Origin of the sequence: Castellaniella sp. S9 (genome assembly GCF_027257175.1) — a bacterium.
Lineage (GTDB): Bacteria > Pseudomonadota > Gammaproteobacteria > Burkholderiales > Burkholderiaceae_B > Castellaniella.
This window is the reverse complement of the sequence record NZ_JAPFGD010000013.1, coordinates 1-55,706: the sequence shown is the minus strand read 5'-3', so window position 1 is coordinate 55,706 and position 55,706 is coordinate 1. Positions and strand designations below refer to the sequence as shown.

General features: G+C 64.5%; 53 protein-coding genes and 3 tRNA genes. 23 read left to right on the top strand and 33 right to left on the bottom strand.

Annotated features, from left to right (window positions below; translation table 11 throughout):
- Positions 1-2: 2 nt before the first annotated feature.
- From OOZ48_RS17685 to OOZ48_RS17640, 10 genes are all read right to left on the bottom strand, one after another.
- Entirely contained in the window at positions 3-518 is a 516-nt protein-coding gene (locus OOZ48_RS17685) for a TRAP transporter small permease (protein ID WP_269500141.1), read from the bottom strand.
- An 84-nt stretch (positions 519-602) separates the two neighbouring features.
- A complete protein-coding gene (locus OOZ48_RS17680) occupies positions 603-1,607 on the bottom strand; it encodes a DctP family TRAP transporter solute-binding subunit (protein WP_269500140.1) in 1,005 nt (334 codons plus the stop codon).
- Positions 1,608-1,693: 86 nt separating this feature from the next.
- Positions 1,694-2,896 (bottom strand): CaiB/BaiF CoA transferase family protein, encoded by a 1,203-nt coding sequence (locus tag OOZ48_RS17675; protein WP_269500139.1) that lies wholly within the window; start codon positions 2,894-2,896, stop codon positions 1,694-1,696.
- A 15-nt stretch (positions 2,897-2,911) separates the two neighbouring features.
- On the bottom strand, positions 2,912-3,694 hold the full coding sequence (locus tag OOZ48_RS17670; RefSeq protein WP_269500138.1) for an enoyl-CoA hydratase: 783 nt from the start codon (positions 3,692-3,694) through the stop codon (positions 2,912-2,914).
- Positions 3,695-3,723: 29 nt separating this feature from the next.
- Positions 3,724-5,010 carry a TRAP transporter large permease gene (locus tag OOZ48_RS17665; RefSeq protein WP_269500137.1) on the bottom strand — a complete coding sequence of 429 codons (1,287 nt, stop codon included), beginning with the start codon at positions 5,008-5,010 and terminating at the stop codon, positions 3,724-3,726.
- A gap of 43 nt (positions 5,011-5,053) precedes the next feature.
- Positions 5,054-5,563 carry a TRAP transporter small permease gene (locus OOZ48_RS17660; RefSeq protein WP_269500136.1) on the bottom strand — a complete coding sequence of 170 codons (510 nt, stop codon included), beginning with the start codon at positions 5,561-5,563 and terminating at the stop codon, positions 5,054-5,056.
- 83 nt (positions 5,564-5,646) lie between these two features.
- Positions 5,647-6,606, bottom strand: a complete 960-nt coding sequence (locus tag OOZ48_RS17655) for a TRAP transporter substrate-binding protein (RefSeq protein ID WP_269500135.1) — start codon at positions 6,604-6,606, stop codon at positions 5,647-5,649.
- Positions 6,607-6,838: 232 nt separating this feature from the next.
- Positions 6,839-8,035: a pyridoxal-phosphate-dependent aminotransferase family protein gene (locus OOZ48_RS17650; protein WP_269500134.1), complete on the bottom strand. Its 1,197-nt coding sequence runs from the start codon at positions 8,033-8,035 to the stop codon at positions 6,839-6,841.
- Positions 8,036-8,085: 50 nt separating this feature from the next.
- Entirely contained in the window at positions 8,086-8,493 is a 408-nt protein-coding gene (locus tag OOZ48_RS17645) for a GlcG/HbpS family heme-binding protein (protein WP_269500133.1), read from the bottom strand.
- A 30-nt stretch (positions 8,494-8,523) separates the two neighbouring features.
- On the bottom strand, positions 8,524-11,532 hold the full coding sequence (locus OOZ48_RS17640) for an FAD-binding and (Fe-S)-binding domain-containing protein (protein ID WP_269500132.1): 3,009 nt from the start codon (positions 11,530-11,532) through the stop codon (positions 8,524-8,526).
- A gap of 183 nt (positions 11,533-11,715) precedes the next feature.
- Here OOZ48_RS17640 and OOZ48_RS17635 point away from each other — a divergent pair, with 183 nt between their 5' ends.
- The 3 genes from OOZ48_RS17635 to OOZ48_RS17625 all read left to right on the top strand — a co-directional run bounded on the left by OOZ48_RS17635 (position 11,716) and on the right by OOZ48_RS17625 (position 15,637).
- Entirely contained in the window at positions 11,716-12,423 is a 708-nt protein-coding gene (locus tag OOZ48_RS17635; protein WP_269500131.1) for a GntR family transcriptional regulator, read from the top strand.
- A gap of 81 nt (positions 12,424-12,504) precedes the next feature.
- Positions 12,505-14,679, top strand: coding sequence for a malate synthase G (locus OOZ48_RS17630; protein WP_269500130.1), 2,175 nt, complete (start codon positions 12,505-12,507; stop codon positions 14,677-14,679).
- A gap of 55 nt (positions 14,680-14,734) precedes the next feature.
- On the top strand, positions 14,735-15,637 hold the full coding sequence (locus OOZ48_RS17625; protein ID WP_269500129.1) for an MOSC domain-containing protein: 903 nt from the start codon (positions 14,735-14,737) through the stop codon (positions 15,635-15,637).
- Here OOZ48_RS17625 and OOZ48_RS17620 read toward each other — a convergent pair.
- Genes OOZ48_RS17620 through OOZ48_RS17610 form a run of 3 tightly spaced genes read right to left on the bottom strand, consistent with a single transcriptional unit; the run spans position 15,634 to position 18,747 of the window.
- Complete coding sequence (locus OOZ48_RS17620) at positions 15,634-16,833, bottom strand: acetylornithine transaminase (RefSeq protein ID WP_269500128.1); 1,200 nt, start codon at positions 16,831-16,833, stop codon at positions 15,634-15,636. The two genes, OOZ48_RS17625 and OOZ48_RS17620, sit on opposite strands and share 4 nt — an antisense overlap.
- Positions 16,834-16,890: 57 nt before the next feature.
- Positions 16,891-17,784: an EamA family transporter gene (locus OOZ48_RS17615; RefSeq protein WP_269500127.1), complete on the bottom strand. Its 894-nt coding sequence runs from the start codon at positions 17,782-17,784 to the stop codon at positions 16,891-16,893.
- Positions 17,785-17,796: 12 nt separating this feature from the next.
- Entirely contained in the window at positions 17,797-18,747 is a 951-nt protein-coding gene (locus OOZ48_RS17610) for a LysR family transcriptional regulator (protein WP_269500126.1), read from the bottom strand.
- A 167-nt stretch (positions 18,748-18,914) separates the two neighbouring features.
- Between OOZ48_RS17610 and OOZ48_RS17605 the strand changes: the two genes are divergently transcribed.
- Entirely contained in the window at positions 18,915-20,426 is a 1,512-nt protein-coding gene (locus OOZ48_RS17605; RefSeq protein ID WP_269500125.1) for a CoA-acylating methylmalonate-semialdehyde dehydrogenase, read from the top strand.
- A 13-nt stretch (positions 20,427-20,439) separates the two neighbouring features.
- On the opposite strand, the gene dinB is transcribed toward OOZ48_RS17605, so the two are convergent.
- Both dinB and OOZ48_RS17595 read right to left on the bottom strand, forming a co-directional pair.
- A complete protein-coding gene (gene dinB, locus OOZ48_RS17600) occupies positions 20,440-21,570 on the bottom strand; it encodes a DNA polymerase IV (protein ID WP_269500124.1) in 1,131 nt (376 codons plus the stop codon).
- A 4-nt stretch (positions 21,571-21,574) separates the two neighbouring features.
- Complete coding sequence (locus OOZ48_RS17595) at positions 21,575-22,525, bottom strand: aldo/keto reductase (protein ID WP_269500123.1); 951 nt, start codon at positions 22,523-22,525, stop codon at positions 21,575-21,577.
- A gap of 124 nt (positions 22,526-22,649) precedes the next feature.
- On the opposite strand from OOZ48_RS17595, the gene OOZ48_RS17590 reads away from it, so the two are divergent.
- Positions 22,650-22,934, top strand: a complete 285-nt coding sequence (locus OOZ48_RS17590) for a heavy-metal-associated domain-containing protein (RefSeq protein WP_269500122.1) — start codon at positions 22,650-22,652, stop codon at positions 22,932-22,934.
- Between the two features lie 13 nt (positions 22,935-22,947).
- Here the strand turns inward: OOZ48_RS17590 and OOZ48_RS17585 are convergent, their stop codons facing one another.
- Entirely contained in the window at positions 22,948-24,228 is a 1,281-nt protein-coding gene (locus OOZ48_RS17585) for an MFS transporter (protein WP_269500121.1), read from the bottom strand.
- A gap of 214 nt (positions 24,229-24,442) precedes the next feature.
- Here OOZ48_RS17585 and OOZ48_RS17580 point away from each other — a divergent pair, with 214 nt between their 5' ends.
- Positions 24,443-25,390 (top strand): DMT family transporter, encoded by a 948-nt coding sequence (locus OOZ48_RS17580; protein ID WP_269500120.1) that lies wholly within the window; start codon positions 24,443-24,445, stop codon positions 25,388-25,390.
- A 47-nt stretch (positions 25,391-25,437) separates the two neighbouring features.
- Here the strand turns inward: OOZ48_RS17580 and OOZ48_RS17575 are convergent, their stop codons facing one another.
- The 4 genes from OOZ48_RS17575 to OOZ48_RS17560 all read right to left on the bottom strand — a co-directional run bounded on the left by OOZ48_RS17575 (position 25,438) and on the right by OOZ48_RS17560 (position 29,035).
- Positions 25,438-26,559 (bottom strand): 5-methyltetrahydropteroyltriglutamate--homocysteine S-methyltransferase, encoded by a 1,122-nt coding sequence (locus OOZ48_RS17575; protein WP_269500119.1) that lies wholly within the window; start codon positions 26,557-26,559, stop codon positions 25,438-25,440.
- 58 nt (positions 26,560-26,617) lie between these two features.
- Positions 26,618-27,952 carry an MFS transporter gene (locus tag OOZ48_RS17570; RefSeq protein WP_442867610.1) on the bottom strand — a complete coding sequence of 445 codons (1,335 nt, stop codon included), beginning with the start codon at positions 27,950-27,952 and terminating at the stop codon, positions 26,618-26,620.
- A gap of 94 nt (positions 27,953-28,046) precedes the next feature.
- On the bottom strand, positions 28,047-28,472 hold the full coding sequence (locus OOZ48_RS17565) for an organic hydroperoxide resistance protein (RefSeq protein ID WP_269500117.1): 426 nt from the start codon (positions 28,470-28,472) through the stop codon (positions 28,047-28,049).
- 98 nt (positions 28,473-28,570) lie between these two features.
- Positions 28,571-29,035, bottom strand: a complete 465-nt coding sequence (locus OOZ48_RS17560; RefSeq protein WP_269500116.1) for a MarR family winged helix-turn-helix transcriptional regulator — start codon at positions 29,033-29,035, stop codon at positions 28,571-28,573.
- Between the two features lie 336 nt (positions 29,036-29,371).
- Between OOZ48_RS17560 and OOZ48_RS17555 the strand changes: the two genes are divergently transcribed.
- Positions 29,372-30,421: a Fic family protein gene (locus tag OOZ48_RS17555; RefSeq protein ID WP_269500115.1), complete on the top strand. Its 1,050-nt coding sequence runs from the start codon at positions 29,372-29,374 to the stop codon at positions 30,419-30,421.
- On the opposite strand, the gene OOZ48_RS17550 is transcribed toward OOZ48_RS17555, so the two are convergent.
- The 7 genes from OOZ48_RS17550 to rpmH form a co-directional block, all read right to left on the bottom strand.
- Positions 30,418-30,825 carry an Arm DNA-binding domain-containing protein gene (locus tag OOZ48_RS17550; RefSeq protein ID WP_269500176.1) on the bottom strand — a complete coding sequence of 136 codons (408 nt, stop codon included), beginning with the start codon at positions 30,823-30,825 and terminating at the stop codon, positions 30,418-30,420. The genes OOZ48_RS17555 and OOZ48_RS17550 overlap by 4 nt on opposite strands.
- Positions 30,826-30,946: 121 nt before the next feature.
- Positions 30,947-32,419: a tRNA uridine-5-carboxymethylaminomethyl(34) synthesis GTPase MnmE gene (gene mnmE / locus OOZ48_RS17545; RefSeq protein ID WP_269500114.1), complete on the bottom strand. Its 1,473-nt coding sequence runs from the start codon at positions 32,417-32,419 to the stop codon at positions 30,947-30,949.
- Positions 32,420-32,523: 104 nt separating this feature from the next.
- Positions 32,524-33,993, bottom strand: coding sequence for an NAD-dependent succinate-semialdehyde dehydrogenase (locus OOZ48_RS17540; RefSeq protein ID WP_269500113.1), 1,470 nt, complete (start codon positions 33,991-33,993; stop codon positions 32,524-32,526).
- 129 nt (positions 33,994-34,122) lie between these two features.
- Positions 34,123-35,805 (bottom strand): membrane protein insertase YidC, encoded by a 1,683-nt coding sequence (yidC, locus tag OOZ48_RS17535; RefSeq protein ID WP_269500112.1) that lies wholly within the window; start codon positions 35,803-35,805, stop codon positions 34,123-34,125.
- Positions 35,806-35,897: 92 nt separating this feature from the next.
- Positions 35,898-36,131: a membrane protein insertion efficiency factor YidD gene (gene yidD / locus OOZ48_RS17530; RefSeq protein WP_269500111.1), complete on the bottom strand. Its 234-nt coding sequence runs from the start codon at positions 36,129-36,131 to the stop codon at positions 35,898-35,900.
- Positions 36,128-36,484 carry a ribonuclease P protein component gene (locus tag OOZ48_RS17525; protein ID WP_269500110.1) on the bottom strand — a complete coding sequence of 119 codons (357 nt, stop codon included), beginning with the start codon at positions 36,482-36,484 and terminating at the stop codon, positions 36,128-36,130. The genes yidD and OOZ48_RS17525 overlap by 4 nt, the downstream gene beginning before the upstream one ends.
- A gap of 47 nt (positions 36,485-36,531) precedes the next feature.
- The gene (gene rpmH, locus OOZ48_RS17520; RefSeq protein ID WP_003800771.1) at positions 36,532-36,666 is read right to left on the bottom strand and encodes a 50S ribosomal protein L34; all 135 of its coding nucleotides are present in this window, start codon (positions 36,664-36,666) and stop codon (positions 36,532-36,534) included.
- 167 nt (positions 36,667-36,833) lie between these two features.
- Between rpmH and dnaA the strand changes: the two genes are divergently transcribed.
- From dnaA to gyrB, 3 genes are read left to right on the top strand one after another with little or no spacing between them, the layout of a single operon-like run.
- Positions 36,834-38,234, top strand: coding sequence for a chromosomal replication initiator protein DnaA (gene dnaA / locus OOZ48_RS17515; RefSeq protein WP_269500109.1), 1,401 nt, complete (start codon positions 36,834-36,836; stop codon positions 38,232-38,234).
- 4 nt (positions 38,235-38,238) lie between these two features.
- Positions 38,239-39,351, top strand: coding sequence for a DNA polymerase III subunit beta (dnaN, locus tag OOZ48_RS17510; protein ID WP_269500108.1), 1,113 nt, complete (start codon positions 38,239-38,241; stop codon positions 39,349-39,351).
- Between the two features lie 44 nt (positions 39,352-39,395).
- The gene (gyrB, locus tag OOZ48_RS17505) at positions 39,396-41,837 is read left to right on the top strand and encodes a DNA topoisomerase (ATP-hydrolyzing) subunit B (protein ID WP_269500107.1); all 2,442 of its coding nucleotides are present in this window, start codon (positions 39,396-39,398) and stop codon (positions 41,835-41,837) included.
- A gap of 30 nt (positions 41,838-41,867) precedes the next feature.
- Here gyrB and OOZ48_RS17500 read toward each other — a convergent pair whose 3' ends face one another.
- Positions 41,868-42,788 carry a M23 family metallopeptidase gene (locus OOZ48_RS17500; protein ID WP_269500106.1) on the bottom strand — a complete coding sequence of 307 codons (921 nt, stop codon included), beginning with the start codon at positions 42,786-42,788 and terminating at the stop codon, positions 41,868-41,870.
- 225 nt (positions 42,789-43,013) lie between these two features.
- On the opposite strand from OOZ48_RS17500, the gene OOZ48_RS17495 reads away from it, so the two are divergent.
- A complete protein-coding gene (locus tag OOZ48_RS17495; protein WP_269500105.1) occupies positions 43,014-43,514 on the top strand; it encodes a nucleoside deaminase in 501 nt (166 codons plus the stop codon).
- 124 nt (positions 43,515-43,638) lie between these two features.
- Positions 43,639-44,172, top strand: coding sequence for a PIN domain-containing protein (locus tag OOZ48_RS17490; RefSeq protein WP_442867612.1), 534 nt, complete (start codon positions 43,639-43,641; stop codon positions 44,170-44,172).
- A gap of 2 nt (positions 44,173-44,174) precedes the next feature.
- On the opposite strand, the gene OOZ48_RS17485 is transcribed toward OOZ48_RS17490, so the two are convergent.
- The 3 genes from OOZ48_RS17485 to OOZ48_RS17475 form a co-directional block, all read right to left on the bottom strand.
- On the bottom strand, positions 44,175-44,570 hold the full coding sequence (locus tag OOZ48_RS17485) for a type II toxin-antitoxin system VapC family toxin (RefSeq protein WP_269500103.1): 396 nt from the start codon (positions 44,568-44,570) through the stop codon (positions 44,175-44,177).
- Positions 44,567-44,809: an antitoxin gene (locus OOZ48_RS17480; protein ID WP_269500102.1), complete on the bottom strand. Its 243-nt coding sequence runs from the start codon at positions 44,807-44,809 to the stop codon at positions 44,567-44,569. The genes OOZ48_RS17485 and OOZ48_RS17480 overlap by 4 nt, the downstream gene beginning before the upstream one ends.
- Positions 44,810-44,891: 82 nt before the next feature.
- Positions 44,892-45,326: a universal stress protein gene (locus tag OOZ48_RS17475; protein WP_269500101.1), complete on the bottom strand. Its 435-nt coding sequence runs from the start codon at positions 45,324-45,326 to the stop codon at positions 44,892-44,894.
- Positions 45,327-45,549: 223 nt separating this feature from the next.
- On the opposite strand from OOZ48_RS17475, the gene OOZ48_RS17470 reads away from it, so the two are divergent.
- Positions 45,550-45,747, top strand: coding sequence for a hypothetical protein (locus OOZ48_RS17470; protein ID WP_269500100.1), 198 nt, complete (start codon positions 45,550-45,552; stop codon positions 45,745-45,747).
- Here the strand turns inward: OOZ48_RS17470 and OOZ48_RS17465 are convergent, their stop codons facing one another.
- Positions 45,748-46,371 carry a Fic/DOC family protein gene (locus OOZ48_RS17465; protein WP_269500099.1) on the bottom strand — a complete coding sequence of 208 codons (624 nt, stop codon included), beginning with the start codon at positions 46,369-46,371 and terminating at the stop codon, positions 45,748-45,750. It abuts the gene before it with no gap.
- A 68-nt stretch (positions 46,372-46,439) separates the two neighbouring features.
- On the opposite strand from OOZ48_RS17465, the gene OOZ48_RS17460 reads away from it, so the two are divergent.
- Positions 46,440-47,495, top strand: coding sequence for a metallophosphoesterase (locus OOZ48_RS17460; RefSeq protein ID WP_269500098.1), 1,056 nt, complete (start codon positions 46,440-46,442; stop codon positions 47,493-47,495).
- Between the two features lie 264 nt (positions 47,496-47,759).
- Here OOZ48_RS17460 and OOZ48_RS17455 read toward each other — a convergent pair whose 3' ends face one another.
- On the bottom strand, positions 47,760-48,938 hold the full coding sequence (locus OOZ48_RS17455; RefSeq protein WP_269500175.1) for a methionine aminotransferase: 1,179 nt from the start codon (positions 48,936-48,938) through the stop codon (positions 47,760-47,762).
- 381 nt (positions 48,939-49,319) lie between these two features.
- Between OOZ48_RS17455 and OOZ48_RS17450 the strand changes: the two genes are divergently transcribed.
- The 9 genes from OOZ48_RS17450 to OOZ48_RS17410 form a co-directional block, all read left to right on the top strand.
- Positions 49,320-49,526: a cold-shock protein gene (locus OOZ48_RS17450; RefSeq protein WP_269500097.1), complete on the top strand. Its 207-nt coding sequence runs from the start codon at positions 49,320-49,322 to the stop codon at positions 49,524-49,526.
- Positions 49,527-50,024: 498 nt separating this feature from the next.
- Positions 50,025-51,941, top strand: coding sequence for a tRNA uridine-5-carboxymethylaminomethyl(34) synthesis enzyme MnmG (gene mnmG, locus OOZ48_RS17445; RefSeq protein ID WP_269500096.1), 1,917 nt, complete (start codon positions 50,025-50,027; stop codon positions 51,939-51,941).
- The gene (rsmG, locus tag OOZ48_RS17440; protein WP_442867609.1) at positions 51,938-52,609 is read left to right on the top strand and encodes a 16S rRNA (guanine(527)-N(7))-methyltransferase RsmG; all 672 of its coding nucleotides are present in this window, start codon (positions 51,938-51,940) and stop codon (positions 52,607-52,609) included. The genes mnmG and rsmG overlap by 4 nt, the downstream gene beginning before the upstream one ends.
- Positions 52,606-53,406, top strand: a complete 801-nt coding sequence (locus OOZ48_RS17435) for a ParA family protein (RefSeq protein ID WP_269500095.1) — start codon at positions 52,606-52,608, stop codon at positions 53,404-53,406. Before rsmG ends, OOZ48_RS17435 begins: the two co-directional genes overlap by 4 nt.
- Before the next feature lie 43 nt (positions 53,407-53,449).
- On the top strand, positions 53,450-54,382 hold the full coding sequence (locus OOZ48_RS17430) for a ParB/RepB/Spo0J family partition protein (protein ID WP_269500094.1): 933 nt from the start codon (positions 53,450-53,452) through the stop codon (positions 54,380-54,382).
- A 228-nt stretch (positions 54,383-54,610) separates the two neighbouring features.
- Positions 54,611-54,697 (top strand) — tRNA-Tyr (locus OOZ48_RS17425).
- A 71-nt stretch (positions 54,698-54,768) separates the two neighbouring features.
- A tRNA-Gly gene (locus OOZ48_RS17420) sits at positions 54,769-54,842 on the top strand.
- A gap of 43 nt (positions 54,843-54,885) precedes the next feature.
- A tRNA-Thr gene (locus OOZ48_RS17415) sits at positions 54,886-54,960 on the top strand.
- Between the two features lie 42 nt (positions 54,961-55,002).
- Positions 55,003-55,706, top strand: a 704-nt coding sequence (locus OOZ48_RS17410) for a GTP-binding protein (RefSeq protein WP_269500093.1), incomplete at its 3' end; no start/stop codon positions are given.

Genomic DNA, 55,706 nt, shown 5'->3' with positions numbered 1-55,706 from the left:
TGTCACTCGGGCAGATTGGGCGTTTCCGGATACCGTCGCCGGCCCGCCAAGTCTCGAAGCGCCGCATTCAGACAGCGCAGTCCGCACAGGGCCAGCGCCGCAAAAATGCCCGCGTTCACGATCCAGACCGGAATCCCCGTGGCGGGGCTGGTCTGCCCGATGCGAAATGATTGTGCGACGAACAACCACGCATACCAGGCCAAAAAGGCGAAGAACAGGGCCATGACCAACAAGACGCCCAAGTCCGCCAATCGGCGCGCGCCCGACGGCAGCAGGTTCACAAAGATGGGCACCCCGCCATGCTTGTCATACCTGAACCCCGCCGAGGCGCCGAATAGCGCCGCCCACAAAAACATGAACGTCGCCAGTTCATCGGCACCCACGATGGAAAAACTGAATACGTAGCGCGTCAGGACGGCCAGAAAGGTCAGGACCGTAATGCCGAACATGCAGACGATGACGATGATTTCTTCGATATGGTTGGCTGCGGAAAACAGCTTTCGAAAGACGGCTTTCATGAATCACCCTGTGACCGATATGCGGCGAACCCGCGCGAATCGGGCCGGCCGACACCGTGCCGGCCGACCCGAAAACTCATTGACTCACTGGCGAGCGTCCTTCACTCCGTTTTCAAACAGCTCGACGAAATCCTTGCCCAGTTTCCCCTTGTACTCGTCGTACGTGGGCTGCAGGGCCTTTTTGAATACGTCCTGCTGCTCAGGCGTGAGCACCGTAATGGTCATGCCCGCGTCTTTGAGCTTCTGCGGCAGCGTCTGATCCTCTTGCGCGACGACCTGGCGCTCGAACGCCATGGCCTCCTTGGCGGCGTCCCTGAACAAAGCCTGGTCTTCCGGACTCAGCGTATTCCAGAACATGCCGCCGGAGGCAAACAGGACGGCGTCATAGGAATAATTCCAGATCGTCATGTGCTTCTGGACGTCATAGAAATGCGAGGACCAGATCAGCGACATCGGGTTCTCCTGTCCGTCCACGGTCTTGGTCTGCAAGGCCGTGAACACCTCGGAGAAACTCATGGTCGTCGGGTTGGCACCCAATGCCTTGAAGATCGACAAGTACAGGGGGATGCCCGGTACGCGCACCTTCAGATCCTTCAGGTCCTTGGGTTGCATGATGGCTTGGCGCGAGTTCGTCACTTGCCGGAATCCATTGACGCCCCATGCAAGACCGACCAACCCTTTGCTGTCGACGGTTTTCATCAAGGCGGCGCCCGCCTCGCCGTCCATGACCCGGTTGGCGGTGTCATGGTCGGGAAACAACCACGGCAGGCCAAGGACCTGGAATTTGGGATCCAGGCCGGTCAGCCAGGTCGTGGACTTGATAAGGAATTGAATCGCCCCGCCTTGGACCATCTCAAGCTCCACCCGGTCATTGCCGCCGGCCATGGATGCGTTGGGGTGGAGGCTGACCGTGTACTTTCCGTCGGAGCGTTTCTCGACCAGCTCTTTGAAGTTCTGCGCCCCCTTGTCCCAACTGGAGCCCTCGGCCACGTTATAGGACACATGTACGGTCTTTGCCTGGCCAAGGATCGGCATCCCCGCCATGGCCACCGCAATCGCGGACGACAGCAGTAGTTTTGATAGCTTCATGGTGTTCTCCTCTCTTGTGGGTATGTCCGTCCCGGTCTCCTCGCAGGCACGCGCGAAGGGACGGCTCTCATTGACAACCGACGATCCTAGTCGATCCCGGGGCCGATCGCCCCCCGATCGCGCAAGGCTGCGGCCTTCTCGACATCCACCCCAAAAGCCCGCAAGACTTCCTCCGTGTGCTGGCCGAACAATGGGCTGGGACGCCGGATCTGCTGGGGCGTGGCGGAAAATTTGCTGGCGAAACCCAGGGTCTGGACCCTGCCTGCTTTCGGATGCTGAAACTCCTGTACCATGCCACGCGCGATGTAATGGGGATCGGCCAGCATCTTCGCAAAAGTGTTGATCGGTCCGGCGGGCACCCCAGCCGCATCGCAGCGGGTCATCCAGAACGCCGTGTCCTCGCGCGCGAACTCGCTCTCGATCAACGGCTCCAGGGCCTCGATATGAGCTTTGCGGTCGGAATTCGTCAGGAAGCGCGGATCCTCGATCCATTCGGGCTTTTGGACGACATCCTTGCAAAACCGCTCCCAGGTCCTTTGGTTCGCGCAGCCCAGCACCAGATAACCGTCGCGCGTGGCCAGCGACTGGTACGGTGCCGAGACCCGATGGCGCCAGCCATCGGGCTGCGGCTCCCTGCCCTCTGAAAAATAACCCGCGGCCTCCCAGGTGAACCAAGGGATGCCGCACTCGCTGATCGCAATGTCGACGTGCTGGCCCTCGCCGGTTTTCTGGCGATGGATGTACGCCGCCAGGACCGAATAGATCGCCGTGATGCCCGCGCCGATGTCGTAGACCGCGACCCCGGTCTTGAGCGGCCGCCTGCCGGGCTCGCCGGTCATCGACATCAGGCCGGAAGCCCCCTGCGCCACCAGATCGAAGCCGCCCTTTTCACGATAGGGGCCGGTCTGCCCGTAGCCCGAAATCGAACAATAGATGATGGCGGGATTGATCCGCCGGATCGTCTCGTAGTCGACCCCCAGGGACTGCGTCACCCCCGGCCGGTAGTTCTCGACGATGATGTCGCTGCCGCGCGCCATGTCGTAGAAGATCTCGCGCACCTCCCGGTCCTTGAGGTTCAGCGCGACACTGCGCTTATTGCGGTTGATCTGCATGAAGCAGCTCGACTCGCCGTCGACGAAAGGCCCCATCTGGCGGGAGTCGTCGCCACCATTCATTTTTTCGATCTTGACGACGTCCGCGCCCATGTCGGCCAGCACCATGGTGCAGTAGGGACCCGCCATGATCTGTGACATGTCGAGCACGCGAACACCCTCCAGAGGCAGCTGCATGTTCATCTCCTGCGTTTACCGGCCCTGCCAGGCATACCGGTGCTTTTCCATAAAAGCATCCACCGCCCCGTGAAAATCCTCGCTGGTATAGCAGAGGCGGATGAAGTCCTCGCCCAGTTCGGACGAGGCCCGCCTGGCGTCCAGCGTGCGCCGGACGGCGGTCTTGACAGCCCGCAGCGTCAGCGGCGCCAGGGCCAGGATGTCCGCCACCAAGGCGTCGGTTTTTTGCTCCAGGTCCTCGGCGGCAAACACATCGTTGACCACGCCCGCGGCCTTGGCCTCCTGGGCCCCGATCATCTTGCCCAGCATGAGTATTTCCTTGGTCTTGGCGACGCCCACGAAATCGATCATCCGGGCCACATTGGCCATGGACAGGCAATTGCCCAAGGTCTTGGCGATGGGCACGCCCAGACGCAAATCGTCGTCGGCATAGCGAAAGTCGCAGGCCAAAGCGATGGGCACGCCCCCGCCTGCGCACACGCCCTGCACCATCGCCACCGTCGTGCAGCGCAAGCGCTCCAGGCGTCCAACCACCCGGTCGATGCGGGCTTCATAGGCGATGGCGTCATCCCCCGTTTTGAAACCCCGGAACTGCCCGATATCGGTGCCGGCCACAAAAGCCTTGCCTCCCGCCCCCCGAAACACGGCCACGCGGATCTCGTCGTCGGCATCCAGTTGCTCGCAGATCTCCTCGAGCCGCTCGTACATGGAGAAGCGCATCGCATTGTGCTGGTGCGGGCGGTTGAAGCACACATCGGCCCGATGCCCGGATTTCTCGAAGATCACTTCATCGTTCATGGCGTCTCATCACTTAAATAGGCGGCGCGTCAAGAACCGTAGACCAGACGCACCAGCGACAGCGAAATATCGGGCAGATAGGTATTGACGAGAAGCACGACCAGCAGCACGCCGATGAAGCCGAGATTGGCCCGGGTGGTGCGCCATATGTCGGACTTGGCGATCGAGCACGCGGTGATCAGCACACTGGCGACCGGCGGCGTCTGCTGCCCGAGGGCGAGGTTGATCGTGACGATCAGGCCGAAGTGGACCGGGTCGATGCCCACCGCATGGACCAGGGGCATCACGATCGGGATCACCAGGATGATGGCCGCCGCCGAGTGCAGGAACATTCCCAGAACCAGGAAAAATACGTTCATGATCATGAGAATGACGTATTTGTTCGTACTGAAGCTCTCGATGCCGGCGGCCAGTTCCTGCGGCAGCCGAGCCTGGGTCAGGTACGACCCGACCAGGGCGGATGCTGCGACCAGCAGCATCACGACAGCCGTTTGAATGCCGCTTTGGACGCAGCAGTCATAGAGTTTCTTGAAGCTCAGTTCGCGATAGATGATGCCGCTGATGACCAGCGCGACCAACACCGCGAGGCCCGCGCCTTCCGTGGCCGTCACGAAACCGCCGAAAATGCCGCCCAGGATGATGACGGGAATCGTCAAGGCCCAGAATGCTTCCCGCAGCGTCTTCACCAGCCTGGATGCCTGGAACTTGGCCTCGACCGGGAAGTTCTTCTTGCGTGCCTGGTAATACGCCATCAGGGCCAAACCCAGCGCGCCCATGATGCCCGGCAGCACCCCGGCGATGAACATCTTGACGATGGATTCCTGCGCCATCACCGCATATAGGATCATGGGGATCGACGGCGGCAGGATAATGGCCAGACTGGCGGCGGACGAGGAGATCGCCGCGGCGAACTCGCGCGAATAGCCTTTTTTCTCCATCGCCGGAATCAACACCGTGCCCAATGCGGCCACGCCAGCCACCGCGGAGCCCGAGATCTCGGCAAAAAAGGCCGAAGCGCCGATCGTGACCATCGCCAGCCCCCCGCGGATGAATCCCAACAGCGCCGTCGTCAGATCGATCAGGCGGCGTGCCAGGCTCGAATTGTTCATGATCGCGCCGGCGAATATGAACAGGGGGATGGCCAGCAGGGAAAAATTCGTGGACCCGTCGAACAGCACCAGCGAGATTTCAGGCAGCGCATGCGCCCCGTAGCTCAGATAGGTGCCGGCCGCGCCGATGATCGCCAATGCCACGGCGATCGGGATATTGATGACAATGAGGGCCAGCAGACCCAGCAGCATGAATGTGATACCCATGAGTGACCTCGGCAGGATGGTCGGATGATCGGCATCCGACCATTCACAATATGTCGTCGTCCGCTGAGCGGCCTCCGGCCTTCGCCTCGCGCAGCAGCTCGGGCAGGCGCAATAGTTCGGCGAGGATGAACAGGCAGGCGCCGATCGGCAGGGCCGACTGCGTCAACTGCTGGGAGATGAACGGCAGGCTGATCAGCTTGCTGCCGGCAAGGATCTCGACGACATACAACCCCGTCCAGGCCAGCAACACGAAAAAGCTGATCGTGCACGCCTCGGCCACGATGGTCACCGCGACGCGCCAGGTCGACGGGATCATGGCGAGGATGCTGGGGCTGGCGATGTGTGCGCCCCGGCCGGCCGCCAGCGCGCTGCCATAGAACGTGAGCCAGGCCAGTCCGATGCCGGCGATCTCGTCGGTCCAGGAAAGCGGCATCCCCATCAAGCGGGTCGTGAACCCCAGGATCACCACGAACGATATGGCGAGCACCAGCACCATGACGATGAACGCCAGGAGCCGGTCCAGGCCGGACCGCAGGGCAGTAACTGTATTCATAAATCTCCCGTGTCCCGTGGACGGCTTGGAATCCTTGTCGCGCCGGCGCGGACGCCGGCGCGCGACAATGCCTCGCAAGACACTCAGTCCCTGAGCGACTGAATGGTCTCGATCATCTTCTTGCCCTCGGGCGCGGTGGCCTCGAACTCTTTGTAGATGGCAGCCGAGGCCTTCACGAAGGCCGCCTGATCGATGTCGTTGACCTCCATGCCTTCCTCCTTGAGCTTGCCCAGCAAGTCCTTGTCCATCTGGGCGCCATATTCAAGTGCCACCGGCTGCATCTCGATCGCCACTTCCTTGATGATCGCGCGAACATCCTCGGGCAGGCGCTTCCAGCTCGCGCCGCTCAGGAAAGACACCGGCGTGTACACGTGGTGCGACATCGACAGGTATTTCTGAACTTCGTAGAAGTGCGCGGGATAGATCTGTGCCAGCGGATTCTCCTGGCCGTCGACAGCGCCCGTCTGCAAGGCGACGAAGGTCTCGGAATAAGCCATGGGAGTCGGATTGGCGCCATAGGACTTGAACATCCGCAGGCGCCACTCGCCGCTGGGCGTGCGCAGCTTGATGCCCTGCAAGTCCTCCGGCTTGACGATCGGCCGCTTGTTGTTGGTGATGTTGCGGAAGCCGTTCTCCCACAGGGCGAGCAGCACGTAGCCGTTTTTCTCAGCGGCTTCAGCCATCTTGCCGACGATGTACTCGTTCTGCTGGACCCTGGCCATGTGCGCATGGTCCTTGATGAGGAAGGGCATCTCGAACAGTGCGAACACTGGGTCCACCGAGCTCATCACGGTCGAGGGCAGGGCCAAGTCGATCGTACCCAGCTTGAGCTTGCGCAGCATCTCGGTATCGTTGCCAAGCTGGCTGGAACCGTAGGTCTCGACCGTGGCCTTGTCGCCCAGTTTCGCGTTGACGCGCTTTGCGAATTCGTTGGCCGTGACGTCCATGAGGGAGCCCGGCTCGCCCACGTGACCCAGCCGGACAGTCGTGGCGGCCTGCGCACTGGACATGGTTGCGAACGCGAGCACACCGGCGGCAGCCATCAAGCGCACTAGATTCCTGGTCTTGCGTATCATCATTCCACCCCTAATTTGTTGGTCGGCACGACGGCATCCGGATGCCGCGCATACACCAGCCTCCATCATCCCTGCCGCGCCGTTGTCTCCGTTGAATTTCCCGATGCTGTAAAAAAATGTCATCGCCCTCCTTTGAGCGCGAGGCGCCGATCCCATGCAACCTGATCGGGCCCGCTGTTCAAGAATCCCGCATGCCGGACTACCGGGAGCGCACCTCGGCTTTTTCCGCCAGGTAGGACATGGCGGCGCGGGCGCCGCCCTGCTCATGGGGCACTTTCGCCAATGCAAGCCCCATCTCCACACCGGCCAGCGTGCCGCACAAGGTCAGGTCATTGATGTCGCCCAGGTGACCGATCCGGAACACCTTGTCCTTGACCTTGCTCAACCCCTGCCCGAGAGACATGTTGAAGTGATCCAGGACGATCCTGCGAAACGCATCCGCGCTATGCCCCTCGGGCATCATGACCGCGGTCAGGGACGGGCTGTAGCGTTCTGGATCCGCGCACAGGATCTCCAGGCCCCAGGCCCGCACCGCGCGCCGCGTCGCCTCGGCGTGACGCTTGTGCCGCTCGAACACGGTCTCCAGCCCCTCCTCGAAGAGCATGTCCAGGGCTTCCTGCAGGCCATAGAGCAGATTGGTCGCCGGCGTGTACGGGAAATAGCCCGTGGGGTTGATCTCGATCATCGCGTGCCAATCCCAATACGAGCGCCGCAGCGTGTTGTTCTGGCTTGCGGCCAGCGCCTTTGCGCTGACCGCATTGAACGACAGGCCAGGCGGCAGCATCAGCCCCTTCTGGGAACCCGCGACCGTGACGTCCACACCCCATTCGTCATGGCGATAATCGATGGAGCCCAGCGAGGAGATGGTATCCACCATCAACAGGGCGGGATGCCCGGCGCGGTCGATGGCCTCGCGCACGGCCTTGATATCGCTGGTCACGCCGGTGGCGGTCTCGTTGTGCACGATGCACACCGCCTTGATCCCGTGGCCCTTGTCCTCGCGCAGGCGTGCCTCGATGGCCTGCGGATCGGCTGCCCGGCGCCAGTCGCCGGCCATGAACTCCACCTGCAGCCCCAGGCTCACGGCCATTTTCTTCCAGAGCGTCGCGAAATGCCCCGTCTCGGCCATCAGCACCTTGTCGCCCGTGGACAGCGCATTGACCAGGGCCGCCTCCCATGCGCCGGTGCCGGACGCGGGATAAATAATCACGTGGCCATCGGTCTTGAAGACTTGCTTCATCCCGGCCAGTACCGCTTTGCCAAGTTCCCCGAACTCCGGCCCCCGGTGATCGATAGTGCCGTGGTCGATCGCGCGCAGCACTCGATCGGGCACATTGGTCGGCCCCGGAATCTGAAGAAAATGGCGGCCGGAAGGATGTGCGCTGAGCCTCAACATATCTGGATTGCCCTCAAAAAGTGATATTCAAGATTCAATACGGCCGGTGCTTACCGACCGGAAAGAGCCGCGATGCCGGCCTTGGCGATCTCCACGTCCTGCGTCGATTTCACGCCGGACACGCCGACGGCACCCACGACCTGCCCGTCGACGACGATGGGCACGCCGCCCTCGAGCATGGCGTCCATGGGCACGGACAAATAGGCATACCGGCCCTCGTTGATACTTTGTTCATATGTGCCGGACTCGCGCCGCCCAAGCGCCGATACGCGCGCCTTGCCCGGCGAAATCACCGCCGTGAGCGGTGCCGCCCCATCCAGACGCAACATGCCCAGCAGGTGGCCGCCGTCATCGACCACGGAAATCGTCACGTTCCAGTCGTGCTCGCGCGCGTACCGGCTGGCGGCATCCAGAATGGTCCTGACGTCGTCAATCGTTAATACGGGTTTTGTCTTCATGTCTACACTCCAAGGGAAACTCGCCGGCCTTCATGGCAGCGCCCGCTCGAGGACGCACGCCACGTGCTCGGCGCGGCGCTGCGCCCCGTCCGCGATCTGGTGGCGGCAGCTGGTGCCGTCGGCCACGACGAGATCGTCCGGGCCGGCCGCGCGCACGGCCGGCAGCAATGACAGCTCGGCCATCTTCATCGAGATGTCGTAGTGGCCGGCCTCATAGCCGAAGCTGCCGGCCATGCCGCAACAGCTGGACTCGATCAACTGGACCTCGAGGCCAGGCACCAGGCCCAGCACGGCCTGCACCGGCTTGACCGCGTCGAACGCTTTCTGGTGGCAATGCCCATGCAGCAGCGCGCGCTTTTGCGGCAGGGGCTTGAGGTCCAGTTTCAAGGTGCCGGCCTGGTGCGCCCGCGCGAGGAATTCCTCGAACAGGAACGATTGCTTGGCCAGCGCCTGCGCCTCGTCGCCCAGGCCCATGACCAGGAACTCGTCGCGCAGCGACAGCAGGCAGGACGGTTCCAGGCCGACGACCGGCACGCCCCGCGCGACGAACGGCCGCAAGGCCTCGATGACCCGCTGCGCCTCGCGCCGCGCCTCGTCGACCAGGCCGGCCGACAGGTAGGTACGCCCGCAGCACAACGGGCGGGTGGGCTGCGCATCGGTGCGGGCGGCCCGCGCCACGTGCACCCGGTAGCCGGCGGCGCGCAGGACCTTCAGCGCGGCGCGCGCATTGCCGGGCTCCAGGTAGTTGTTGAAGGTGTCGGCGAACAGCACCACATCCGCGTCCTCGGCGTGCTCGTCGGGCGCCGCCGACAGGAACGTGTCCCGGCGCCATTTTGGTAATGTGCGGCGCGCCGCGAACCCCAGCCATTTCTCGGACAGTCCGGCCAGGCCGGGCAGTGTGTCGCGCAGGTTGAACAGCCAGGGCAGGCGCGCCGCCCAGGGCGCCCATTTGGGCATGGTGGCGATCAGCCGGGCCCGCAGCGCCACGCCGTGGCGCCGCTGCCACTGGTACAGGAACTCGATCTTCATCCGGGCCATGTCGACGCCCGTGGGGCATTCGCGCTTGCAGCCCTTGCAGCTCACGCACAGGTCCAGACTGCGACGCACCTCCTCGGAGGTGAAGGCATCCGGCCCCATCTGCCCGGACAGCGCCAGGCGCAGCGTGTTCGCGCGCCCGCGCGTCAAGTGCTGCTCGTCGCGCGTGACGCGATAGCTGGGGCACATGGTGCCCGCGTCGAACTTGCGACAATGGCCATTGTTGTTGCACATCTCGATGGCCTTGGCGAAGCCGCCCGTCGGGTCGTCGCCCGAGCCGGGCGCGCCGACCGTCTGCGCCACGGCGTCCTGCGTCACGTTCCAGGCCGCCCAGTCGAGCGCCGGCTCGAAGGGCAGCACCTGGTAGGTCGGCTTGAAGCGAAACAGCGAGGCGTCGTCCATTTTGGGACCGTGGACGATCTTGCCGGGGTTCAGCAGGCCGTCCGGATCGAACAGCGCCTTGATCTCTTCGAAGGCCTGGGTCAGCTTGGGGCCGAATTGCCAGGACACCCACTCGGTGCGCACCAGGCCGTCGCCATGTTCGCCGGAATAGGCACCCTTGTATTCACGCACGATGGCGCTGGCCTCTTCGGCGATCGCGCGCATCTTGGCGGCGCCATCCACGCGCATGTCGAGGATCGGACGCACGTGCAGCGTGCCCACGGACGCATGGGCGTACCAGGTGCCGCTGGTGCCGTGCTTCTGGAACACTTCGGTCAGGCGACTGGTGTAGTCGGCCAGGTGCTCGAGCGGCACCGCGCAGTCCTCGATGAAGGATACGGGCTTGCCATCGCCGCGCATGCTCATCATGATGTTCAGCCCGGCCTTGCGCACCCCCCACAGAGCCTGCTGCGCCTTGGCCTCGGGCATGCGCACCACGCAATCCGGCAACCCCAGGTCGCCCATGAGCTCGACCAACTGCTCGAGCTTGTGCAGTTGCGCGGCGCGGTCCGCGCCGGCGAACTCCACCAGCAATAGCGCTTGCGGCTCGCCGATCAGGGCGCGTTCGATCACCGCGGAAAAGGCCGGATTTCCGCGGCTGAGCGTGATCATGGTGTGATCCACCAATTCGACCGCGGTCGGCCCCAGCGTCACGATATGCTGCGCGGACTCCATGGCGGCGCGCAGGGAAGGGAAATTCACCACGCCCAGGATCTTGTTCGACGGCAGCGGCGAGAGCTTGAGGGTGAGCCGGCGGGTGACGGCCAGCGTGCCTTCGCTGCCGACCAGCAGATGCGCCAGGTTGACGCTGCCGTCCGCGGTGTAGGGCCGCACGCTCTGGGGATTGAAGATATCCAGGTTGTAGCCGCCGACCCGGCGCAGGACCTTGGGCACCTGTCGTGCGATCTCGTCGCGCTCGCGTGCGGCGAGATCGCCCAACCGGCGCACGAGCGTCCCGATGCGCGTCCGGTCCGTCGGCATGCCGGTCAGGGGTCCAAAATGCCCCACGGTTCCGTCGGACAGCAAGGCATCGATGCCCAGGACGTTGTGAACCATGTTGCCATAGGCGATCGAGCGCGAGCCGCAAGAGTTATTGCCCGCCATACCGCCCAGCGTGCATTGGGCCGAGGTACTGACATCGACGGGAAACCACACGCCATGAGGCCGCAACTTCGCATTCAGCTGATCCAGCACAATGCCAGGCTCGACGGTGGCCGTCATGCCGGCGACATCCAGTTCGACGAGCTGGTTCAGATATTTGCTGTTATCCAGGACGAGGGCCTCGCCCACCGTCTGCCCGCACTGGGACGTCCCCGCCCCCCGAGCCACCAAAGGCACCCGCAGGTCGCGGCACATATCGACCGCCACCCGGACATCGTCGAAAGTCTCGGGCACCAGCACGCCGATCGGATCCACTTGATAAATCGACGCGTCAGTCGCATAACGGCCGCGATCGCCCCGGCTGAACAGCACGTCGCCACGAACCTCTCGCGCAAGCCGCTCGGACAGGACGTTGCGCATCTTGCCGGCATGGATCACTTTCTGGGAAACCGGGGCATCCATCAAGACCACTCTACCAAGAGGAAAGAATATTTAATTTTGAATTCAAAATACCTTAACAATTCCCCCATTAAAAGAAAAGCAAAAACGAGCGATTTTTCTCAGTGTTTACCCTAGCGCTTTATTAACAAAGGACGTTCGAGTAACATAGCAAGTACTTTTCGTTCTTTAGATCTTTATTTATGTATGCAAAATACAGATGAGGAGCTGACTACCACTTCCCCTGCGCAATTGCCGCGGCTCGCGCGCCTGCGCCTGCACGACACGGTCGTGGAGCACCTGCGCAATTTCATCGTCGAGGGCATGCTGCCCCCAGGCACCAAGCTCAACGAGCGCGAGCTGTGCGATACCCTGGGCATTTCCCGCACGCCCCTGCGCGAGGCGCTCAAGGTGCTCGCCGCCGAGGGCCTGGTCGACATCACGCCCAACCGCGGCGCGGCGGTATTTCGCATGTCCGAAGCCGAGATCCGCGAAATGTTCGAACTGATGAGCGGCCTGGAGGCGTTTTCGGGCTTGCTGGCCTGCGAGCGCATCACCCAGTCCGAACTGGCCGAACTCAAGGCCTTGCACTACACCATGCTGGCATGCCATGCCCAGCGCGACCTGCCGGGCTACTACGCAAAAAACCACGAAATCCACGACCGGATCAACCTGGCGGCCCGCAACGGCGCGCTGCGGCAGATCTATGTCACCACCAATCGTCGCCTGCAGGCCCTGCGTTTCCGCTCGAACCTGGAACAGGCCAAGTGGGACAAGGCCGTCGACGAACACAGCGACATGATCAAGGCGCTGGAGGCCCGCGACGGCGAAGGCCTGGCGACGATCCTGCGCGCGCATCTGCTCAAAAAGCGCGACGCCGTCCTCCGGATGCTCGCCGAATCCGGCCAGGATTGACGACGGCGCCGCCTCGTCTTCAACTCTTATACAAGACCTCCTATAATCAGGACAAACCCTGAACGTTTATCAAGGACTGCCATGACCGACCGCATCGCCTGCCACGGACTCCAGGTCGCAGCCGTGCTGCACCAATTCGTCGAACAAGAAGCCCTGCCGGGCACCGGCGTACGAGCCGACGCCTTCTGGCAAGGCCTGGCGGGTATCGTCCGCGACCTCGCCCCGCGGAACCGCGAACTGCTTGCCGAGCGCGACCGCCTGCAGACGGCCCTCGACGAGTGGTACGACAAGCACCCCGGCGCCATCGCCGACCCGGCCGCCTACCGGGCCTTCCTGAAGGACATCGGCTATCTCAAGGACGCACCGGCACAGGTTGCCGTCACCACCGCCAACGTCGATGCCGAGATGGCCGTCCGGGCGGGCCCCCAACTGGTGGTGCCCGTCATGAACGCCCGCTATGCCCTGAACGCCGCCAATGCGCGCTGGGGCAGCCTGTACGACGCCCTGTACGGCACGGACGCCATCTCGGACGAGGATGGCGCGCAGCGCAGCGGCGGCTACAACCCTGTGCGCGGCGCCAAGGTCATCGCCTTTGCCCGCCAATTCCTCGATGACACCATCCCCTTGGCCCAAGGCTCGCACCGCGACGCCCGCGCCTACGCGGTGGCCGACGGCGCGCTCCACGCGACCTTGGCCGACGGCCAGGCCACGACACTGGCGGATGCCGGCGTGCTGGCCGGCTATCGTGGCGCGCCCCAGCAACCCGAGGCCCTGGTCTTCTGCCACAACGGCCTGTACTTCGAGGTGCAGTTCGACGCCGAGCACCCCATCGGCAAGACCGATACCGCGCATATCAAGGACATCGTCGTCGAGGCGGCGGTGACCACCATCATGGACTGCGAGGACTCCGTCACCGCCGTCGATGCCGAGGACAAGGTGCTGGCCTACCGCAATTGGTTCGGCCTCATGAAGGGCACCCTCGTCGAGGACCTGGTCAAGGGCGGCAAGACGATCACGCGCCGCCTCAATCCCGATCGCGAGTACACCGCGCTGGACGGCAGCCCGGCGACCCTGCACGGGCGCTCGCTGATGCTGGTGCGCAACGTCGGTCACCTGATGACCAATCCGGCCATCCTCGACGAGCAAGGCCGCGAGATCCCCGAGGGCATCCTCGATGCGGTCATGACCGTCTTGACCGCGATGCCCGACCTCCAGAGCCGTCGCAACTCCCGCACCGGCTCGGTCTACGTGGTCAAGCCCAAGATGCACGGCCCCGACGAGGTGGCCTTCGCCAACGAGATCTTCGCCCGCACCGAGGCCCTGCTGGGCTTGGCGCCCAACACGATCAAGATGGGCATCATGGACGAGGAGCGCCGCACCAGCGTCAACCTCAAGGCCTGCATCGCCGCGGCCGCCGAGCGCGTCGTGTTCATCAACACCGGTTTCCTGGACCGCACGGGCGACGAGATCCACACCTCCATGCGGGCCGGCGCCATGGAGCGCAAGGGCGACATGAAGAACCGCGAATGGATCCAGGCCTACGAGCAGAACAACGTGCAGACCGGCCTGGAATGCGGCCTGCGCGGCCATGCCCAGATCGGCAAGGGCATGTGGGCCATGCCCGACCTGATGGCCGACATGCTCAAGCAAAAGATCGCCCACGTGAAGGCCGGCGGCAACACCGCCTGGGTGCCGTCGCCCACGGCCGCGACCCTGCACGCGCTGCACTACCATCAGGTCGACGTGGTCGAGGTCCAGAAGTCCCTCGAAAACCACCATGAGGACTACCTCGACCGCATCCTGACCGTGCCCGTGGCCCGCGAGCCGAACTGGACGCCCGAGCAGATCCAGCAGGAACTGGACAACAACACCCAGGGCATCCTCGGCTACGTGGTGCGCTGGATCGATCAGGGCGTCGGCTGCTCCAAGGTGCCCGACATCCACGACGTCGGCCTCATGGAAGACCGCGCAACGCTGCGGATTTCCAGCCAGCACATCGCCAACTGGCTGCTGCATGGCATCACCACGCGCGAACAGGTCGAACAGACCCTGCGCCGCATGGCGGCCGTGGTCGACAAGCAGAACGCCGGCGATCCGCTGTACGAGCCCATGGACGGCCACTTCGACACCTCGTGCGCCTTCAAGGCCGCCAGCGACCTGATCTTCAAGGGCCTGGAACAGCCCAATGGCTACACCGAGCCCCTGCTGCATCACTGGCGCCAGGTGAAAAAGGCCGAGCAGGCCGCCCGGGCGTAAAGCCCTTCCCCGCCCCGGCCCTGCCGGGGCGGGACATCGTGCGAGAGGCGCTAGAATGGGCACGTCCCCGATTGCCGCCTCCGCCATGCGCCCCACCATCCACAGCCTCTACAGCTATCCGGTCAAATCCTGCGCCGGGATCGCGCACACCCGAATCCGCGTGTCGGAGGCCGGCCCGGCCCATGATCGACACTGGGTCATCGTCGATGCCAGGGGTGTCTTTCTCACCCAGCGCCAGTACCCGCGCATGGTGCTGATCCAGCCCGAGCCGCAGGCGGACGGCCTGTGGCTGCGCGCCCCCGGCCAAGCCGATTGCTTCGTGCCCGCGCCGTCGCCCGAGGCGCCGGCCGTGCCCGTGGCCATCTGGGGCGCCGCCACGCTGGGCGCGGACCAGGGCGACGAGGCCGCCGCCTGGCTCAGCGCCTTCCTGGACGTACCGTGCCGCTTGCTGCATCTGCACCCGCAGGCCCAACGGCCCGCCAGCCGGCTGCATGTCGCCCACTGGATCCAGTCCCACCCGGACTGGCCCCAGCGCTTCTCGCCGCCCGGCGGGCACCAATTCGCCTTTGCGGATGGCTTTCCCTTCCTGGTGACCAACCGGCATTCGCTGGATGCGTTGAACGGGCAATTGGCGGCCGATGGGCACGCGCCGGTGGACATGATCCGCTTTCGCCCGAACATCGTCCTGCAGGGGCTGGAGCCCTACGACGAGGACCACCTGGCCGGTTTTCGCGTCGGCGAGCTGGGGTTCGCCTTCGTCAAGGCCTGCGCCCGCTGCCCCATCCCGAACGTGGATCCCCGGACGGGGCGGACCGCGGCGGAGCCGGGCCGCACGCTGGCGCGGCACCGCGAGTTCGAGCAGGGCGTGCTATTCGGCATGAACGCCATCGCGGCGCTGCCCGAAGGGCAGGCCTGGCTGCAGGTGGGCGACGCCGTCGAGCCGGAATTCGATTTCTAGTTTTTCCTGGCACGCGCCTGGGCGAACAGCTCGTCGAGCCAGGCCAGTGCGGTATCGATCTCGTCGGCGCCGACGTTCAGGGCGGGCATGAAGCGCAGCAGGTTGCCGCGCGGCGCATTCAACAGCATGCCCTCGGGCGAGCGATCGCGGGCCGCCTCGACCAGCGCCGGCCCTTCGTCCCGGTCCAGCACCAGGGCGCGCAGCAGGCCCACGCCGCGTTCGCCGCCCAGACCCCATTTGGCCGACAGCGCCAGCAGTCCCTCGGACAATTGCTGCGCCCGGGCGTTGACTGCGTCCATGAATCCCGGCGCCGTCAAGGTGTCGAAGATTGCCACGCCCACGGCGGTCATCAGGGGATTACCGTTATACGTGCCGCCCTGGTCGCCGTGCTCGAAGCAGCTGACGGCCTCGCGGGCGCACAGCGCCGCCAGCGGCACCCCGCCGCCGATGCCCTTGCCCAGGGTCATGATGTCCGGCTCGATCCCCGCAAGCTGGTGGGCGAACAGGACGCCGGTACGCCCCATGCCCGTCTGCACCTCGTCGACGATCAGCAGCAAGTCGCGCTCGCGCGTCAGGGCGCGCAGGGCCTGCAGGAATTCGGCCGTCGCGGGGATCACGCCGGCCTCGCCCTGCACCGGCTCGAGCATCACCGCCACCGTCCGGTCATCGATCAGCGCCCGCACCGAATCCAGGTCATTGAGGACCGCCTTGGGAAAACCGTCGACCTGGGGCGCGAACTTGCGGTCCCAGCCGGGCTTGCCCGAGGCCGACATCGTCGCCAGGGTGCGGCCGTGAAAGCTGTGATCGAAGGTGATGATCTTGTAGGCGCCCTTGCGATGCAGCTGGCCCCACTTGCGCGCGAGCTTGATCGCCCCCTCGTTGGCCTCGGCGCCGCTATTGGCGAAAAACACGCGATCGAAACAGGACGCGCCCACGATGCGCCGGGCCAGGTCGATCGAGGGCTGGTTGTAGAACGCCGGCGAGGGGTTGATCAACAGGCCGGACTGGCGCGTCAGGGCGGCGACGATCGCCGGATCGTTGTGGCCCAGGGCGTTCACCGCCCAGCCCTGGATGAAATCCAGGTATCGCTTGCCGTTGTGATCCTCGAGCCAGGAGCCTCGCCCCCGGACAAAAATCAGTTCGGGGCGTGAAGTGATTTCCATCAGGGCGTCGAGCCCGGCACGATCGAGAGTCATCTTTGCATTCCAGATAAAAAAAGGCCGGCGCGCAATCGCGCCAGTCATTCGCCTATTCTACGGCCGTTGCGCGAATCCCGGGACATGGCGCAGCAGTTTTACGCCAAACAAGTTCACGCCAAGGCCGGCCAGCGCCAGTGCGCCGCCGATCCATTGCCAAAAGCTGAGGTGCTCGTCCAGGAACCAGTCCGCGCACAGCAGCCCCACCACGGGGATCAGCAGGCTGAGCGGCGCGATCCGCGACACGGGGTGCTTGGCCAGCAGCCGCCCCCACAGCACATAGCCGATCAACGTAGACACCCCCGCGAGGTAGGCCACCGACAAGACGCCCTGCAAGGTGATGTTCGTCAGGCTGTCGACGATGCGCTGCGGCCCCTCGAACACGGCCGACAGCAGCAAAAAGGGCAGCGGCGGCACCAGTGCGCCCCACACCACCAGCGCCAGCATGTCGACCTTGCCCACCCCCTTGAGCACGATATTGCCGAGCGACCAGCTCAGCGCCGCGCACAAGGTCAGCAGGAAACCGACCAGCGGCACCGCGCCCGCGTGCGCCCCGCGGTCCAGCAGCACCAGGCCCGCCCCGGCAATCACCATGCCCAGCACGTGGTGGCGCTCGATGCGTTCGCGCAGCACCAGCGCCGCGATCAGGACGGTGAAAAACACCTGCGACTGCAGGACCAGCGAGGCCAGGCCCGCCGGCATCCCCAGATGGATCGCCAGGAACAGCAAGGCGAATTGCCCGATGCTGATGGTCGCCGAGTAGGCCAGCAACATGCGCCAGGAGACCGCGGGCCGCTTGATGAACAGGATGGCGGGAAACGCCACGAACGTGAAGCGCAAGGCGCCCAGCAGCATCGGCGGGAATGCGTCCACCCCGAGCTTGATCGCCACGAAATTGGCGCCCCACACGACCACGACCGCCAAGGCGGCCAGGGTGTCCTTCAACGGCATGTCGATCCCCCGTCAGCGTTCACTGCGCGCCTCGAAACCCTGCGAAAACGCCTCCAGCAGGTAATCGAGCAAGACGCGCACGGTGCGCGGAGCCCTGGTCGAATACGGGCGCAAGGCGAAGATAGTACGCCCAAATGCCCCGACCGGTCGCCACTGCGGCAGGATCTCGACCAATTCGCCGGACTGCACCGCGCGCTGGGCGGAGAAATCCGGCAGCACGGCCACGCCCACGCCTGCACACGCCATGTCGCGCAACACCTCGCTGTTGTTCGCCACGAACCCGGGCCGTACCGGTACGGTCACGCGCGCGCCGGCGGAGCGCGCGCCGACGCGCTCGAACGCCCAGGTCGCCAAGCCTTGCTGCCTGGGATAGTGCAGGTGCCGGTGGCCCTCGAGTTGCGAGGGATGGTCCGGCATGCCGTGCTCGGCCAGATAGGCCGGGCTGGCGACCAGCAGCGTGCGGGTGCGGCACAGGACCCGCGCGACGTAGGTATCGGGCGGCGCCTCGACGTGCCGCAGGGCCAGGTCGAAGCCCTCGGAGGCCAGCGACACCAGTTCGTCGCTCATGTCGAGCTCGAGGCGCATCTGTGGGTAGCGGCGCAGGAACTCGGGCAGCCGCGCCGCCAGCTGCTGGCGCGAGAACGCCACCGGCGCGGTGATACGCAGCAGCCCGCGCGGTACCTCGGCCATGTCCTGCACGTCGGCGAAACTGTGGGCGATGCGCGTGTACGCATCGCGCGTCTCGTCCACCAGCCGCTGGCCGGCCTCGGTCAGGCGCACCGAGCGCGTCGTGCGCTGGATCAGGGACACCCCGGCCGCACGCTCGAGCTCGACCATGCGCTGGCTCATCGATGCCTTGCTGACCGACAGGCGACGGGCGGCCGAGGTGAAACTGCCCTGCTGGGCCAGTATGGTCAACCAGTGGATGTGGGGCCAGAGCTGATCGATGTTCTTGATATCCATAGGGTCATTGTTCACTAAATTGAACAATCATTCCAGTCCGCATGGCTATGCAAGGCCTCGGCGCGGCTCCTACACTGGTGTCCAGTTCGGATTTCATGTGTATCCACCCACAGCACACCCGATCGTCGCCCGACTCGCGGCCATCATCATCCACCAGGAGGCACCCCATGCAAGCCTATACAGACACCGCCGAGGTCGGCCACTACATCCAGGGCCGGCGCACCCCGGGCCAGGGCACCCGCACCCAGCCCATCTACAATCCCGCCACCGGCGGAGTCACGCGCGAGCTGCGCCTGGCCAGTCTCGAGGACGTGGAGGCCGCCGTGCGCTCGGCCGCCGCCGCCTTCCCCGCCTGGGCCGCCACCCCGGCACCGCGCCGCGCCCGCGTGATGTTCAAGTTCCTCGAACTGATCAACGCCCATCACGACGAGCTTGCCGCCATCATCACCGCCGAGCACGGCAAGGTCTTCAGCGACGCGCATGGCGAGGTGGCGCGCGGCATCGACATCATCGAATTCGCCTGCGGCGCCCCACAATTGCTCAAGGGCGACTACACCGAACAGGTCGCCACCGGCCTGGACAACTGGACCATGCGCCAGCCCCTGGGCGTGGTCGCCGGTATCACGCCGTTCAACTTCCCCGCCATGGTGCCCTGCTGGATGTTCCCGCTGGCCATCGTCACCGGCAACTGCTTCATCCTCAAGCCCAGCGAGCGCGATCCTTCGGTGACCTTGCGCATCGCCGAGCTGCTCAGCGAAGCCGGCCTGCCCGACGGCGTGTTCAACGTCGTCCAGGGCGACAAACAGGCCGTCGAGGCGCTGTTGTCCCATCCCGAGGTGCAGGCCGTGAGCTTCGTCGGCTCGACCCCGATCGCCCGCTCGATCTACGAGCAGGGCGCGCGCCACGGCAAGCGCGTCCAGGCCCTGGGGGGCGCCAAGAATCACATGGTCGTGATGCCCGACGCCGATCTGGGACAGGCCGTCGACGCCCTCATCGGGTCAGCCTACGGCGCGGCGGGCGAACGCTGCATGGCCGTGTCCGTCGCCGTGCTGGTGGGCGACGCGGCCGATCGCATCATGCCGCTGCTGGCCGAGCGCGCCCGCGCGCTGAAGGTCTCGCACGGCATGGACGAGACCGCCGAAATGGGTCCGGTCATCACCCAGGATGCCCTGCAGCGCATCCGCAACTATCTGGACATCGGCACCAGCGAAGGCGCGCAGCTCGTCCTCGACGGCCGCAACCTCAAGGTGCCGGGACACGAGGACGGCTTCTTCATCGGCGGCAGCTTGTTCGACCACGTGACCCCCTCCATGCGCATCTACCAGGAGGAGATCTTCGGCCCCGTGCTGTCCTGCGTGCGCGCGCCGGACATCGATTCCGCCATCCACATCATCAACGAACACAGTTTCGGCAATGGCGTCGCCTGCTTCACGCGCGACGGCCACGCGGCGCGCGAATTCGCGCGCCGCATCCAGGTGGGCATGGTCGGCATCAACGTCCCCATCCCGGTGCCCATGGCCTGGCACGGCTTCGGCGGCTGGAAGAACAGCCTGTTCGGCGACATGCACATCTACGGCGAGGAAGGCGTGCGCTTTTACACCCGCCAGAAATCCGTCATGCAGCGCTGGCCCGACAGCGAATCCAAGGGCCCGGAATTCGCGTTCCCGACGCACGGCTGATCACGTCGCGTCCTCAGTACAGCGCGAGCTGGACCGGGTGCTGCCTGGCATCGCCCAGATCCGGCTCGAGCTTGCTGACGCGCACGCCCAGCAGCCGCAGGCGCCGATCCAGCACCACGCGCTTGAGGCACTGGCCGGCCGCCCGATGAATCGCATCGGCGTCGTTCACCGCCTCGGGCAGCGTCAGGTCGCGCGTCACGATCCTGAAGTCCTCGAAGCGCAGCTTGATCCCCACCGTGGCCCCGCGCACGCGCTTGCGCCGCAGGTCCTCGGCCAGGCGCACGCACAGCTCGCGGAATATCCCTGACAGCAGCGTCCGGTCGCGGCGCACGTGCAGGTCGCGCTCGAAGGTGGTCTCGCGGCTGAGCGACTTGGGCTCGGATTCGGTGACCACGGGGCGCTCATCGATGCCGTGGGCCGCATCCACCATCCAGCGCGCATACGCCAGGCCAAAGTTCGCCTGCAGCAGGTCAGGCGGCGCGGCGGCGAGCTGTGCAATCGTATCAATGCCCAGGGACTGCAGCCGGACGGTCGCCTTGGGCCCGATGCCGTTGATCCGCGAGACCGGCAGCGGCCAGATGCGGCGCTCCAGGTCGCCGGGGCCGATCACCGTGATGCCGTCGGGCTTGTCCAATTCGGAGGCGATCTTGGACACCAGCTTGTTGGACGAGATGCCGATCGAACAATTCAGGCCCGTCGCCTCGCGCACCGCCGCCTTGATGCGGCGCGCCAGCGCCGCCGAAGACCCCTCCAGCGCACTCAGGTCGATGTAGATCTCGTCGATCCCGCGATCCTCGATGTGGGGGGCGATCGTCGCCACCGCCGCCTTGAACAGCTGCGAATAATGCCGGTAGGCGGGAAAGTCCACCGGCAGCATGACGGCGTCGGGCGCCAGCTGGGCGGCCTTCATCATCCCCATCGCCGAATGCACGCCCAGCGCACGCGCCTCGTACGTCGCCGTGGTGATCACGCCGCGGCCCACGTAATCGCGCAGGAATGCATAGCGTCCATCGACCGGCGCATCGCCCCGCCCGCCGATCACCACCGGCCTGCCGCGCAGATCCGGATAGCGCAGCAGTTCCACCGAGGCATAGAACGCGTCCATGTCCAAGTGTGCGATGCGGCGGGGGGTTGAGGTTTGCATGCATTCAGGCGCGGCCGGCCTCATTCAGGCGGGCAAGCTCGGCATCCGTCAAGCGCAGGCGGGCGGCGCGCATCAGCACATCCAGTTGTTCCAGCGATGTCGCGGAGGCGATCGCGGCCGCGACGCCCGGCTGGGCATTGATCCAGGCAATGGCGACCTCGGCTTGCTGGACCCCGCGCGCCCCCGCGACTTCGTCCAGTGCCGCCAGAATCCGCAAGCCGCGGTCATCGAAGTATTTTTCGAGCCAGGTGCCGCGCGGCCGTCCGGCCAGGTCCGCCACCGAGCGATACTTGCCGGTGAGGAATCCCGAGGCGAGCGAGAAATAGGACAAGGCGCTCAGGCCGTTCTTCACCACGAAGTCCTGCACCGGCCCCTCGTAGGCCGAGCGGCTATAGAGGTTCAGCTCGTTCTGGACGGTCTCGTAGCGCGCGAGGCCCAGATCCTCGGCTACGGACTGCGCCTGCGCCAACAGGGCCGCATCGAAATTCGAGCAGCCGATATGGCGGACCTTGCCCGCCTGGATCAGGCGGTCATAGGCCCGCAGGGTTTCCTCGTGGGACACCGTCGGATCCGGCCAGTGGCTCTGGTACAGGTCGATGTAATCCGTCTGCAGGCGCCGCAAGGACCCTTCGACCGCCTGTTCGATCCACGCCGAGGAAAGGTCACGCTTTCCCTGACCCATGTCCGAACCGACCTTTGTCAATACAAGGACGCGATCGCGATTGCCGCGGGCGTGCAGCCAGCGGCCTATGATTTTTTCGCTCTCGCTGTCGTTGCCGGGCACCCACCGCGAATACGAGTCGGCCGTATCGATGGCGGTGAATCCCCCATCGACGTAGGCATCGAGGACGCGAAACGACGTCGCCTCGTCCATGGTCCATCCCAGCACGTTGGCACCGAAGACCAAAGGCTGTATTTCAAGGTCCGTTCGGCCCAGCTTGCGAGTGGTCGGCATCACTATGTCCTCCGTGGCTCAGAATTCCAAATAGAGCTGCTATACTAGCGCGCACAAAAGATATATTTTATTTATATCTATGACCCCGCCCGATTTGTGGGCTTTCCCGACCCCCGAGGAACTCATGCAAAGCGAAACCATCACCCGTACCCGATTGGACACCGAGATCATCCGCATCGAAGGCCTCCAAGGCCCCGCCTGCGCCGATAAACTGGACGCCGCGCTGTCCGCCATCAAGGGCGTGAGCAGCGTCTCGGTATCGCTGGACACCGAAAAAGCCACCGTGGCCTTCGACCCCGAGCAGGTCTCGAAACAGCGCCTGCGGGTCGCCGTCGAGGATGCCGGCTACCATGCCCTCAAGCCGGTGCACGGCGAGGACGGCAATTGCTGCGGCGGCTGCGGCGGCTGAGGCCACGGCCGCTTCAGGCCGTGGCATGCCCCTCGCGCAATTCCGCACCCGCGCGCGGGGCGCCGCGAAACGAATAGTGCATGAACACCAGCGACACGCATACGGCCCCATACAGCAGCATGAAGGCGCTGGAATAGATGCCCGTGATGTCCAGCAGGGCGCCGAACATGATCGGCAGCACGAATCCACCCAGGCCGCCGGCCAGGCCCACCACCCCCGATACCGCGCCGATGTTGTCCGCATAGTCGTCGCTGATGAACTTGAACACCGAGGCCTTGCCGATGGCCATGGCGACGCCGACGATGAACAGCAAGGCGGTGAAGACCCAGGCATTCAGGCCGATGGACAGGGCGACCTCGCCGTGCTGCGTCTGGATGGCCATGCGCGTCTGCGGATAGGACAGGATAAAGAAGCACACCCAGCACACCCACATCACCCACCAGGTCACCGTGTACGCGCCGAACCGGTCCGAAAACCAGCCGCCGAGGGCCCGCAACACCCCACCAGGCAGGGAAAAGATCGTCGCCAGCAAGGCCGCCAGCTTCAGATCGAAGCCGTACTCGGCCACATAGTATTTGGTGGCCCATAGCGCCAGCGCGACATAGCCGCCGAACACCACCGAGTAGTACTGGCAATAACGCCACACCCGGGGATCCCTCAGCACCTTCAGTTGCTGCGTGAACGAGACGCCGGAGGGCACGCGATGCGCCGGATCGCTATGGCTGAACATCCAGAACAACACCGCGGTGCCGAGCATCAGGGCCGCATAGGCCTGCGGCAGCATGGCCCAGCCAAAGGCACCGATGATCGCCGGGCCCACGAACATCGTCACCGCGGAACCCGAGTTCCCCGCCCCGAAGACCCCCATGGCAAAGCCCCGGCGTTCGGGCGCGAACCAGCGCGCGACATACGGCGTGCCGACCGAGAACGTCCCGCCGGCCAGGCCGACGAACAGCGCCAGCACCAGAAACTGCGCATAGGTCGTGGCATGGGCCATCAGGTACAAGGGCGGCACGCACACCAGCATGACGGCCAGGAAGACGGCGCGCCCACCCAGGCGGTCCGTCAGGAAGCCCAGCGGCACCCGCACCAGCGAGCCGGTCAGGACCGGCGTGGCGATCAGCAGGCCGAACTGGGTTTCGTTCAGGTCCAGTTCGGCCTTCAGCGGAATGCCCAGGACCGAGAACATCGTCCAGACGGCGAAGCAGACCGTGAAGGCCAATGTGCTGGAGAACAGGACCCGCAAGGCCCTGCCCTGGTTCGAGGCCGATGGCCCGGATGCGTATTGCGTCATGAGACTCTCCCTGACCGTGCCGCGCCGATGAGCGCACAGGCCCATATTAGCCACGCGGGCGGAAGGGGTTCATGATCTATATCTAATCCTCGCGCCGAAGGAGGGCGCGCGCCGCCGATTCGGGCGTGGCCCGGTGAAATAGTCGGCGGTACGGCCACGGCGCGGGGCGGATTTCGGTTAAGGTGTGCGTCTGGAGCATCCTTGCCGCCGCACCATGCCGTCTCACCCATCCGCGCCCACCATTCCGTCCAGTTCGCCCCTCTTTGGCATCGGCCTGCTGGTGCTCTCGTCCTGGTCGCTGTCCGGCCTGGATACCAGCGGCAAATGGATCCTGACGACCGGGCTGCCCTTGATCTTTCTCTGTTGGGTCCGGTTTTTCGTCCACCTCGTGCTGGTGCTGGCCCTGATACGCCCGCGCAGCCTGCGAGCGCTGCTGCGCACACAAAGGCCCTACGCCCAAGTGTTGCGCGGAACCGTGATGTTCGTGTCCACCTTCACGTTTTTTTCAGCACTGCAACATCTGCCGCAGGCTGAGGCCACCTCGATCAATTTCCTCGCGCCCCTCATCCTGCTGGCCTGCGCCCCCTGGATCCTCGGCGAGCCGGCGCGGCTGTCGCGCTGGATCGCGGCGCTCAGCGGCTTCCTGGGCGTGCTGATCATCATCCGGCCCGGCAGCGGGCTGGACCCCGTCGGCGTGGCGTTCGGCCTGTGCACGGCAATGCTGTTTGCCGTCCAATACCTATGCACGCGTCGGGTGGCCATCGACAATCCCATGACCACCCTGGTCTGGAGCGGCGGTGTCGGCGCGATCTGCCTGACCTTGGCGCTGCCCGTCTCGCTGCCGGCTGCCTGGCCGACCCTACGGGAATTCGGTCTGCTGGAATGGCTGGTGCTGCTGACCACAGGCGTATGGGGCGCCCTGGGGCACATCCTGCAGATCCAGGCCTACCGCATGGCCCCCGCCTCGATGCTGGCGCCTTTCATCTATCTGCAGATCGTCGCCGCCGCGGTGCTGGGCTGGCTGGTCTGGGGCGATTTCCCGGACGCCCTCACCTGGGTGGGCATTGCCGTGATCTGCATCAGCGGCATTGCAATCGGCGCACTCGAATGGCGCCGCGCCCCCGCGCCCGCCGTCGCGGCCGCCCCGTCCCGGCGGCCCTGAGGCCGTCCGCCGCCAGTGCGCCGCGGCCGGCCAGGACCGGCATGCCCTCAGGCGTCGCCCCAGACCTCGCGCGCGGTCTCGACCACCAGGCGCAGCTTGGCCCGCTGATCCTCGATGGCCACATTGTTGCCGTGCACCGTGCTCGAGAAGCCGCACTGCGGCGACAGGGCGAGCTGCTCCAGCGGCGCATGCCTGGCCGCCTCGTCGATGCGGCGCTTGAGGTCGTCCTTGGATTCGAGGGCGCCGAACTTGGTCGTGACCAGGCCCAGCACCACGATCTTGTTGGCCGGCAGGAATCGCAAGGGCCGGAAATCCCCGCTGCGATCGTCGTCGTATTCCATGAAATACGCATCCAGGTGCATTTCGGACAACAGCGCCTCGGCCACCGGCTCGTAGTTGCCCTCGGCCGCATACGTGCTCTTGAAGTTGCCGCGGCACAGGTGCATGGCCAGCACCATGCCCTCGGGCTTGCGGGCCACGACGCGATTGATGAACTTGGCGTAGCGGTGCGGCAGTTCATTCGGATCGTCGCCGCGCGCCTTGGCCGCCTCGCGCATGCGGCCGTCGCACAGATAGGCCAGGTTGGTGTCGTCCATCTGCACGTAGCGGCAGCCGGCGTCAAACAGGCTGCGCAGTTCCTGGCCGTAGGCCTCGGCCACGTCCTCGTAGAATTCGGGCTCCAGTTCCGGATAGGCCACGGCGTCGATGCCCGCGCGCCCGCCGCGGAAGTGCAGCATGGTCGGCGAGGGAATGGTGACCTTGGGCGTGTGGCCGGCGGACACCTGGCTGGCCAGGTACTCGAAATCCGCCCGCTGGATGTCGCGCGCGTGGCGCACCTTGCCGTTGACGCGAATCGACGGCGGCGACAGGTGCTCTACGCCGTCCTCGCCCGTGACCACGACGGGATCGTCGGTCACCACGCCATCGAGCTGGCGCAGGAAATCGAGGTGGAAGTACGTGCGCCGGAACTCGCCGTCCGTCACCGATTTCAGGCCGATGTCCTCCTGGAACCGCACGATCTCGGTAATGGCGCGGTCCTCGACGGCGCGCAGCGCGGCGGCATCGATCTCGCCCTTGGCGTGGCGATCGCGCGCCTCGAGCAGATAGACGGGCCGCAGAAAGCTGCCGACATGGTCGGCGCGGAAGGGCGGAACAGTGCGTGTGGACATCGGGGGGTCTCCTTGAAGGGGTATTCAGTCTACTGAAGGACGCCCCTCGAATTCTGCGTCAAGCGCCGGCCGCTGACAAGGTCGGCGCGGCGGGCCGGCGGATCAGGAACACGGCCACCGCCGCCACGAAGCACGCCAGCCCGGCCGCGTACAAGGCCGGCGTGTACGTCAGCCACACGGTGCGCGACAGCCCCGCGCCATAGGCCGCGATCGCGCCGCCCACCTGGTGGCCGGCAAAAATCCAGCCGAACACCATGCCGGCGCGCGCCTTGCCGAAAGCCGCCGTCGTCAGTTTGACCGTCGGCGGCACCGTGGCGATCCAGTCCAGTCCGTAGAACATGGCGAACACCGACAGGCCCACCAGCGAGAACTCGGAATGCGGCAGCCAGAACAAGGACAGGCCGCGCAGGCCGTAATACCAGAACAGCAGCTTGCGGTTGTCGTAGCGGTCGGACAGCCAGCCCGACAGGACCGTGCCCACCAGATCGAACAGCCCCATCATGGCCAACACCGAGGCGGCCGGCACGGGACCCATGCCGAAATCCCCGCACAGCGTGATGAAGTGCGTCTGGATCAGCCCGCTGGTGCTGAGGCCACAGACAAAGAACGTGCCGAACAATACCCAGAACGTCGGATTGCGCGAAGCCTCGAACAAGGCGACGAAGGGCTCGCGAAACCCAGGCCTTCCGGTCGCGACGGGCTCGGGCGCCGCGCTGGGCGCGGCTCCGTACGGCCGCAGGCCGACCTCCTCGGGCCGGTTCGCCATCAACAGGAACGCCAGCAGCGCGACCACCAGACAACAAACGATGACCGGCACCACCGCGTAGCGCCAGCCCACCGTCTCGATCAGCCAGGCCGCCAGCGGCAGGAAGGCCAGCTGGCCGGTCGCCGCACTGGCCGTCAGCAGGCCCAGCACCAGGCCCCGCCGGCGGTCGAACCAGCGATTGACCACGATGGCGCTGAGCACCAGCGCCGTCAACCCCGCGCCGGTCCCCAGCACCACGCCCCAGAGCAGCAGCAGGTGCCAGACCTGGGACATAATCGTCGCCATACCCAGGCCGCAGGCCACCAGCACCAGGGCAAGGCAGATGATGCGTCGCAGACCGTAGCGCTCGATCAGGATGGCCGCAAACGGCCCCAGCAGGCCGAACAGCACGAAACGGATCGCCAAGGCCGAGGAAATCTGGTCGATGTCCCAGCCGAACTCCTCACTGAGCGGCACCAGAAATGCGCTGGGCAGACCCACGGCGGCCGCCGAGGACAGCATGGTCAGGAATGCGACGGCGGCGACCACCCAGCCGTAATGAATCCCGCGGCGGTCGCAGCATGCCGCGGCGATCTGGAACAATGGACGGCGCACGCTGCGATCCCGAAACTTCGACCGTGCAATCATAAAGGATTACGGCCGCCCACAGGCGGCCATAATCCTTTCGATGCGGCGCATCCCACTGGGGCGCCGCCGCCAGCCGGCCCGCGGGCCGGCGAGGTCACGCCACCGTCAGCGTCACGTCGATATTGCCGCGCGTCGCGTTCGAGTACGGGCAGACCACGTGCGCCTTTTGCACCAGATCCTCGAGGGTCTTGCGCTCGACGCCGGCGGCCGAGATCTTCAGTTCCACCCGGATGCCAAAGCCCGTCGGGATCGGACCGATGCCCACCGCGCCTTCCACGCTGGTGTCATCGGGCAGCTTGACGTCGGCCTTGCCGGCGACCAGCTTCAAGGCGCCCAGAAAGCACGCCGAATAACCGGCCGCGAACAATTGCTCGGGATTGGTGCCGTCGCCGCCGCCGCCGCCCAGTTCCTTGGGCGTCGACAGCTTGATGTCCAGATGGCCGTCGGAGGATTTTGCGCTGCCTTCGCGGCCTCCGGTCGCCTTGGCGTGGGCGGTATAGAGGACGTTTTCGACTGTCATGGAGGTTCTCCTTGTGGTGCGGATTGAGGACACTGCCCGCACCACGTCGCGGCAATGTCCCTGGCCGGCGCCATCGCCGCCCATGGGCGGCGATGAAGTCATTCCGGCCGCAGCAGATTCAGACGCAAGGACTCGAGATCGGCCTTCAAGCCTTGCAGGCGCTCGGGCGTACAGCCCGTCGCGCAGATGACGTCCGCGGGCACGGCCTGTGCCCGCTCGCGCAGCGCGCGGCCCGCATCCGTCAGGCGCACCAGCACGCGGCGCTCGTCCTCGGGGCTGCGCTCGCGCGCCACCAGGCCCGAGGCCTGCAGGCGCTTGAGCAGCGGCGTCAGCGTGGCCGAATCCAGGTACAGGCGTTCGCCCAGTTCAGACACCGACAGACCGTCCGATTCCCAGAGCACCAGCATTACCAGGTATTGGGGATAGGTCAGGTCCAACCCCGACAGCGCCCGCCGATAGACCTTGCCCATCGCCAAGTGCGCGGAATACAAGGCAAAGCAAAGCTGAGCGTCCAGGGCAAGCGGCGTGCCGGCGGTTGGCGGAGGTTGGGTCGCGAGGTCCATGGAATGATTATATATAGTGTGCTATTTGATAGCAAGCAATCTATATAATCGAGTAACCCCCGGAACCGTGAATCCGCCATCGGGTCTCGCTCACTTCCCGATGCAGAAGGGTTTATTGGATTTTATCTTATTGATTCATAAAAATTAATTCCGAGAAAAGAGTCTCACTTGGGCCTATTCTTGGACCCAATGCTTCAGTGTATCCCCCGCTGGACTTCCATGGCATACGGGTCTTCGCTTGTGGTCGCTGTGCTAGCCCCAACAGGAATGGGTGTAAATGGGTTCCGAAATGGTTGGGAGTCATGATTGGGTGTAAATGGGTGTACTATTGGTTCCATGATCCGCACAGACACCCTCCAGATCACCACCGACATCCTGGGCCTGATCGCCGGGATAGACGAATTCAAGGGCGCGTGGCGTGCGCTAGGCACGCTGGCACCGGATCGGCTGTCGGCACTGCGGCGGGTGGCCACCATCGAGAGCATCGGCTCCTCGACTCGTATCGAGGGCAGCAAGCTGTCGGATCGCGAAGTCGAGCGTTTGTTGTCCAATCTGCAGATCAAGTCGTTCGAGACGCGCGATGAGCAGGAAGTCGCTGGTTATGCCGAAGTCATGGAACTGGTGTTTACGTCTTGGCAAGACATCTCGCTGACAGAAAACCACATCCGGCAATTGCACCGCGACCTGCTAACCTACAGCGACAAGGATGCCTGGCATCGCGGCAATTACAAGACCACCAGCAACAGCGTGGCGGCCTTCGATGAACACGGCAAACAGTTGGGTATTGTCTTCGAGACTGCCACGCCTTTTGATACACCGCATCTAATGGCCGAACTGGTGACCTGGTTCAACGAGGAGCGCAGTCATGGGCGCCTGCATCCGCTGCTGCTCATCGGCATCTGGGTCGTGGTGTTTCTGGAGATTCACCCTTTCCAGGATGGCAATGGCCGTTTGAGCCGGGTACTGACCACCTTGCTGTTGTTGCAGTCCGGCTATGCCTATGTGCCGTACAGCTCACTGGAAAGCGTAATCGAGCAGACCAAGGAAGCCTACTACCTGGCGCTGCGCCAGACACAAGGCAGCATCCGCACCGACGCGCCTGATTGGCAGCCTTGGCTGGTGTTCTTCCTGCGTGCGCTGTCCCAGCAGGTACGTCGCCTGGAGCGCAAGGTCGAGCGCGAGAAGCTGGTGCTGGCCAAGCTGCCGGACCTGGCATTGCAGATCGTCGAATTCACGCGCGAGCACGGCCGTATCACCATGGCCGAAGCCATCCGCCTGACCGGCGGCAACCGCAACACGCTCAAACAGCACTTCCGTACGCTGGTGAAGCAGGGGCATCTGGTCCAGCAGGGGGGCGGGCGTGGGACGTGGTACGAGTTGCGCTAGTGGTGGCAACGGGTGGGGTGAGTCTGCACGTGTGGAGGCAGTATGACGTACCACAGCGATGAGATCGCCCGCCTTCGTGCCGAGAACGCCCGTCTAGTCGGCCTTCTCGAAGCGCACGGCATCGTTTGGCAAACACCTGCCCTAGCTCCCAAGTCTCCGGCAACTTTATCGCTGGCATGATATGAGAACGAGATCTGGACAATGACGGCGCTCTTCAGGGTAAGGGCCGGGTACTTACCGAGTGTGAGCTTTTCCCGTTTGCCATCCAGCCGATAGCGGTAACGCCAGACGATGCTACCACTCGGCAGCACTTCGACGTACAGCCCGCGATCGTCACTGACGATGTAAGAAGCATCCTTTGGTTTGAGTGCCTTGAGAGCGGTATCAGTGACTTGGACCCAAATATGGACCCGGATAGCGATGGCTTTGACTGTATCACCGAATCACTCAGTAGACAAAAATCCCTTTATTTATGCGGCTTACAGGCAAATCAGCAAACTTCAGTGGACGTCCATAGACCCAACCTCACTTCCCAATACAAAAACTGGAAAAGATCTCCCCCAGCAAATCATCGCTGGTGAACTGCCCGGTGATCCCGCACAGGGCCTCGTGCGCCAGGCGCAGCTCCTCGGCGAACAGGTCCAGGACCTGATCGCTGTGCGCCGCATGCGCGGCGGCGGCCCGCAGGTGGGCGCGGGCCGCCTCCAGGGCCTGGACGTGGCGCTCGCGCGCGAGCCACGGCGATTCCGTCCCCGGCGTCCAGCCGGCGATCGAAAGCAGGCGCGCCCGCAGCGCATCCAGGCCTTCACCGGTATGCGCGGACACCAGCAAGGCGTCCGACGTATCCGCGGCCGGTATCCCGACTGTACCCGTACCGTCACCCGTGGCACCGGCCATCCCGGCGCCGGAGCGGGCACCCGCGGCCGGCCGTGAACCTGCCGCCCCGGACGCCAACGCCCTCTGCCCCGCCTCGTCCAGCAGGTCGACCTTGTTGCACACCACCAGCACCGGCGCCTGCGGCGGCAGGCGCCGGGCGATGTCGGCGTCGAGGGGATCGCCGGGGCTGCGGGCATCCTGCAGGTGCAGGATGACATCGGCGCGGGCGATCTCGGCCCAGCTGCGCTCGATGCCGATGCGCTCGACCGTGTCCTCGGTGTCGCGCAGGCCGGCGGTGTCGACGACGTGCAGGGGCACGCCCTCGATGTGGATCTGCTGCACGACCCGGTCGCGCGTAGTGCCGGCGATCGGGGTGACGATGGCCACCTCGTCGCCCGCCAGGGCGTTCAGGAGGCTGGACTTGCCGACGTTGGGCTGGCCCGCCAGGACCACGTGCAGGCCCTCGCGCAACACCAGGCCCCGGCGCGCGGTGCGCAGCACACCGTCCAGCGCATCGGACACCGCCTCCAGGCGCTGCGCCGCCTGGTACTTTTCCAGGAAGTCGATTTCCTCCTCGGGAAAATCCAGGGTGGCCTCGACCAGCATGCGCAGGTGAACGATGCGCTCGGCCAGGGCGTCGACCTCGGCGGAAAAGGCGCCCGACAGCGAAGCCATGGCGCTACGCGCGGCGGCGGCCGAGCTGGCTTCGATGAGATCGACGACGGCCTCGGCCTGGGCGAGGTCCAGGCGATCGTTCAGGAAGGCGCGCTGGGTGAATTCGCCTGGCTGGGCAAGGCGCAGGCCGATGGATGCGCCGCGCACCAGGCAGTCCTCCAGCACGCGGCGCAGCACGGCGGGCCCGCCGTGGCCCTGCAGTTCCAGCACGTCCTCGCCGGTATAGGAATGGGGGCCTGGAAAGTACAGGGCAATGCCCTCGTCCATGACCTCGCCAGCGGCATTGCGAAACGGCAGGTAATGGGCGTGGCGCGGCCGCGGCGTCAGGCCCAACAGGCTGTGCGCATAGTCGGCCAGCCGGGGGCCGGAAATCCGCAGCACGCCGATGCCGCCCCGGCCGGGGGCGGTGGCGATCGCGATGATGGGATCCGTGGAGCTGTCGGCCATGGTTGCGGGTCTGAATGTCGGGCGCCCGCCGCGGGCGGATGGGCGGCGTCAAGCGCCAGTGTAGCGAGCCGCCGCGCGCGCCGCATCCCGCACCCGCGCCGCCTCTATACTTGCAGGCAGAGGTACTTCACCTCGAGGTACTCGTCGATGCCATAGTGCGAGCCCTCGCGGCCCAGGCCGGACTGCTTGATGCCGCCGAAGGGCGCGACCTCGTTCGAGATCATGCCGGTGTTCAGGCCCACCATGCCGTACTCCAGGGCTTCGCCGACGCGCCAGGCGCGGGCGATGTCCCGGGTGTATAGATAGGCGGCCAGGCCATACTCGGTGTCGTTGGCCTGGGCGATCGCCTGGGCCTCGGTCTCGAAGCGGAACACCGGCGCCACCGGGGCGAATATTTCCTCGTGCGCCACCCGCATGTCGAGGCTGAGATCACCGAGGATGGTGGGCTGAAAGAACGTACCACCCAGGGCGTGCGCCTCGCCGCCGATCACGACGCGGGCGCCGTGCGCCCGGGCGTCCTCGATCAGCGCAAGGGCATGGTCGAGCGCATCGCGGTTGATCAACGGCCCTTGCTGCACACCCTCCTCGGTGCCGTTGCCGACCTTCAGGCCGGCGACTTTGGCACGCAGTTTCTCGACAAAGGCGTCGTAAACCCCCGCCTGCACCAGCAGGCGGTTGGCACACACGCAGGTCTGGCCGCTGTTGCGGTATTTCGACGCCATCGCACCCTCGACCGCGGCATCCAGGTCGGCGTCTTCGAATACGATGAAAGGCGCGTTGCCACCCAGTTCCAGCGACAGGCGCTTGATGGTGGGCGCCGATTGCGCCATGAGCAGGCGGCCCACCTCGGTCGAGCCGGTGAACGAGAGCTTGCGCACGTCCGGGCTTTCGGTCAGCACGCCGCCGATCTCGCGCGCATCGCCCGTCACCACCTGGAGGGCGCCCGCCGGGATGCCCGCGCGCTCGGCCAGCGCCGCCAGGGCCAATGCCGTCAGCGGCGTGTCCTCGGCCGGCTTGACGATCATGGCGCAGCCGGCCGCCAGGGCCGGTGCGGCCTTGCGCGTGATCATGGCCGCCGGGAAATTCCAGGGCGTGATGGCAGCGCATACGCCGACCGGCTGCTTGACGGCGAACAGGCGCTTGTCGGCCGTCGGGGACGGAATCACGTCGCCGTAGCTGCGCTTGCCCTCCTCGGCGAACCACTCGATGAACGAGGCGGCGTACTTGACCTCGCCGCGCGACTCGGCCAGGGGCTTGCCCTGTTCGAGCGTCATGAGGCGGGCGATGTCCTCGACATTTTCCAGGATGAGGTCGTTCCAGGCGCGCAGCAGGCGGCCGCGTTCCGCGGGGGTACGGGCGGCCCACTGCGCCTGGGCGCGCACCGCGCCGGCGATGGCCCCCCGCAGCTCGCCGGCATCGAGGCTGGCCACCTCGGCCAGGCGCTCGCCTGTGGCGGGATTGAACACCGGGAAGGTCCGCCCCGATGCGGCGGCGCGCCAGCCCTCGGCCAGATAAGCTTCCGTGCGCAGCAAAGCCGGATCCCGCAGGTCCAGGCCGATACGATCGTTCGACATATTGAACATCATCCTTTATATTGAATGATTGATCCTATCGAATCTCATGGCCGGACGTCAAACGAGCTTTCCGAACAGCAAGAAGGCGCCCGTGTGGGCGCCTTCAGGGGGACGGCGGACCGCCGCTGATCAACTGGAGGCCGAGGCGGCCTTCTCGCGATCCAGGCGCGTCATGATGACGCGCTGCTGGATGATCGACACCGCGTTGTTCACGCACCAGTACAACACCAGGCCCGCGGGGAAGAAAAACATCATCCCCCCGAACACCAGCGGCATGATCATCATGATCTTGGCCTGGGTGGGGTCCGGCGGCGTGGGATTGAGCTTGATCTGCAGGAACATCGTGGCCATCATGACCGCCGGCAGGATGAACCAGGGATCGCGCACCGACAGGTCGTGGATCCACAAGATCCAGGGCGCGCCGCGCATCTCGACGCTGGCCAGCAGCACCCAGTACAGGGCGATGAACACCGGAATCTGCACCACCATGGGCAGGCACCCACCTAGGGGATTGATCTTTTCCGTGCGATACATCTCCATCATGGCGGCGTTGAGCTTGGCCTTGTCGTCGCCGAACTTTTCACGCAGCGCCTGCATGCGGGGCGTGACGAGCTTCATTTTCGCCATCGAGCGGTAGCTGGCCGCCGACAGGGGATAAAAGACGAGCTTGATCAGCAGGGTCAGGGCCACGATGGTCCAACCCCAGTTGCCCAGCATGCCGTGGATCCAGGTCATGAGACTGAACAGCGGCTTGGCGATGATGGTCACCCAGCCATAGTCCACGACCAGCTCGAGACCGGGCGCCACCTCGCTCATGGCGACTTGGTCCTGGGGGCCGACCCATAGCTGGGCCTCCACGCTGCGGTGCTCGCCCGGGGCGATGGTCCCGACGGACTGGATGGTCCGCACGGCATACAGATTGTCGGCCACGCGCAAGGCCTGGTTGGTGCGCACCACCCCCTGCGGCGGCACCCAGGCCGAGGCGAAGTAGTGCTGCACCATGCCGATCCAGCCGTTGTCGGCCTGCGGGATGTAGCTGGCCTTGCCCTTGGCAATATCCTCGAAGCTGATCTTCTGGAACTTGTCTTCCTCCGAATACACCGTCGGGCCGGTGAACGTGCTGTAGAAATGCGAGGTGTTCGGGGGATCGTTGCCGTCGCGCGTCAGCTGCAGGTACAGCGACGGATCGACCGGGGCATCGCCCAGGTTGTAAATGTCGTGACGCACCCGGATGTCATAGCTGCCATCGTGGAGGATGAAGTGTTTCACCACCCGGACGTCGCCCGCCGTCGCTTCGAAGGACACCGTCAGGGTGTCGCCCTGCCGCACGGGCTCGGGCGTCGTCAGCGTGAATGGCGTCAGGTGCGTGGGATAGCCCTGCCCCTGCGGCGCGCCCACGACCCCGGTCTGGGCCAGGTAGATGCGGCCGGGCTGGTTGTCCAGCAACAGCATCGGGCCGCCCGAGCCGTCCAGCGCCTTGTATTTCAGCAGCTCGGCGCGCACCAGCTGGGCGCCCAGGGTGTCGAAGGTCAATTCATAGACGTCGGTCTTGACGCTGACCTCTTGGCCGGTGGGCTCGGCGGCCTGCGCGGGCACCTTGGTCTCGCCGGACTGGGCGGCGGCAGTGCCGGCGGCGGCGACCGGCACATCGGCCGGCCGGGCATCCGGCGTCGCCGCCGGATCGGCCTGCGTGGCGGCGGGCGGCGTCAAGCCGAACAGGGAGGGATGCCCATTATGCACCTGCCAGTTGTTCCACAACAGCAGCAGCGAAAACGAAAAAATCATCCAGAGGATCGTGCGTCGTATGTCCATGGCGCCTGTTCTATCGATAGGGTGGGGCGATGCCAAAAGCCCATCAGTTTAACTTAGCTCTCCTGACTAGCGGATGAGCGCGTGCTGCGGCCTCATGCCCGCGGCGGGCGGGGCTCCGGCACCGGGTCGTGCCCGCCCGGGCAGCCCGGATGGCAGCGCGCGATACGCCGCACGCCCAGCCATAGGCCGCGCGGCACGCCGTGTCGCTCGATGGCCTCGATGGCGTAGGCCGAGCAGGTGGGCGTAAAGCGGCACTGCTGTCCCACCCAGGGACTGAGGAAATACCGGTAAAAGCGGATCGGCGCGATGAACAAGGCCTTGATCATGGCGCAATCCGGCGCAGCAGCGCATCGGCCTCGGTGCGCGCCCGGCGCTTGAGGACCGTCAGGCTGCAAGGTTCAGGCCGGGCGATCAAGCGAAACACCAGGTCCCCCGGCGGCAGTTCCGCGCGGCGCAGCCGGAAGGCCTCGCGCAGGACGCGCTTGAGCGCATTGCGGGTGACCGCCAGCGGCGCCTGCCGCTTGGGCACGATCAGGCCAAGCCGGGCCGGACCGGATTGCGGTTCGCGCGGCCGCATGACAACGAACATCGCCCCTCTGGCCACGCGCCGGCCTTTCAAGGCAGAAGCGTACTCCGAGGGGCGATGCAGCCGGGCCGCCGGTGGAAAAGCGGATGGCATGGCAGTCGGGCCGTCCGAGGGGCGGCCGTGCGGCGGTGTATCCGCGGTCAGACGGCGAGGCGCTTGCGGCCCTTGGCACGGCGCGCGTTGAGGACGGCGCGACCGCCTCGGGTCTTCATCCGCACGCGAAAGCCGTGGGTGCGCTTGCGGCGGGTGACGGAAGGCTGGTAGGTGCGTTTCATGGCAAATCCAAAAGAGCTAGGGCGTTAAATCTCGAAAAGCCCATTATTTCAGCAAATTCCCGCTGACAAGTCAAATATTTGGCGACCTTGCCCAGGGTTCCCATGGGGGCGCTGTGGATAACTTGCGACCGGAGAGGGTAGAATCGAGGTTTAGCGAAATGACCTCTATGAACGAATTTTGGCAGGCCTGCCTCCAGCAACTGGAGCAGGAACTCCCCCCGCAACAGATCAGCGCCTGGATCCGCCCCTTGGTCCCTCTCGAGTTCGACGAGGACCTGGCCGTGCTGCGCATTGCCGCCCCCAACCGCTTCAAGCTCGACTGGGTGCGCAAGAACTTCTCCGCCCGCATCGAGGCGCTTGCCAGCGACTGGTTCTCGCAGGCCGTCCAGGTCTGCTTCGAACTGCCGGCCAGCCCCGCCCGGGGCGCCGCACCCATGCGCGCCATCGCACCCAGCCCGGCGTCCGAGCCCCAGCCGGCCGCCCCCGCCCCGGCGCCCTCCGTGCCCGCCGCCGTCCAGGCCGCGGCCGAGGACGCCGTGCAGGACCGCTCGCGCCTGAACGTGGAACTGACCTTCGACAACTTCGTCATCGGCAAGGCCAACCAACTGGCCCGCGCCGCCGCCATGCAGGTCGCCGAAAATCCAGGCGTCTCGTACAACCCGCTGTTCCTGTACGGCGGCGTCGGCTTGGGCAAGACCCACCTCATCCATGCCATCGGCAACGCCCTGATCGCCAGCGGCACCAGCACCCGCGTGCGCTACGTCCACGCCGACCAGTACGTCTCCGACGTGGTCAAGGCCTACCAGCGGCGCGCCTTCGACGATTTCAAGCGCTACTACCATTCCCTGGACCTGCTGCTGATCGACGACATCCAGTTCTTCGCCGGCAAGAATCGTACCCAGGAGGAATTTTTCTACGCCTTCGAGGCCATGGTGGCGCAGCGCAAGCAGATCATCATCACCTCGGACACCTACCCCAAGGAACTGGCCAACATCGACAGCCGCCTGATCTCGCGCTTCGATTCCGGCCTGACCGTCGCGATCGAGCCGCCGGAACTGGAAATGCGGGTGGCCATCCTGCTGCGCAAGGCCCAGGCCGAGGGCATCACCATGCCCGAGGAGGTCGCGTTCTTCATCGCCAAGCACCTGCGCAGCAACGTGCGCGAGCTCGAGGGCGCCCTGCGCAAGGTCTCGGCCTTTGCGCGCTTCCACGGCCGCGAGGTGCTCACCGTCGAGGTCTGCAAGGAGGCCCTCAAGGACCTGCTGTCGGTGTCCAACAGCCAGATCACCGTGGAAAACATCCAGAAGACCGTCGCCGACTTTTATAAAATCAAAGTCGCCGACATGTATTCGAAACGGCGCCCTGCCAATATTGCCGTACCGCGCCAGATCGCGATGTACCTGGCCAAGGAACTCACCCAGAAAAGCCTGCCGGAAATCGGCGACCTCTTCGGAGGCCGCGACCACACCACGGTGCTGCACGCCGTGCGCAAGATCACCGACCTGCGCGGCAAGCAGACCGAGCTGAACCACGCACTGCACGTTTTGGAACAAACCCTCAAAGGATAAGAACATGCAACTCATACAAGCGACTCGTGACGCCGTGCTCAAACCCTTGACGATGGTTGTGGGGATCGTCGAACGCCGCAACACCTTGCCAATCCTGGCCAATGTGCTGGTGCGCAAGGACGGCGAACGCGTGGCCTTCGTCGCCAACGACCTCGAGGTCCAGATCACCACCCACGCCGCGTTCGGCGTGGGCGAGGAGGCCGCCGCGACCACCGTGGGCGCGCGCAAGCTGCTCGACATCCTGCGCGCCCTGCCCGAATCGGGCACGGTCAGGCTGGGCCTGGACGACGGCAAGCTGTCCGTCCAGTCCGGCCGCAGCCGCTTTGCCCTGCAGACCCTGGCCGCCGCCGACTATCCCACCGTGGCCCTGGCCGAGCAGTGGGAGGCCTCGTTCACGATGTCCCAGAAGGCGCTGCGCCACCTGTTCAACATGGTCCATTTCGCCATGGCCCAGCAGGACATCCGCTATTACCTGAACGGCCTGCTGTTCGTGCTCGAGCCCGGCCACGTGCGCACCGTGGCCACCGACGGCCACCGCCTGGCGCACAGCGGCACCCAGGTCGAGGGCATCGACACGCGCCATGACGTCATCATCCCGCGCAAGACGGTCCACGAAATGCAGCGCCTGCTCTCGGACGACGACGAGGCCGTGGTGCGCATCGACGTGGCCGCCACGCAGATCCGCTTCAGCTTCGACGACATCGAGGTGGTGTCCAAGCTGGTCGAGGGCAAGTTCCCCGATTTCACGCGCGTCATCCCCACCGGCTACACCCGCCACTTCAACATCTCGCGCGAGGCCCTGCAGGCCAGCCTGCAGCGCGCCGCCATCCTCACCACCGACAAGCTCAAAGGCGTGCGCCTGCAGCTCTCGGACCACCTGCTGCGGATTTCGTCCTCGAACGCCGAACAGGAAGAAGCCCGCGAGGAACTCGAGGTCGACTACGACAGCGAGGCGCTGGACGTGGCCTTCAACGTCAGCTATCTGCTGGACGTGCTGGGCAACGTCAAGGTCGACACCGTGCGCTGGTCGGTCCAGCCCGACGTCAACGCCTCGGCCCTGCTGACCCTGCCCGACGACGACGAATTCAAGTACGTCGTCATGCCGATGCGCATCTGACCACGCCGCGCCAGACCCACCACGGATTCAATCATAGGTTTCACATGCCAGAACAGACCTCCCAGAACGCCTACGGCGCCGATTCGATCAAGATGCTCAAGGGCCTCGAGGCCGTGCGCAAGCGCCCGGGGATGTACATCGGCGACACCTCCGACGGCACTGGCCTGCACCACATGGTGTTCGAGGTCGTGGACAACGCCATCGACGAGGCCCTGGCCGGCTATTGCGACGACATCGTGGTCGCCATCCACGCCGACAACAGCATTTCGGTCACGGACAACGGCCGCGGCATCCCCACCGCCATCCACAAGGACGACGAGCACCACCGCAGCGCGGCCGAAATCGTCATGACGGAACTGCACGCCGGCGGCAAATTCGACCAGAACTCATACAAGGTCTCGGGCGGCCTGCACGGCGTGGGCGTGTCCTGCGTCAATGCGCTGTCCGAATGGCTGCGCCTGACCATCTGGCGCAACGGCCAGGAACACGAGATCGAATTCCGGCGCGGCGAGCGCGTCGCGCCGCTAGCCGTGGCCGGTCCCACCGACCGCAGTGGCACGCGCGTCCAGTATCTGGCCGATTCCGAAATCTTTGCCAATATCGACTACACCTACGAGATCCTCGCCCGGCGCCTGCGCGAGCTCTCATTCCTGAACAACGGCGTCAAGATCCGACTGATCGACGAACGCACGGGCCAGGAGGAAAACCTGGCCTTCCTCGGCGGCGTCAAGGGCTTCGTCCAGTACATCAACCGCAGCAAGACCGTCCTGCACGACAATATCTTCGCCGTCAGCACCGAATCCGACGCGGGCGGCACCCGGGTCGGGGTCGAGGTCGCCATGCAGTGGAACGACGGCTATGCCGAGACCGTGCTGTGCTTCACCAACAACATCCCGCAGCGCGACGGCGGCACCCACCTCACCGGCCTGCGCGCCGCCATGACCCGGGTGATCAATAAATACATCGCCGACAACGAGCTGGCCAAGAAAGCCAAGGTCGACACCTCCGGCGACGACATGCGCGAGGGCCTGGCCTGCGTGCTGTCGGTCAAGGTCCCCGAGCCCAAGTTCAGCAGCCAGACCAAGGACAAGCTCGTCTCCAGCGAGGTCCGCCCCGCCGTCGAGGAGGCCGTCAGCCGCACCCTCGAGACCTGGCTGCTGGAAAACCCCAGCGACGCGCGCGCCCTGTGCGCCAAGATCGTCGAGGCGGCGCGCGCGCGCGAGGCCGCCCGCAAGGCGCGCGAGATGACGCGCCGCAAGAGCGTCCTCGAAGGCGCCGGCCTGCCCGGCAAGCTGGCCGACTGCCAGGAAAAGGACCCCGCCCTGTGCGAGCTCTACATCGTCGAGGGCGATTCGGCCGGCGGTTCCGCCAAGCAGGGCCGCGACCGCAAGTTCCAGGCCATCCTGCCGCTGCGCGGCAAGGTGCTGAACGTGGAAAAAGCGCGCTTCGACCGCCTGCTGTCCAGCGAACAGATCACCACCCTGATCACCGCCCTGGGCACCAGCATCGGGCCGGATTTCAACATCGATAAACTACGCTACCACCGCATCATCATCATGACCGACGCCGACGTGGACGGCGCGCACATCCGCACCCTGCTGCTGACGCTCTTCTACCGCCAGATGCCCGCCCTGATCGAGCGCGGCTACGTCTACATCGCCCAGCCGCCCCTGTACAAGGTCAAGGTCGGGCGCGACGAACGCTACCTCAAGGACGACGCCGAGGAAGCCGAATTCATGCTGCAGGTCGCCCTGAAGGACACCGTGCTGGTGCCCGCCGCCGGCGCCGAGCCCATCGACGGCGAGGCCCTGAACGCCTTGGCGCGCCAATACGTGCTGGCCGATGCCGTCATCGCCCGCCTGTCGCGCACGCTGGACGTCGAAGCGCTGTCGGCCATGGCCGAGGGCGTGGACATCAGCCTGACCGACGAGGCCGCCGCGCGGGCATCCGCGCAGCGCCTGGAACAGGCCCTGCTCGACCCGATGAATCCGGACGCCGTGCACGTCCAGGCCGAGCTCAACGAGATCGACGAGTCCTGGCGCATCGCCGTGCGGCGCATGCACTTCGGCAACGTACGCGTCAGTGTGTTCGACCGCGCCTTCGTGCGCGGCGGCGACTACGCCACCCTGGCACGCACCGCCAAGACCTTCCTCGGCCTGATCGGCGAGGGCGCCGCCATCCGCCGCGGCATCGGCGACAAGCTCAAGGAAAAGCCCATCGCCGACTTCCGCGAGGCCATGCAGTGGCTGCGCACCGAGGCCGAACGCGGCATCAGCAAGCAGCGCTACAAGGGTCTGGGTGAAATGAACCCCGGACAGCTCTGGGAAACCACCATGGATCCCTCGGTGCGCCGCCTGCTGCGGGTGCAGATCGAGGACGCCATCGCCGCCGACGAGGTCTTCGTCACCCTGATGGGCGACAACGTCGAGCCGCGCCGGGCCTTCATCGAGGCGCATGCCTTGCAGGCGGGGAATATCGACGTCTGATCATTTCGGCCTGCCCAGCATGGCAGCAAGTCACTGCGTGCGATCCAGCACCAGCAAGGGATCGATACGCATCTCGAACCATGTCATGCCCCAGTGCAGGTGGGGTCCGGTCGCACGCCCAGTCGCGCCCGCCAGCCCAATGATCTGGCCCTGACTCACTACGTCACCCACATGGACATCCAGGCGGGACAGGTGCAGGAAGTTCGAGCCGATGCCATAACCGTGGTCAATCAGCACCGTACCGCCGGTCAGATACAGGTCAGAATCGGCAAACACCACGCGGCCACTGGCTGGCGCCCTGACCGGTGTGCCGGTCGGGACAGCAATGTCCATGCCCGAATGCGGGGCACCTGGGACCCCGTTATAGATGCGCCGGCTACCGAAGCGCCCTGAAACGCGACCGTGCACCGGCCAGATGAAGGCCTCGGCAAAACCCGTCCCGGAATCACTGGTCGCACGTGCCTCGGCCACCCTGGCCTGCTCCCGACGAATCCGGGCCGCAACCTGCGGCGGAGGCGAGACAGTCTTGGGCGGCAGCCCGCTAACCCGCTCGACCGGCCAGTCGCGCGGCTGCACGGCCAGATTCACGGACAGGGCTGCGCCGCCGGGCGGGGTCACGCGCAGATGGAGGGGGCCGGTGGCATCGGCCGCGACACCAAACACCACAGTGCCATAGCCGGTGACGGCAAGCGTGCGCCCCTCATAGATCACCTCACTTTTGGGCGCTACCTTGCCGATCACCATCGCCCCCTGCTGCACCCGCAACGGGAAGACCACATCCTGGGCTGCAGCGCTGGCGCCATCCACCGGTGAAAGTAACAGCAGCGTCAGGCAACAGAGAACCAACGCCGGGTACCTGGTCCACACCACCCTGATCTCCGGCATCCAAGCCCATCGCCTGACGCAACAACGTATCGAAGAAGTATTCATCACCATCAGAATCGACACCATGAGAACCGCCGCACCAACGTGCATCGACGAGTGTAAGCCGTCTCGCCATCAAGATCATGTTGCCCAACCACCTGGTAGAGAACCGAGATTTCCATGGCATGAGCTTCAGCCTCGAAGCCAAGGCCCTGGTCGAAGGGCATATCTTCATCCACGACCAACGCCGGATGACACGCGCAACAGAGACTGGTAGGGTATGGACATCATGGATGTTCAGGAGATGGGCTGATGATCAATGAACTTGACCGCAAGCACCTGCGCCGCTGCGTGGAACTGGCTGCGGAGGCGCTTGAGGCTGGCGACGAACCCTTTGGGTCGGTGCTGGTGGCAGCCGACGGGCAGGTCTTGTTCGAGGATCGTAACCGTGTCTCGGGTGGCGATCACACCCGGCATCCCGAATTCGCAATCGCGCGATGGGCCGCGCAGCACATGCGCCCGGAGCAAAGGGCCGGGGCGACGGTCTACACATCAGGCGAGCATTGCTCGATGTGCGCAGCGGCCCACGGTTGGGTCGGGCTGGGCAGAATCGTGTATGCAAGCTCCTCCGAGCAGCTACACGGTTGGCGCCTGGCTCTGGGCGCCCCTTCCTCGCGCGTGCGCACCCTGCCCATCGGTGAAGTCATCACGGATACTGTCGTTGACGGACCAGATGATGAACTCTCCGAGCAGATCCATCAGCTCCACATCAAGCGGCAGCAGAAAAGGTCAGCACAAAACGGGCAGGGTTAGTCTGCTCGGGATGAAGGAGCCCGCAACCCACCCGTTCTATTGCGTCACCCAAAGGACCAACTTTTGCGGAAACCAGCACACTGCGTCCGCCCCGCCCTTCGTGGTCCTCGATGCCTGCGTGCTGATGTCCACGGTGCAGCGCCAATTGCTGCTGCGTGTGGCCGGCCAGGGTGTATTCCAACCGGTCTGGACCGAACGCATCGGCGAAGAATGGCGCCGCAACGCGGCGCGCCTGTGGCAGATTCCGCCTGAAAAGCTGGCGGAACAGTGGAACGCCATGAACCAGCGTTTCCCCGGCGCCATGGAGGCCCACACAGAGCCCTATGAGATCGGGTTGCGCTACAGCGACCCGAAGGATTTTCACGTGATCGCGGCCGGCCTGGCACGGCGCGCGCGCTGCGGTTTGCAGCGCCCTCCCGCTGTGCGGGTGATGACATGGAACCTGAAGGACTTCAATCGATCCGAATTGCGGCGCCTGGGACTTGATGCATATTCCCCCGATCAATTGCTGGCCGACTGGTGGCGGGCGGGATCATCACGCCTGCAAGCCGCCGTGCAGGCCGTCGCCGCCGATTCTGTGGCGCTGGGTCGCGCCCCCGAGCCGCTGGCCGATACCTTGCAGCGCGAGCGGCTCCATCGCCTCAAGCTCTTGTCGTAACGTCATTCGTCTTCCCAGTTTTCAACAACCAAGCCAGGCACTCTGGAAAATTCGCGCACGTTGCGCGTGAGGAGTATCAGGTTTCGTGCGCGGGCTTGGCCTGCAATCAGCACATCGTAGGGACCGATAGGCGTGCCAGCATTGGCGAGCAGGGCGCGGATTTCACCGGCGTGCCGAGCATCATCTTCTTCAAGCGGCAGTATCTCGAATCGCAGCGCGTCGATGCGCGCCAGATTCTCTGCAGTGCGCCGGCCCTTGTACGCACCGTAGAATAATTCATGCGACACGATGGACGGAAGCCCGAAATCTGCGGGCACATGTTTGCGTAAACGCTGCAACAGGGTGGGCGTGCCTTTCAGGATGGCGATGACGGCGTTGGCATCCAGCAGATACTTCATTTGAAGATATCCAGCTCCGGTCGGGATTGTTCACCGGGTTGCTCCAGCACGGCCTGCTCGAACTCCGCATCTACCGGGCCGGCCACGGCGGCCAGCCAATCCCAATCGTTGGCTACCGGTTCCAAAATGACTGACGTGCCCTGACGGCGAATGCGGACTTCGTCGACATCGAATCGGAATTCTTTGGGTAGGCGGATGGCCTGAGAGCGCCCAGTCCAGAAAATCTTGGCGGTTCGCATAGTGGCTGCTCCCTTGGGTTGATGGTATTGGTATGTATCAATGCTATATACCATAGCATGCTGGGACTATCTCGACAAGGCCTCACGCCTTCGGCACCTTCACCAACAACACCGGACACTCGGACAGCGACAGCACACGCCCCGCCACCGAACCGATCACCGCGTCCAGCAGCACGCCGCGGCCGTGCGCCCCCATGACGATCATGCGGGCGCCGGCCTTCTTGGCGAAATCGACGATCTCCTGCGGCGCGAAGCCGATCAGGGAGTGGGTTTCGAACGGAATGTCTGCCGCCGCCAGGACATCAGTCGTGGGGTCCAGGACCTTGGCGGCTTCCTCGGCATACCAGCTGTCGACGGAATCCTTGTCCACGAAGCGCGTCACCCGTGCGGGCAGCGCCGTGGACACATGCAGGACGTGGACCGTGCCGCCGTCCGGCAGCAGGCCTCCTTGAGTAATGAATCGGGCGGCCTCCAGGCTGTAGCTGGATCCATCGGTTGCCAAAACGATATCGGACATTTTTCCCCCTGTCTGTCGAAGGTCGCACAGGATATGCGACCCGGGCTCATAATCCATTCTAGTGTTGCCCGGGCAACTCGTGGAATCGCTTCATCGCACTTTTCTGTCCTGGCTCAAGGTCCACCCTGCCCGTCGACCGGTAGTGTCGCGTAACAGCACGGTTCCTGCGCCAAATGCCCAATAAAATCCGATTCCGGACAAGCCCGCACGGTATAATGAATCCATGACCTCCAGCGTCCCGACCTTTACGCCTATCCAGGCGCCCGCCGATCCGGCGGACCATCTCCGCATCATTCGCGCGATCGCCAGTTCCACCGCCATCGAAACCGGCCAAGCCATCCAGGACATCGAATCCCGCCTGCTGTCACGCGACAGCCGCTACAGCGGACTGGAGCTCGCACTAGCGGCGGCCAAGGCCTGATCAAACAGGCGCCGGCCCCAGCGCTTCCCCGACCTTGGCGCACATCGGCGCATAATCTTCCGCCATCCCCGACTGGATGGCGTGGATGTAGCCCGTCCGATCGGCCTCCCAACTGCTGTAATCCAACGGTCCCCATCCGGCCTGGCCGGCCATGACATCGGCCATCATGCGCGAGAGGCGCCCATTGCCCTCGCGAAACGGGTGAATCAGGATGAACTCCACGTGCGTCACGGCGATCGCCTCCTCCAGGGCGGCGCGATTCATTCCGGTGCACGGTGTATAGCGGGATAGGTGGCGGCGTTCGAATTCCTCGAGCAGTCCGGGAATCCGGTCGGCCGCGGCAAACGGAAAACCGTCCTTGCTCATATTGACCGAGCGCTCGAAACCCGCCCAGGGATACAAGTTGCCCAGCCACCGCCGGTGCCATTCCCGAATCAGGCGCACGGTGATCGGCCCCTTGACCGGATGCTCGCGCAGCACCGAGAAATAGAGCTTGCGCAGCAGTATCAGCTCGGCCTCGTCCATATCCTGGCGACGCACGATACCCAGCTTGTTGGCCAATACCTCGCCCTCGGATCCCTCCTGGTAGGTGTTCTGCTGGCCGCTGACCTCATACCGGCTCATGGCAGGCTCCTTTTCAACCCGGATACCACCCCATTGTCCACAATCCCAAGCCATACGAAAATAGATCGATGAACGACACCCTGCTCCAGACCATACCCGAAGAGCCACTGGCGATCATCGGCGACATCCATGGCGAGATCACTGCGCTGAATGCCTTGCTTGACCAGCTGGAGCAAGATCCGGGCCCGGGCCGCCGGCTGGTCTTCATCGGCGACCTCTGCGACCGCGGCCCGGACAGCATCGCCGTCATCGACCGGGTGCGCTCGCTGATCGAGGATGGCAAAGCCCTGGCGATTCTCGGCAATCACGAAATCAATCTGCTGGCCAACGACGCCAAGGATGGCTCGGGCTGGTATTTCGACGCGCGCGAGCTCCCGGACCGGCCGTTCTACGCGCCATTCACGCGCGCGACACCCGAGCAGCGCCCGGCGATCCGCGAGTTCTTTGCCGGCCTGCCCCTGGCCTTGCAAAGCCCCTCCCTGCGCATTGTGCACGCGGCCTGGGATCCACCGTCCATCGACGCCATCGCCGACGTGCAACGAGGCCGACTGGTCGACGCCATGCATCACTGGAATGAACGCGTGCGCGCCGCCGCGCAGGTCGACGGACTATACGAGCGTTATCTGGAGGAAAAATCACGCTGGGCCGCCCAGCTCGAGGATCCGGACAACCCCCCGCCCTACCTGCATGCGGTTGCCGACTATGAAATGCTGGAACAGCGACTCAATCCGGTCAAACGCCTGACCTCGGGCATCGAGGAACGCAGCACCACGCCGTTTTATTCCGGCAATCGTTGGCGCTATTCGGACCGTACCGCCTGGTGGAACGATTATGAGGGCACCCAACCGGTGGTGATCGGCCACTATTGGCGGATGTTTGACCTCCCGCCCCGCGCCAAGGCCTCGCGCTACAGCCTGCTGTTCGATGGTGTGGCGCCCACCGCCTGGCACGGGCGTGGCCAACGGGTCTTCTGCGTGGACTATTCGGCCGGCGCCCGCTGGCGCGAGCGCAAGGCAAACGGCAGCGCCGGCCGGACCCGGTTCAGATTGGCGGCCCTGCTGTGGCCGGAACGGTGCCTGGTCTACGACAACGGCGATCGACATCCGACCCTAGGGCCCGCCTGAAACCGCTACAGACCGCCTGTGGATAAGGCCTAAGGACGGGTTCTGTGGAATTCATGTTCGTAATGTGTTCACAACGCCGCTGGAATCCTGTCATGGAAAATCGATCCCCAATCCGTCCTAGTCCCACACACAACTTCAACCACAGGGTTTTCCGACATAAGCATTTGATTTTTAATGATAAATAGACTTGTTCTACTTATCCACAGGGTTCCATCATCATTAACGGTTTTATAAAGACATTAGTACTAAAAAACCGCAAGACCCTCACGCAGCCACGCCCGGGACGGCCCTCAGGGCCTCCACGGCACGATCCAGGGTGGGGTCCTGTTTGGCAAAGCACAGGCGCAACAATCGGTGGTTGGCCTGGGGCGCATTCGGATCCTCGTAGAAGGCCGAGACCGGAATGGCGCCAATGCCGTGGTCGATCGTCAAGCGACGGGCCAGCTCTTTTTCCTTTGAATCGCCCAGCGCCGAGGTATCTACCAAGAGGAAGAACGTGCCTTGGGACTGCAAGGGGCGAAACGCGGAGCCTTCCAGACCGGTTTTCAGGCGATCGCGCTTTTGCTGATAAAAGGTGGATAGCTGTTCCAGCCGCGCATGCTTGCGCAGGTAATTGGCCAAGCCGTGCTGCATCGGCGTCGGGACCGAGAACACCATGAACTGGTGAACCTTCCGGATTTCGGCCGATAGGGATTTTGGGGCACATAGGTAGCCGATCTTCCAGCCCGTGGCGTGAAAGGTCTTGCCGAAGGACGAGATCACCACAGAGCGTTCCGCGAGCGCGGGCCGGCTGGCGAGGCTGCGGTGCGATTCACCATCGAACACGATGTGCTCATACGCCTCATCGGACAGCAGCAGCACGTCATGCCGGGAGGCGATGCGCTCCAGATGAGCCAGATCGTCGTCGGACAGGATCGTTCCAGTCGGGTTGTTGGGGAAATTGAGGACGATCATCCGGGTCTTGGGGCCGAGGGCACCCTCCAGCGCGTTCCAATCCATGGCAAAGCGCGGCGTGTCCTGGGTTGGCGGCATCATCGGTACGCGCACCACGGTACCACCCGCAAGGCGGATGACCGGCGCGTATAGGTCATAGGCGGGATCGATGAGTATGACGTCGTCGCCGGGATGAACCAGGGCGGTGATCGCGGATGCCAAGGCTTCGGTTGCGCCTGAGGTTATGGTGATCTCGTCGCCGGGGTCATATTCGTGTGCTTGCAGGCGGGCCATCTTTTCCGCCACGGCTTCTCTCAAGACGGGTACACCTGCCATCGGCGCATATTGATTGTGGCCCGCCAACATGGCCTCATTCACGCACTGAATCAGCAAAGCATCCGGGTTGTAGTCGGGAAAGCCCTGCCCCAGATTGATGGCCTGGTGATCCAGAGCCAGCTGGCTCATCTCGGTGAAGATGGTAATGCCCACGTCGGGCAGTTTGGATTTCATATTGGCGGTCCTGCCGGAATTGAATGAGGAATGGATGTCTGGATAATGTGAAAGAAGAGAGCTATGTTGTTTTTTGTCCGAAATCAGCGTAGATCGGTAAATAGTGTGTAGTGTCCACGCCTGGACGAATACAATATAGCTCGGGAATTTGCTGTACAAGTCGCGGTGCCGTGTGTGCTTGCACTTGGCGGCGGGATTCCTAGGGGTAAACTATGATTTGAATTTACATCAAGGCATGGTTATGCTCCCTGTTGCAATGGAATTCAAGCAGTACGCGGGTTTCGCTTTAGTCTTGCCGGTTTGGTTTTATTGGGCACGATCTGTTTCGTTTCAGCGTTCTTGATTCATTGTGTACCTTTATTTTTATGGACGTTTCAGATCATGGCTCAAACGGGCAAAGTCAAGTGGTTCAACGCCGAAAAGGGTTTCGGTTTCATTACTCCCGACCAAGGTGGCGCTGATGTGTTCGCGCACTTTTCGGCAATCGAGGGCCGCGGCTATCGCAGCCTGAACGAAGGCCAGGCGGTCGAATTCGAGGTCAAGGACGGCCCCAAGGGTCCGCAGGCCGCCGAGATCCGCCCTCTCTGATTTTCAGGACGGTTTCGCGCCGAGGCACCCTACGGGGTGCCTTTTCTTTTCTGGCCTTATCGATGCCCTGCCGAGTTAGTGCGCTTGGCTGCAGGGCAGTATTTGTCCACTTGTGCTGCACAGCTTATTCACAGGCTTATACACAGGCACGCATTAAACAATCTTTAGTGTTCTATGCCAGTGCGGTGGATGTTCCACGTGAAACACTTTCCCCTGCTATCGGAGGCGATGTGTTCCACGTGAAACATACGCATCAATTGATGCGCGATTCAGCTTTAACGGATATGTTCCACGTGGAACATCCATTCAGATACGGAAAGAAAAGAATTGCGTTCCTGTGGTCGGCAAGTAGCGAAGTATAATTTCCACCTTCCTTGCGCCGCTTATGCCTGGCGCCTGGTGTAAGGTTTGATGATTTCAATGTCTTGATCGCTGCTAGTGTATGACCGAGACAGGCTCATGGCGGATCGCTCCCATGCTTTCCGTGAAAATTGATAGATGAACTACTCTGAAGAATTCGATGTCATTGTGGTCGGTGGCGGCCACGCAGGAACCGAAGCAGCGCTTGCTGCGGCGCGTACCGGTGCGTCCACGCTTCTGTTGACCCACAATATGGATACTCTGGGACAGATGTCTTGTAATCCGTCGATTGGCGGGATAGGCAAAGGACATCTGGTCAAGGAGGTCGACGCCCTGGGTGGCGCGATGGCCCTGGCAACCGACTTGGCGGGCATCCAGTTCAGGATCTTGAATCGTTCGAAAGGACCTGCGGTCCGGGCGACTCGGGCCCAGGCGGATCGATCCCTCTATCGCAGGGCCATCCGGATGACCCTGCAATCACAGCCGAATCTGACGATCTTCCAACAGCCGGTCGATGATTTGGTGCTCGAGGGCGATCGCGTCGTGGGCGCCCGGACCCAGATCGGGTTGATCTTTCGTGCGCGGGCCGTTGTATTGACGGCGGGTACCTTCCTCAATGGGCTGCTTCACGTGGGGTTGTCCCATTATTCGGCCGGCCGTGCGGGGGATCCTCCGGCCATCAGTTTGGGCCAGCGTCTCAAAGAGCTGCAATTGCCGCAAGGGCGCCTGAAAACCGGCACGCCGCCGCGGATCGACGCCAAATCCATCGACTTCTCGAAGACAGAGATGCAGGCTGGGGATACGGATCCGGTTCCTGTTTTTTCCGCCATGGGACGGGCGGACATGCATCCCCCGCAAGTGCCGTGCTGGATCACCCACACGACCGAGAGATCCCACGACATCGTACGCTCTGGGCTCGATCGTTCGCCCATGTATAGCGAAGAGGGCACTATTGAGGGGGTAGGGCCTCGGTACTGCCCATCGATCGAGGACAAGATTCACCGGTTTGCGGACAAGGCCAGCCACCAGGTTTTCCTGGAACCCGAGGGCGCGTCTTCTTGCGAGATCTATCCCAATGGAATCTCGACAAGCTTGCCATTCGACGTCCAGATTGCTCTGGTTCGCAGCCTGCCTGGCCTGGAGCAGGCGCGCATCATGCGCCCAGGCTACGCCATCGAGTATGACTACTTTGATCCCCGTCATCTACACCCGTGGCTTGAAACCCGTTCCATCCACGGCCTGTTCTTTGCGGGGCAGATCAATGGAACCACGGGGTACGAGGAGGCGGCCGCCCAGGGCTTGCTCGCCGGCGTGAATGCCGCTTTGCAGGTCAAGGGCGAGACGCCCTGGGCGCCTGCACGCCACGAGGCCTATATCGGGGTTCTGGTCGATGATCTTGTAACGAAAGGCGTAACTGAACCTTACAGAATGTTTACTTCGCGGGCCGAATATCGTCTGAGCCTGCGAGAAGACAATGCCGATTTGCGCCTGACCGAGGCCGGACGCCGGCTGGGGTTGATCGATGACGTCCGTTGGGACGCCTTTTGTCGCCGTCGCGACAGCGTGGCGGCGGAAGTCGAACGACTGCGCGACACCCGCATCAATCCCAGGGTCCTCGGCGCACACGTGCTGGAGGTCCTGCCCGGCCAACGCGTCGACCGGGACTACACCCTATACGACCTGCTCAAGCGGCCGGACGTCGGTTATGGGCAGCTCATGGCGCTGTGCGACGAGCAGGGCGAGCTCATCGCGGGGCCGGGCCTGACGGACGCCGCCGATGCCGAGCAGGTTGCCATCCAGGTGAAGTACGCGGGCTATGTCGAGCGGCAGGGCGCGGAGATCGAACGGCAGCAGGCGCACGCCAGCCAGGCGATCCCCGAGGATTTCGACTACGACCAGGTTCCGGGCCTGTCGAACGAGGTCCGTCAGCGGCTGAAGCTCGGCCGTCCCGCCGACATCGGGCAGGCGGGACGGATCTCCGGCGTCACGCCGGCCGCGATCTCGCTGCTGCTGGTACACCTGAAACGGTGGCAACACCGGCGCCAGGCCGCATGACGGGCCCGTCGGGGGACTTCCTGCCGCGCCTCGAGGAGGCCTTGCGCGCGCTGGGCATGGTGGGCGACCTGCGGCATGCGCCCCTCATGCTGGGCTACCTCGAACAGCTGCAGCGCTGGAACAAGGCATACAACCTGACCGCCATCCGGGATCCGGCACAGATGCTGGTCCAGCATCTGTTCGACAGCCTGGCGGTGGTGCCGCCGCTGCGGGCCTTGCAGGGACAGGAGAGCGCCACGCGAATCGCCGACATGGGCTCGGGGGCCGGCTTGCCGGGTATCATTCTGGCAATCTGCCAACCGCAATGGCGGATCGTGTGCGTCGATGCGGTCCACAAAAAGACCGCCTTCATCCGGCAGGCCGCGGGCGTCCTGGGATTAACCAATGTGACGGCCGTGCACGGGCGGATCGAGGCGATCGAGCCCTTAGGGGCGGATCTCGTGATTTCACGCGCCTTTGCCTCCCTGGCGGACTTCGCCGCGCTGTCGGGGCGACATCTGGTGGCGGGCGGCACGATGGCGGCGATGAAGGGTCGATTTCCCGAGGACGAGGTCGCGGCCCTCGAGGCGGACACCGAATGGAGGGTATCCGGATCCGTCGAATTGCGGGTGCCGGAACTGGATGCGCAACGTTGCCTGATCTATTTAGGTTCAAAAGGAAAAGAATGACAGCCGATAGCCCGACGCCGACCGCACGCGTGTTCTGCATCGCCAATCAGAAGGGTGGGGTGGGCAAGACCACCACCGCCATCAACCTGGCGGCCGCATTGGCCATGCACGGACAGCGCGTCCTGCTGGTCGACCTGGATCCCCAGGGCAATGCCACCATGGGCAGCGGCATCGACAAGAACCAGGCCCAGATCAATCTGTACCAGGTCTTGATCGGCGAGGCGGACGTCGCATCGGCGCGCGTGCGTTCGGAATCCGGCGGCTATGACGTGCTGCCGGCCAATCGCGAGCTGTCGGGCGCGGAAATCGATCTCGTCCAGATGCCGGATCGCGAACGCCGCCTCAAGGACGCCTTGCAGGCCGTGAGCGCGGACTATGACTTTGTGCTGATCGATTGCCCGCCCACGCTGTCGCTGCTGACGCTCAACGGATTGTCCGGCGCGCATGGGGTCATCATCCCCATGCAGTGCGAGTATTTTGCGCTGGAGGGGCTCTCCGATCTGGTCAATACCATCAAGCGCGTCTACCGCAATCTCAACCCGGACCTCGAACTCATCGGCCTCTTGCGGGTCATGTTCGATACCCGGATCACCCTGCAGCAGCAGGTCTCGGACCAGATCCGCTCGCATTTCGGCGACAAGGTGTTCAAGACCGTGGTGCCACGCAACGTCCGCCTGGCCGAGGCGCCCAGCTACGGCCTGCCGGGGGTGATCTACGACAAGTCCTCGCGCGGCGCCAAGGCCTATCTGGAGTTCGGCGAGGAACTCATTGCCCGCGTGAAAGCCGGCCGCGCCTGAGGCGAGGCCCGGCGCCACGGAACAAAGACCCAAGGAACAGACAATGGCTACACGGAAAAAAGGATTGGGACGGGGCCTGGACGCCCTGCTGGGCGCGGATACCGGCGCCCTGGACCAGATGGGCCGCAAACCCCCCGAAAACCTGCCGAGCACGCTCGACGTGCGCCTGCTGCGGGCGGGCCGCTACCAGCCGCGCACCCGCATGGACGAGGGCGCACTGAACGACCTGGCGGAATCCATCCGCACGCAGGGGATCATGCAGCCGATCCTGGTGCGCGCCCTGGGCGGCGAGGACGCCGGCCATTACGAAATCATCGCCGGCGAGCGGCGCTTCCGCGCCGCCCAGATCGCGGGCTTGCGTGAAATCCCCGTGCTGGTGCGGGAGGTCGCGGACGAGAACGCCGCGGTCATGGCACTGATCGAAAACATCCAGCGCGAGGACCTCAACCCCCTCGAGGAGGCCCAGGGGGTGCGCCGGCTGCTCGACGAGTTCGGCCTGACCCACGAACAGGCGGCAACGGCCATCGGCCGCTCGCGCTCGGCCACCAGCAATCTGCTGCGGCTGCTGAACCTGGCCGAGCCGGTGCAGACCATGCTGCTGGCGGGCGACATCGACATGGGGCACGCGCGCGCCTTGTTGGCGACGTCGGCGGCGCAGCAGATCATGCTGGCCAACGAGGTCATCGCTCGCCGGCTGTCGGTGCGCGAGACCGAAAAGCGCGTCGCGCGAGTGCTGCGCGAGGAGGACGACGCCGCGGTCCGCGCCACGACGGCACCGCGCCGCGCAGCCGTGCGCAATGGCGACCTCGAGCGCATGGAAAAGGCGCTCTCCGACCACCTGGCCACCCGCGTGCGGATCAAACCGGGGGCGCGCAAGGGCGGTCAGCTGATGATCGATTTCCATGACTGGGAACACCTGGACGCCCTGCTGGAGCGCCAGGGCCTGTCGGGGGTTCTGGGAGAGCAGGGGGCCTGAGGTCAGGTTCTTGGTTCTTGAGGCGCGGCGGATGACATAAAGTTTTTTCCGCCCCTCCGGACGGTCCGGCCTGCGGCCGGGCAGTCCCGGCGCAGCCGGGACCGGGTGAGCTTCGCCGCATACCCCAGGCACAGACCGCGAGCATCCCCTCGCGGGCACCCGCCAACCCAGGCAAGGGTTTACCTTGACAGCCTCAAAAAACATCTGCATAATCCGGAATTCGCTTTTGGTGGGGTGCCCGAGTGGTTAAAGGGGGCAGACTGTAAATCTGTTGGCCTTGCGCCTACGTTGGTTCGAATCCAACTCCCACCACCAAAGCACGCGATCGGTGGCGCCTGGCTGAACGAATAGGGCGATCGATCCAAAAAAAACGGGTGAATTGAATCGCGGGTGTAGCTCAATGGTAGAGCAGAAGCCTTCCAAGCTTATGACGAGGGTTCGATTCCCTTCACCCGCTCCAAGCGGAATCCGTGCGCGGAGGCAGTTCGCCGCAACGAATTAACGCCCATGTGGCTCAGTGGTAGAGCACTCCCTTGGTAAGGGAGAGGTCATGCGTTCGATCCGCATCATGGGCACCACAGATTGACAGTATTGCTCTATTCCACAGTCAGGAGTCAGCCATGGCAAAAGGCAAGTTTGAACGGACCAAACCGCACGTCAACGTAGGGACGATTGGCCACGTTGACCACGGCAAAACGACGCTGACGGCGGCGATCACGACGGTGCTGGCCAAGGCTGGCGGCGGCGAGGCCCGTGGCTACGACCAGATTGACAACGCGCCCGAGGAAAAGGCGCGCGGGATCACGATCAACACCTCGCACGTGGAATACGAGACGGCCACGCGCCACTACGCGCACGTGGACTGCCCGGGCCACGCGGACTACGTGAAGAACATGATCACGGGTGCGGCGCAGATGGACGGCGCGATCCTGGTGGTGTCGGCCGCTGACGGCCCGATGCCGCAGACGCGCGAGCACATCCTGCTGTCGCGCCAGGTGGGGGTGCCGTACATCATCGTGTTTTTGAACAAGGCCGACATGGTCGACGATGAGGAGCTGCTCGAGCTGGTCGAGATGGAGGTTCGCGAGCTGCTGTCGAAGTACGACTTCCCGGGCGACGACACGCCGATCATCAAGGGCTCGGCCAAGCTGGCGCTCGAGGGCGATGAGGGTCCGCTGGGCTCGCAGGCGATCATGGAGCTGGCGGCGGCGCTGGACTCGTACATTCCGACGCCGGAGCGCGCGGTCGACGGCACGTTCCTGATGCCGGTCGAGGACGTGTTCTCGATCTCGGGCCGTGGGACGGTGGTGACGGGCCGTATCGA

Excerpts from the sequence above, each read along its gene's own strand:
- OOZ48_RS17475 (WP_269500101.1), bottom strand. The coding sequence starts at position 45,326 with ATGTCCGATATCGTTTTGGCAACCGATGGATCCAGCTACAGCCTGGAG.
- OOZ48_RS17485 (WP_269500103.1), bottom strand. The coding sequence starts at position 44,570 with ATGAAGTATCTGCTGGATGCCAACGCCGTCATCGCCATCCTGAAAGGC.
- OOZ48_RS17665 (WP_269500137.1), bottom strand. The coding sequence starts at position 5,010 with ATGGGTATCACATTCATGCTGCTGGGTCTGCTGGCCCTCATTGTCATC.
- OOZ48_RS17670 (WP_269500138.1), bottom strand. The coding sequence starts at position 3,694 with ATGAACGATGAAGTGATCTTCGAGAAATCCGGGCATCGGGCCGATGTG.
- OOZ48_RS17595 (WP_269500123.1), bottom strand. The coding sequence starts at position 22,525 with ATGCCGACCACTCGCAAGCTGGGCCGAACGGACCTTGAAATACAGCCT.
- dnaA (WP_269500109.1), top strand. The coding sequence starts at position 36,834 with ATGAACGAATTTTGGCAGGCCTGCCTCCAGCAACTGGAGCAGGAACTC.
- OOZ48_RS17480 (WP_269500102.1), bottom strand. The coding sequence starts at position 44,809 with ATGCGAACCGCCAAGATTTTCTGGACTGGGCGCTCTCAGGCCATCCGC.
- OOZ48_RS17635 (WP_269500131.1), top strand. The coding sequence starts at position 11,716 with ATGCAAAATACAGATGAGGAGCTGACTACCACTTCCCCTGCGCAATTG.
- OOZ48_RS17580 (WP_269500120.1), top strand. The coding sequence starts at position 24,443 with ATGCCGTCTCACCCATCCGCGCCCACCATTCCGTCCAGTTCGCCCCTC.
- OOZ48_RS17585 (WP_269500121.1), bottom strand. The coding sequence starts at position 24,228 with ATGACGCAATACGCATCCGGGCCATCGGCCTCGAACCAGGGCAGGGCC.
- OOZ48_RS17565 (WP_269500117.1), bottom strand. The coding sequence starts at position 28,472 with ATGACAGTCGAAAACGTCCTCTATACCGCCCACGCCAAGGCGACCGGA.
- OOZ48_RS17570 (WP_442867610.1), bottom strand. The coding sequence starts at position 27,952 with ATGATTGCACGGTCGAAGTTTCGGGATCGCAGCGTGCGCCGTCCATTG.
- OOZ48_RS17615 (WP_269500127.1), bottom strand. The coding sequence starts at position 17,784 with ATGCCGTTGAAGGACACCCTGGCCGCCTTGGCGGTCGTGGTCGTGTGG.
- gyrB (WP_269500107.1), top strand. The coding sequence starts at position 39,396 with ATGCCAGAACAGACCTCCCAGAACGCCTACGGCGCCGATTCGATCAAG.
- OOZ48_RS17435 (WP_269500095.1), top strand. The coding sequence starts at position 52,606 with ATGACAGCCGATAGCCCGACGCCGACCGCACGCGTGTTCTGCATCGCC.
- OOZ48_RS17555 (WP_269500115.1), top strand. The coding sequence starts at position 29,372 with ATGATCCGCACAGACACCCTCCAGATCACCACCGACATCCTGGGCCTG.
- OOZ48_RS17500 (WP_269500106.1), bottom strand. The coding sequence starts at position 42,788 with ATGGTGTCGATTCTGATGGTGATGAATACTTCTTCGATACGTTGTTGC.
- OOZ48_RS17490 (WP_442867612.1), top strand. The coding sequence starts at position 43,639 with ATGTCCACGGTGCAGCGCCAATTGCTGCTGCGTGTGGCCGGCCAGGGT.
- OOZ48_RS17465 (WP_269500099.1), bottom strand. The coding sequence starts at position 46,371 with ATGAGCCGGTATGAGGTCAGCGGCCAGCAGAACACCTACCAGGAGGGA.
- OOZ48_RS17470 (WP_269500100.1), top strand. The coding sequence starts at position 45,550 with ATGACCTCCAGCGTCCCGACCTTTACGCCTATCCAGGCGCCCGCCGAT.
- OOZ48_RS17660 (WP_269500136.1), bottom strand. The coding sequence starts at position 5,563 with ATGAATACAGTTACTGCCCTGCGGTCCGGCCTGGACCGGCTCCTGGCG.
- OOZ48_RS17610 (WP_269500126.1), bottom strand. The coding sequence starts at position 18,747 with ATGGATATCAAGAACATCGATCAGCTCTGGCCCCACATCCACTGGTTG.
- OOZ48_RS17645 (WP_269500133.1), bottom strand. The coding sequence starts at position 8,493 with ATGAAGACAAAACCCGTATTAACGATTGACGACGTCAGGACCATTCTG.
- OOZ48_RS17455 (WP_269500175.1), bottom strand. The coding sequence starts at position 48,938 with ATGAAATCCAAACTGCCCGACGTGGGCATTACCATCTTCACCGAGATG.
- OOZ48_RS17575 (WP_269500119.1), bottom strand. The coding sequence starts at position 26,559 with ATGTCCACACGCACTGTTCCGCCCTTCCGCGCCGACCATGTCGGCAGC.
- mnmG (WP_269500096.1), top strand. The coding sequence starts at position 50,025 with ATGAACTACTCTGAAGAATTCGATGTCATTGTGGTCGGTGGCGGCCAC.
- OOZ48_RS17495 (WP_269500105.1), top strand. The coding sequence starts at position 43,014 with ATGATCAATGAACTTGACCGCAAGCACCTGCGCCGCTGCGTGGAACTG.
- OOZ48_RS17525 (WP_269500110.1), bottom strand. The coding sequence starts at position 36,484 with ATGCCATCCGCTTTTCCACCGGCGGCCCGGCTGCATCGCCCCTCGGAG.
- OOZ48_RS17630 (WP_269500130.1), top strand. The coding sequence starts at position 12,505 with ATGACCGACCGCATCGCCTGCCACGGACTCCAGGTCGCAGCCGTGCTG.
- yidC (WP_269500112.1), bottom strand. The coding sequence starts at position 35,805 with ATGGACATACGACGCACGATCCTCTGGATGATTTTTTCGTTTTCGCTG.
- OOZ48_RS17430 (WP_269500094.1), top strand. The coding sequence starts at position 53,450 with ATGGCTACACGGAAAAAAGGATTGGGACGGGGCCTGGACGCCCTGCTG.
- OOZ48_RS17450 (WP_269500097.1), top strand. The coding sequence starts at position 49,320 with ATGGCTCAAACGGGCAAAGTCAAGTGGTTCAACGCCGAAAAGGGTTTC.
- rpmH (WP_003800771.1), bottom strand. The coding sequence starts at position 36,666 with ATGAAACGCACCTACCAGCCTTCCGTCACCCGCCGCAAGCGCACCCAC.
- mnmE (WP_269500114.1), bottom strand. The coding sequence starts at position 32,419 with ATGGCCGACAGCTCCACGGATCCCATCATCGCGATCGCCACCGCCCCC.
- OOZ48_RS17650 (WP_269500134.1), bottom strand. The coding sequence starts at position 8,035 with ATGTTGAGGCTCAGCGCACATCCTTCCGGCCGCCATTTTCTTCAGATT.
- OOZ48_RS17625 (WP_269500129.1), top strand. The coding sequence starts at position 14,735 with ATGGGCACGTCCCCGATTGCCGCCTCCGCCATGCGCCCCACCATCCAC.
- dinB (WP_269500124.1), bottom strand. The coding sequence starts at position 21,570 with ATGCAAACCTCAACCCCCCGCCGCATCGCACACTTGGACATGGACGCG.
- OOZ48_RS17590 (WP_269500122.1), top strand. The coding sequence starts at position 22,650 with ATGCAAAGCGAAACCATCACCCGTACCCGATTGGACACCGAGATCATC.
- rsmG (WP_442867609.1), top strand. The coding sequence starts at position 51,938 with ATGACGGGCCCGTCGGGGGACTTCCTGCCGCGCCTCGAGGAGGCCTTG.
- OOZ48_RS17640 (WP_269500132.1), bottom strand. The coding sequence starts at position 11,532 with ATGGATGCCCCGGTTTCCCAGAAAGTGATCCATGCCGGCAAGATGCGC.
- OOZ48_RS17655 (WP_269500135.1), bottom strand. The coding sequence starts at position 6,606 with ATGGCTGCCGCCGGTGTGCTCGCGTTCGCAACCATGTCCAGTGCGCAG.
- OOZ48_RS17540 (WP_269500113.1), bottom strand. The coding sequence starts at position 33,993 with ATGTCGAACGATCGTATCGGCCTGGACCTGCGGGATCCGGCTTTGCTG.
- yidD (WP_269500111.1), bottom strand. The coding sequence starts at position 36,131 with ATGATCAAGGCCTTGTTCATCGCGCCGATCCGCTTTTACCGGTATTTC.
- OOZ48_RS17680 (WP_269500140.1), bottom strand. The coding sequence starts at position 1,607 with ATGAAGCTATCAAAACTACTGCTGTCGTCCGCGATTGCGGTGGCCATG.
- OOZ48_RS17675 (WP_269500139.1), bottom strand. The coding sequence starts at position 2,896 with ATGCAGCTGCCTCTGGAGGGTGTTCGCGTGCTCGACATGTCACAGATC.
- OOZ48_RS17560 (WP_269500116.1), bottom strand. The coding sequence starts at position 29,035 with ATGGACCTCGCGACCCAACCTCCGCCAACCGCCGGCACGCCGCTTGCC.
- OOZ48_RS17460 (WP_269500098.1), top strand. The coding sequence starts at position 46,440 with ATGAACGACACCCTGCTCCAGACCATACCCGAAGAGCCACTGGCGATC.
- OOZ48_RS17605 (WP_269500125.1), top strand. The coding sequence starts at position 18,915 with ATGCAAGCCTATACAGACACCGCCGAGGTCGGCCACTACATCCAGGGC.
- dnaN (WP_269500108.1), top strand. The coding sequence starts at position 38,239 with ATGCAACTCATACAAGCGACTCGTGACGCCGTGCTCAAACCCTTGACG.
- OOZ48_RS17620 (WP_269500128.1), bottom strand. The coding sequence starts at position 16,833 with ATGACTCTCGATCGTGCCGGGCTCGACGCCCTGATGGAAATCACTTCA.
- OOZ48_RS17685 (WP_269500141.1), bottom strand. The coding sequence starts at position 518 with ATGAAAGCCGTCTTTCGAAAGCTGTTTTCCGCAGCCAACCATATCGAA.